Below are 55,040 nucleotides of genomic sequence, written 5' to 3'. Positions count from 1 at the left end.
CGCGCCACACTGCTCGAAGCGCGCGGCGTCTCCCGGCTCTACGGCCCCGGCAAGGGCTGCGAGGCCATCGATATACGCCTGCACCGTGGCGAGGTGCTGGGCATTGTCGGCGAGTCCGGCTCCGGCAAGTCGACGCTGTTGCGTCTGCTGGCCGGCATGGAGCGGCCGGATGCAGGCCAGGTGGTCTATCACAGCCACGAGGGCGAGCTCGATCTCTATGCCATCGGTGAGGCCCGCCGCCGGGCCCTGCTGCGCATGGAGTGGGGCCTGGTGCACCAGAACCCCCGCGACGGCCTGCGCCTGGGCGTCTCGGCCGGCGCCAACATCGGCGAGCGCCTGATGGCCCTGGGCGAGCGCCACTACGGTCAACTGCGTGCCGCCGGCCAGGATTGGATGGGGCGCGTCGAGCTCGATCCACGGCGTATCGATGACGCCCCGAAGACCTTCTCGGGCGGCATGCAGCAGCGCCTGCAGATCGCCCGCACTCTGGTCACCCGTCCCAACCTGGTGTTCATGGACGAGCCCACCGGGGGCCTGGATGTCTCCGTGCAGGCCCGGCTGCTCGACATGTTGCGCACCCTGGTCCGCGAGCTTGGCCTCTCGGTGATTCTGGTTACCCATGACCTGGCGGTGGCCCGCCTGCTGGCCCATCGCCTGATGGTGATGCGCCGTGGCCAGGTAGTGGAGACCGGCCTGACCGACCAAATCCTCGACGATCCCCAGCACGCCTACACGCAGCTGCTGGTGTCGTCGGTCCTGACCCCGTGAGGAGGCCCGCCATGACATCCCTGACGCAACCCTTTCTCAGCGTCGACGCCCTGCACAAGGCCTTCGTGCTTCACGGCCAGGGCGGTATGACCCTTGAGGTGATGCGCGACCTGTCGCTGACTCTCTCCCCCGGCGAGTGCCTGGTACTCGCCGGGCCCAGCGGCATCGGCAAGAGCACGCTGCTCAAGATGCTCCACGGCAGCTACCGCGTCACCGGCGGCACGCTGCGCCTGCACTTCGAGGACGGTGACCTGTCGCTGGACACGCTGCCCGCCCACGCCTGGCACACCCTACGCCGCGACGTGATCGGCTATGTCAGCCAGTTCCTGCGCGTGGTGCCGCGGGTGCCGGCGGTGGAGGTGGTGATGGAGCCGCTGCTGGCGCGTGGCGTGGACGAGGCCGAGGCGCGAGTGCGTGCCGAGGCGATGCTGGCCCGCCTCAACCTGCCCGAGCGACTGTGGAGCCTGCCCCCGGGGACCTTCTCCGGCGGCGAGCAGCAGCGGGTCAATATTGCTCGCGGTTTCATCGCCGAGCACCCGCTGCTGCTGCTGGATGAGCCCACCGCCTCGTTGGATGCCGCCAACCGTGAGGTGGTGGTGCAACTGATCCAGGAAGCCAAGGCGCGTGGCGCGGCCCTGCTGGGCATCTTCCACGATGAGGACGTGCGCGATCGCGTGGCCGACCGCCTGCTGTCCCTGACGCCACACATGGGGGCGGCCCTTGCCTCCACGCCAGCCAATGCCGAGGAGATTCGCTCATGAGTGCTTCCGAACAGGTGCTGACCAACGCCCGGCTGATCCTCGATGACGAGGTGTGTCAGGGCTCCCTGGTGATTCGTGATGGACGCATTGCAGCCGTGGATACCGGCCTGAGTGCCATACCCTCTGCGGTGGACTGCGACGGCGACTACCTGATGCCGGGCATGGTCGAGCTGCACACCGACAACATGGAGAAGTACTTCCAGCCCCGCCCCAAGGTGGCCTGGCCGGGACGGCCCGCGGCACTGGCCCATGACGCCCAGATGGCCGCCAGCGGCATCACCACGGTGTTCGATGCACTCTCGATCGGTGACATCGACGAACAGAGCATGCGCGAGGGCGCGCTCAAGCAGATGGTCGGTTCGCTGCAGGCGATCATGGATGACGGAATGGCCCGCATCGACCATCGCCTCCACCTGCGCTGTGAGGTCTGTCAGCCAGCCACCCTGGAGCGCTTCGAGTCCCTGGCCGATTCGCCGCTTCTCGGCCTGGTGTCGCTCATGGATCATGCCCCGGGGCAGCGTCAGTTCGTGAGCCTCGATGCCTACCGCACCTACTATCAGGGCAAGCACCGGATGAGCGATGAGGTGCTCGAGGCCTTTATCGAGAAGCAGCTGGCCAACAGCGCCCGCTACAGCAGTACCAACCGTCAGGCCATCGCCGCGGCCTGCCATCGGCGTGGCCTGGCCCTGGCCAGCCATGATGATGCCACCATCGAGCACGTCGCCGAGAGCGTCGAGTACGGCACCCGGGTGGCGGAGTTCCCCACCACGCGCGAGGCGGCCGAGGCCTCCCACCGTCACGGGCTGGCGGTGATGATGGGCGCGCCCAACGTGGTCCGCGGCGGCTCCCACTCCGGCAATATCGCCGCGGCGGAGTTGGTATCCCTGGGCGTGCTCGATGTGCTGTCATCGGACTACTACCCGGCGGCGCTGCTGGATGCCGTATTCCGCATTGCCGCCACGGAAGGCGGCTACTCGCTGCCCCGGGCCGTGGCCACGGCCACCCGTACTCCGGCGCAGGCGGTGGGTCTGGAGGACCGCGGACGCCTGGCCACAGGCCTTCGGGCCGACCTGCTGCGTGTGCGGGTGGTGGACGATCATCCGCTGGTCCAGCGGGTGTGGTGCGCCGGACGGCAGGTGCACTGATGGGCCGGCTGATCTATCTGGTCGGGGCTAGTGGTGTGGGCAAGGACACGTTGCTGGCCGCCGCGCGTCAGCGCTATCCCGAGTGGCTTGTCGCCCACCGCTACGTGACACGGGAGAGTGGGGCGTCGGAGAACAGTGTCGCCCTGACACCCGAGGAGTTCATGGCCAGACAGCGCGCGGGCCTGTTCGCCCTGAGCTGGGAGGCCCATGGCCTCCACTATGGCCTGGGCATCGAACTCGACGCCTGGCTGGCACGCGATCGTGTGGTGCTGGTCAACGGCAGTCGGCGTGCGTTGCCATCGGCCAGGGCGCGTTTCGGTGCGGCGCTGACGCCGGTGGTGATGATTGCCTCGGACGAGGTCCTGCGCGGGCGGCTAAGACGCCGCGGGCGCGAGGACGAGGCCGAGATCGAATCCCGACTGGCCCGCCATCGCGAGCTGCGTGATGCGTTGCCGGAGGTGTCGCGCCTGGATAATGGGGGGCCACTGGATGGCACCCTGGCGGCCCTGGAGCGGCTGGTGGACGGGGAGGTCATGGCGTGAAGTTTCGCTTCTCCGGCACCGGCGACAGCGCCCAGGTGCCTTGCTTCGGCTGTGACTGTACCGCATGTGCAAGGGCGCGGGTGATCACCAGCGCCCGACGCGGGCCCTGCAGCGCCGAGGTCGAGGTCGACGGACATCGCTACCTGCTGGATGCCGGAGAGATGGACCTGGCCGAGCGCTGCCAGCGACATCGCCCCGACGCCATCCTGCTCACCCACTACCACCCCGACCACGTGCAGGGGCTTCTACATCTGCGCTGGGGGTGTGGCGAGTCGATCCCGGTTTATGGCCCCAAGGACTCACAGGGATGTGCCGACCTCTATCGTCATCCCGGTGTGCTCGACTTCCAGGTGCCTCTCAAGCCCTTCAAGCCCTTGTCGCTCCCGTCGCTGACGGTAACGCCGGTCCCGCTCAACCACAGTAAGCCGACGCTGGGCTACTGCCTGGAGGATGGGGGAGGGCGGCTGGCCTACCTGACCGACACCTGTGGCCTGCCTGGGGCGACCGAGCGCTTCCTGCGTGAATGGCAGCCGGACGTGGTGGTGCTGGACTGTGGATACCCAAGTCGCGTGAATGAACCCCGCAACCACAATACCCCGGCGCTTGCCGTGCAGATCATGGATCGGCTGGCGGTGCCGATGGCCTATCTGACCCACATCAGCCACGAGCTAGACCGGGAGTTGATCGAGGGGGTTTGCGCTTTTCCGGCCAATGTGCGCGTGGCACACGACGGTGAGGAGGTGAATCTGTTCTGTGCGTCGATCCCCACGGGGTAATATCGGGAGTGGACGCTATGGGTATGGGGCCGAAGTCTTTGGCCACCTCGCTGTTGGCAATCTCGGGGGCAGACGGTATCGCCGCCGTCTTGCCGCTGTCCGGGGATGTCATGGTAGGGTGCGGGCTTTCCATCTGTTCACGGGCTCTGGTCGGCACCAGTCTGAGCAGAACCAGAGCTTGGGAGAGGAGAGAACGTCACTGAGTGAAGCAAGATGCACAGCATAGGGTCAGGTGATGAGAGTTGCGATGGAAAGTTGGGCGTGCATTGTCGCCTTTTATCGCAAGCCCCATCACGTTACCACCGCAGCGCTCATTTTACCTGGTTAGCGCCGGGCACCCACAACACATCGCTTTCGCCGTTGTCGTTGGCCGCACGCGCGATGACAAACAGCAGGTCGGACAGGCGGTTCATGTAGCGAAGCGCCTCTAGGTGCTCGGGGGCACTCTCTACGACCTCGCTGATCAGCCGTTCGGCACGCCGCGTGATCGTGCGTGCCAGGTGCAGGTGGGCGGCTAGCGGCGTGCCGCCCGGCAGCACGAAGGAGCGCAGCGCTGCCATGTGGGCGTTGAGCCGATCGACCTCGCTTTCCAGGAAGGTCACCTGGGCGGGAGAGACGCGCAGCGGCGGATAGGGTGGGTCGGCCTGTTCCGGGGTGCACAGGTCGGCCCCCACGTCGAACAGGTCGTTCTGGAGCCGGCCGAGCAAGGCCTGCCACTCGTCGTCGGCGTGAAAGCGAGCAACGCCCAGGGCGGCATTGGCCTCATCCACGGTGCCATAGGCGGCGACGCGGAGGTCGTGCTTGGGCACCCGTGCACCATTGCCGAGTCCGGTCTGTCCCTTGTCGCCGGTGCGCGTGTAGATCTTGTTGAGCTTGACCATCGATGACTCCTCGCCAACCTGTTCTGCGATAGCGCCCGCGCCCTTACTCGGCGTCCTCGCCGAGCGCCTTGACCAGCCGGGTGTAGCGCTGTTTCGGGGTCTTGGCATCGAGCAGCTCGGGCCGCTGGTCGAGCAGCTCGGCCACGCGGCGCACGATGAGCGACTGCAGATGGTAGTGGCGGCGCTGTCGCTGCACCTCCTGCGCCTCCCGGTGTTGCGCCTGCCAGGCAAGGTGTTCGCTGATGGCGGCATCCAGCGTCTCGAGCCCCTTGTCGGCGGCCTGGCTCACGCTGATGACCGGTGGCATCCACGCCGACTCAGAATGGCGGCGCTGCACGATGCCGCGAATCTCCGAGGCGCTCTTGGCTGCACCGGTGAGGTCGGCCTTGTTGATCACATAGATATCGGCAAGCTCAAGGATCCCGGACTTCATCGCCTGAATGGCATCCCCCGCGTTGGGCTGCATCACCATGACCAGGGTATCTACCGAGTGGCGGATGGCATGCTCGGCTTGGCCTACGCCCACGGTCTCCAGCAGCACCTCATGGAATCCGTAGCGTTCCACCGCCTCGATCAGGTCGAGCACGTTGTCGGCGAGCCCATCGTTGGAGCTGCGGCTGGCCAGTGAACGGATATAGAGGTCGGGTTCACCGGCGATGGCGTCCATGCGGATGCGATCGCCGAGGATGGAACCGCCGGAGAGAGGGCTCGTCGGGTCGATGCCGAGGATGGCCACGCCGCCGTCGTCTCGGCAGCCTGCCAGGCGCCGCTTGGCCAGCCGGCTGATCAGGGTGCTCTTGCCGGCACCCGGCGCCCCAGTGAAACCGATGCGCGCCGCGCCGACCGCGGTGGCGTGTATGCTCTCGTCGGCCAGGTTTTGTGCAGCCAGGCTTTCGGCCACCGAGGCATCGGCGAGGCGGCTGAGTTCGCGCCCGAGAGCGCGACGCTGAGGAGGAGCAAGACGCGACATGGTTCAACCTCCGCGGGCGTTGGGGTGCACCTGAAGTTTCCAGTCGAGCTCGTCCAGCGACTGGGCATCCTCATCCAGCAGTGGTGGTGGGGCGTAGTGGGTCGGCTGGCCTTGCAGCTTGATGGGGTTGCCCACCAGGCGGAGTTCACCGTGTGCCGTGGGCACCGAGACGACCATCTGGCGCGAGCGAGTCAGCTCGGACTCCAGAGCGTCTTCCAGACTCTGCACCCCGGCGACCACCACCCCCAGTGGCGAGAGGCGGGAGACCCACTCATCGGTGTTGCGCTCGGCAAGCACCGCCTGGACGTCGGCGATCACCGCCTCACGGTTGGCGGTTCGCGCCGTCATGGTGGCATAGCGCGGATCGGTCACCCATTCGCTGCGCTCAACCTCATGGCAGAAGTCGGCCCAGAAGCCGTCGTGGGTGATGAAGAGTGCCAGGTGCCCATCGCGGGTGGCGAAGATCTGTGCCGGCACGATATAGGGATGGCCGCCTCCCGGGTAGCGCCGGGCCTTTTGCCCGGCGTTGAGATAGGCGCTGGCCAGATAGTTGAGCTGCGAGATCATGGTGTCGTAGAGCGACACATCGACCTGGCCCCCCTTGCCCTCCACCAGCTTTGCGGTCAGCCCCAGCGCCCCCATGATGCCGGCTGAGTTGTCGACCACCGAGTAGCCGGTCTTGACCGGCGGACCAGCGGGGTCCCCGGTCATTGCCATCACCCCGGCGAGCGCCTGGATGACGTAGTCGTAGGCGGGTTTGTCGGCGAATGGCCCCTCGAGCCCGAAGCCAGTCAGCGCCAGGCAGACCAGGCGTTCGTTGTGATGGCGCAGGGCCTCGTAGCTGAGGCCGAGCTTGCGAATCGCCGCCGGGCGCACGTTGGTGATCAGCGCATGGGAGGTCGCCGCCAATTCGCCCAGCTGCCGCTGCCCCTCATCGCTAGTGAGATCGAGGCTGACACTGCGCTTGTTGCGGTTGAGGCTGGCGAAGTAGGTGTTGTGCGGCCCGATGTAGTTCGGCCCGATCTGGCGGCCGATATCGCCCTTGCCGGGGGCCTCGATCTTGATCACCTCAGCGCCGAGGTCGGCCAGCAGCATCCCGCAGTAGGGTCCGGCCAGCATGTGAGTAACCTCGAGGATGCGAATCCCGGCGAGGGGGCCTCGGGAAGCGTCTGGGGCGGTCATGCGACCTCCTGCTCGATGGCGCGGATGACATCGTCGAGGGGCATCTCCGAGGTGAAGACGCCGCTGACGCCCGCCTGTAGCAGGGCGTCGCGGTCCTTCTCCGGAATGGTGCCGCCGACGAAGATCTTGATGTCCTGGGCTTCGTACTCGGCCAGACAACGCATGGTCTCGCTGACCAGCTCCATATGGCTGCCGGAGAGCATGCTGAGGCCGACCATGTCGACGTCCTCGTCGACGGCGACCTTGGCGATGTACTCCGCACTCTTGCGCAGGCCTGTGTAGATGACGTCGGCACCGGCATCGCGCAGCGCCAGGGCGATCACCTTGGCGCCCACATCGTGACCGTCCAGGCCAGGCTTGGCGATGAGGATTCTCTTGCCTTTCAAGCTCATGGGGTATCTCCCGGTTAGTGGGCGAAAAGGGTCAGAGCCGGATAGGCTCCTGGAATTCGCCCCACTGCGACTTGAGCGTGGCAACCATCTCGCCCACCGTGGCATAGGCGTGGCAGCAGTCGATGAGGTAGGGCATGATATTTTCGTCGTCCTTGGCCGCCGCCTGACTGAGAGCCTTCAGGGTCCTGTCGACCTTCACCTGATCGCGCTCCGCCATCAGCCGCCGATACTTCTCCTGCACCCGCTCCGCCGCCTGCGGGTCCACCTTGAAGACCTCTCCGAAGTCATCGGTCTGGTCGTCGCGGCGGAAGTAGTTCTGGCCGACGATGACCGTCTCCCCCCTATCGACCTTCTGCTTGCGCTCGTGGGCACGCTCAGCGATACGCGCCTGCAGGTAGCCATCCTCGATCGCCTTCTCCACGCCGCCGTAGTCGTCGATCTCCTCGATGATTCGGCGTGTCTCCTCTTCCATGCGATCGGTCAGCCACTCGACGTAGTAGCTTCCCCCCAGCGGGTCCACGGACTTCGAAATGCCACTCTCGTAGGCCAGGATCTGCTGGGTACGCAGGGCAATCTCGGCGCTGAACTCGGTGGGAATCTGGAACGCCTCATCGTAGGCACAGGTGAACACCGACTGGGCGCCACCCAGCGTGGCGGCAAGGGTTTCGATACCCACGCGCACGATGTTGTTGTACGGCTGAGCGGCGGTCAGTGACGATCCGCCGCACACCACGCCAAAGCGGAAACGCTGCGCCTTGGGGTCGGTGATGCCGAAGCGCTCCTCAAGCAGCTTGGCCCACAGCCGGCGGGCTGCGCGGAACTTGCAGATCTCCTCGAAGAAGTCCATGTGGACGTAGAAGAAGAAGCTCAAGCGGTTGGCGAACTTGGTGGCATCGCCGCCGCGACGTATGAGTTCATCGACGTAGGCCAGGCCGTTGGCCAGGGTATAGCCCAGCTCCTCCACCGCGGTGGCGCCGGCATCACGGACGTGGGCGCCGGCGATGCTGATGGGGTTGAAACGCGGGGTCTCGCGATTGGAGAACAGGATGGTGTCAGAGATCAGCCGCATGGAGGGACGCACCGGGAAGATCCAGGTCCCGCGGGCCACATACTCCTTGAGGATGTCGTTCTGAATGGTCCCGGTGAGTTTCTCGCGGGGCACGCCCTTCTTGTCGGCCACCGCACAGTACATGGCGTAGATGATCGCCGCGGTGCCATTGATGGTGAAGGAGGTCGAGATACCGCTCAGGTCGATCCCATCGAACAGGATCTCGGCCTCGGCCAGGTTGGAGAGCGAGACCCCGACCTTGCCGACTTCCGAGCGTGCCATCGGATCGTTGGGGTCGAAGCCGCATTGGGTGGGCAAGTCCAGCGCCACCGACAGGCCGGTCTGGCCGCTTTCCAGCAGGAAGCGGTAGCGCGCATTGGTGTCCTCGGCGGTACCGAAGCCCGAGTACTGGCGGAAGGTCCACAGCCGTCCCCGGTAGCCATTGGCGAAGATGCCGCGGGTGTAGGGCGGCTCGCCGGGCGCGCCAGGATCAGGATGGCGAAGCATGTCCGGGGTGATGCGTTCCGGGATCTCGATGCCCGAGGCGGTGTGCGGCTCGGGCATCGGTGGTGTGCGCTGGCTGTCTGCGCTCATGATGAGCTCCTCGCGTTCAGGATCTTGTCGGCGGCCGCCCAGTGGTCGGGGTGGGTCCAGGTGGTCACCAGATGGTGGGTCTCGAGTTCGCGCATCTCGTTCGCCGTCAGTCCCTGGTGCTGGCCCAATGCCAGGGCCTTGAAGGCGCGAAGCACCTGAGGCGCCTGACCGAGCATGGGGCGGGTGAAAGTATCCAGACATGCCTCCAGGGACTCGCCCGGCTCGGCGACAGCGTCGATCAGCCCCAGCTGATGGGCTGCGTCGGCCTGAAGCAGTTCTGAGCGCGCCAGCAGGCGCAGTGCCGCGGTGGCACCCACGCGTTGCATCAGACGGCTTCCACCACCCCAGGCGGTGGCGATATTCAGCTTGCCCTGGATGAAGCCGATGCGGCTGGTGGAAGGCGCCACGATGAAGTCACAGGCGACGGCCAATTCAGCACCCCCGCCCAGGGCGTCACCGTTGAGGGCGGCGATAACCGGGACGGGAAAACGGCTGATGGCATCCAGGGTCCGGCGTGCCTGATGGCTCATGTCGGCGGCCTGCTGTTCGCTGCGTACTTGGGAGAGGTCGCGGAGGTCGCCGCCCGCTGCGAAGTTCTTGTCGCCGGCACCACTGAGGATGACCAGCTTCCATTCACGATTGCCGGCTTGCTGGGTAAAGGCCTCGGCCAGCTCCTGGAGAACGGCGCGGGAGAGAGCGTTGCGTTTTTCGGGGCGATTGATTGTGATCCTCAGCAGAGGACCCTGCGCATCGAAGAGCAGGTGATTGGCCATGTAGGGCTCCACGGAAGTCTGTTTGGTGTTGTTTATTTCCGCATTATGAACAAACATACTCGTATGTGAATTTTTCTGTCAAGGAATGGCGCGGCGGGGAGGCTGGAATGAGGCAGGAGGAAAGTACGCAGGAAGCAAGGACACGGGATGAGACGTCACAGGAGGCCCAGTCGTTAACGACGCCACAAGGTGTCCCATGGCGAGAGACACTGCTGGTGGTGGGCGCCACCACCTGGGTGCAGGCCCTGACTAGCGCCGCCATGTTGATGGTGCCGGTGCTGGCACCGCGTATCGCCGCCGACTTCGGTCTGCCCACGGGCCTTGTGGGCATGCAAGTGAGCCTGCTGTACGGGGTGGCGATGGTGACGTCGCTGCAGGCCGGCTCCCTGGCCAAGAGGCTGGGCGCCTGTCGCACCAGCCAGCTGGCCATGCTGCTCGTGATGCTGGGGTGTGCGTTGGCCATGGGCGGTTCGCCGGCGACCCTCTTGGTGACCACGCTGCTGCTTGGCGTCGCGTACGGCATGACCAATCCGGCGGCTGCCCAGCTGCTGGCACGCTATACCCCGGCGCATCAGCGTAATCTGCTCTACTCCATCAAACAGTCCGGGGTGCCTCTGGGTGGGGTGCTGGCGGGCTCCCTGGGACCCTCTGTGGCGCAGCTGTGGAGCTGGCAAGCCGCATTCGGGGCGCTTGCCGTTGCCGCGTTGGTGAGTGGCGGCCTGCTGCAGTGGCGGCGGCGCCAGTGGGATAGCGACCGTGCACCCTCGGCGCCGCTGCAGGGCCTGGGCAGCCTCAATGTGCTCTATCGGCGTCCGCCGATTCTGTGGTTGGGGATGACGGGGTTTTGCCTTGCCGCGGCGCAGCTGTCGCTGTTGAGCTTTACGGTGGCCTTCATGGTCGAGGAGCTCTTGATCACACTGGTGACCGCCGGGGTGATCATGTCGGTGGTGCACGCCTCCGGCGTGTTCGGGCGAGTGGGCTGGGGCATACTGGCTGACCGGATAGGCCGGAGTATTCCGGTGCTGTGCGGCCTGGCGGTGGTGATGCTGCTGCTGTTCCTCCTGGTATCGACGCTTGGCACCACGACGCCGGTATGGTTGGTGGTGCTTGTGTTGAGTGCCGCGGGCGCCACGGCCATCGGCTGGAACGGGGTGTATCTCTCCGAAGTGGCACGTCGCAGCCCCCACGCTGAGGTTGGCGAGGCGACAGCCGCGGTGCTCGTGTTGACCTACATGGGCGTGCTGACCGGGCCGGCACTCTTCAGCCTGATAGTGGGCTTCGGAGGCAGCTATTCTATGGGTTTCCTGCTGCCGGCGGTGGCCTCAGTACTGGCGCTTGGCTGTCTGCGTCAGGCCACTAGAAGTCCCTCTGAACGTCAGGCTCAAAGCGCCGATAGCCGGTCGCAGTGACGCATCAAGACGTCGCAGTAGCGCTCGTAGTGACGCGTCATCCGATCCATGGGACCGGCGATGGCCACCCCAAGGGTTTCTCCAAACACATGGCGGGCGACCGCGATCGCCATCACGTCCTCGACGTTTTCTCCTCGCGTGACGAAGTAGCCGCGCCGCTGGCCATTGCAGATGTCGTCGAGGAGCTGCTCGCGACTGGTGATGGTGCTCGAGGTGACGGCGTCCAGCGTGATGTGGTCCAGCAGCTCCGGCAGCGAGGCAGAGGAGTTTTCGCCGAGCATGGCCTTACCGATGGCACTTGAGTGCAGTGGCTTGGCGTCACCGGGCCGTGCGGCGTAGCGCACGGTGTGGGTGCCTTCCACGATCTCCAGGTAGACGACGCTGTCGCCCTGGCGCTTGCCTAGGATAACGGTCTCGCCAAGCGTATCGCGCAGCTCCTCAAGGATCGGGGCGGCGTTCTCCAGAAGCGGATCATGGGAGGCAATGGCGTCGGCGATCTGCAGCAGCCGCTTGGTGGGGTAGACCCGCTTGCGCTGTTCGAGCACGTAGAGATAGCCCATGTTCTGCAGTGTCTTGACCAGGGCATGGCAGCTGCTGATGGGGGCATTGAGGCGCTTGGCCAAGTCGGTCAGCGGTAATGGGGTCTGGTCCTCGGCGAAGGCCTCGAACAGCTGCAGGGTACGTACCGCCGTCTTGACGCTTTCCGGCCTGCGTCGAGTGGGTAGGTCGCCGTCGCTGCCCAGGGGCGTTGTCTTCATGGAAGTGTCCTTTTCAGCTTGGTGCGATCGTGTCGCTCGAACGTATCCGCTTCGTTGATTCACACTCATGAATAGTATTACACAGGGGAGAAAACCTGCTAGGTTTGTATTGCAAGGATTAGGGCCTGAAGGAGAAAGGCCACCAGCTCAAGGCTCGGAACCTGATGGCTCGAGATCAGTAACCGCATCACGCCAGAGAAGAGGACAATAACAATGCCTTCCAACCGTAATGATCGTTTCCCCCCAGGGCGTAGCGCCCTGGCCCTTGGTGTCGCCGGCCTGGTCGCGCTCGGCCTGGGGCCTGCCGACGCCGAGGCCCAAGCGCGATTGGCCATGGGGGGCACCCATAGCGGCTCGGCCTTCTACTCCTATCAGGTCGCTGTGGTATCCGACTGGAACGAGAACGTCGAGGGCGTCAACATGAGCGTCCAGGAGCTAGGTGGTGCTTCGGCTTCGACCCAGGCTCTGTTGCGCGGCGAGGTCGATATGGGCATCGCGGTGACTTCGTCGGATCACCAGGCTAGCCAAGGTGCCGAGCCCTATGGCTCGCCAGCCGAGAATCTTCGCACCCTCTACTTCTTCGCCCCGCTGCCGCTGAACTGGGTCGTGGCAGCCGAATCCGAGGTCCAGTCACTGGAGGATCTCAACGGGCTGGACTTTAACTCTGGCGGCCGTGGCACCGCCACCGAAGGTCAGACCGAAACGGCACTCGAGATCCTCGGTATCGAGCCCAATTTCTATCGTGCCGGTGCCAGCGATGCTCTTGATGCCTATCAGAACCGGCGCCTGGATGCCTTCGTCAAGGCCGGTCTGCATCCCGATGGCTACATCCAGCAGGCGCACTCATCGCGTCCGGTTCGGCTGCTCTCCATGACCGAGGCGCAGGCGCAGCAAGTGGCCGACGCGCGTCCCTACTTCAGTGTGGGGGAGATCGATGCCAAGGACTACTACGGGGACCAGCAGAACCCCTTGATTACCATCCAGACCGGTATCGGCATCAATACCACCAGTGCGCTGGATGAAGAAACCGCATACGGCATCGTGGCCAGGGCCTTCTCCGAGGCCGGTATCGAGGCCGCCGCCGATGGGTATGCACCTGCCGCCGCGGTCGATCCGATGCAGCTGACTCTCAATGCCAGCGTGGCACCGCTGCATGCCGGGGTGGTGCGCTACCTCGAAGAGCAGGGGCATGAGGTTCCCGAGCATCTCATTCCGCCGGAATACGCCGAGTGACCACCAGGGCGTGATCGAATGGGCGGGGCATGCGAATGCTCCGCCCATGCTTCGTGAGATCGAGACATCGGGAGTCTCTGCATGAGCTCAGACGAGCGCGTGACCCATCTGCGCCGATTCACAGGTGCTGCCGGTTGGCTGGTGAGTGGCCTTGCCCTTGCCTGGATCCTGTTTCATGTCGTTACCGCCGGGGTGGGGACGCTACCCAATTATCAGCAGCGCGCTATCCATCTGGGAGGTGCGCTGTTTTTCGTGTTTCTCCTCTATCAGGGGCACAGCCGTTTCCCACGATTGCAATTGTGGCTGATCGACCTTCCCTGTGCGCTGGCCTGTGTGGTGCTGTTGGCGTACATCTTCGTCAACTACGACGCCATCGTGATGAGCAATTGGTTCGTCAACGAGGGAATCGAGAAGGTCTTCGGGGTCACTCTGTTCCTGCTGTTGCTGGAGGCCGTGCGTCGCACGCTGGGCTGGATGTTTGTGGGGTTGATCCTGTTCTTCTGTGCCTATGCCTACTACGGCCCCTTCCTGCCGGATCCCTTTGGCCATCGCGGGCTGTCACTGGATCGCATGATCTATGTGTTCTACATCGGCAACAACGGTCTGCTGGGGACCCTGATGGGCATTTCGGCCACGGTGGTGGCGTTGTTCCTGATCCTGGGCGCGTTGCTCAACGTCAGCGGTGCCGGTGATACCTTCATCCGAATCGCCATGCGCCTGGGCGGACGTTTGCGTGGTGGTGCCGGCATGGTGGCGGTGATCGGCAGCGCCTTCATGGGCATGATCAACGGCAGCACCGTGGCCAACGTCACCAGTACTGGGGTGTTGACGATCCCACTGATGAAGCGGCTGGGGTTCAATCGCAACTTGGCGGGTGCCATCGAAGCGGTGGCGTCCACAGGCGGGCAGATCATGCCGCCTATCATGGGCCCTGGCGCCTTCCTGATGGCCGAGCTGCTGGGGATTCCCTACCTCGATGTAGTCAAGGCCGCCCTGGTGCCCTCGGTGCTGTTCTTTGTGGCCTTGCTGCTGGGGGTGTACCTGATGGCACGCCGCTATGGCCTCGAGGCGCTGCCCCCTGCGCTGATTCCGAGTCGTCGCGAGGCCTTCGAACCGCTCGCCATGCTCAACCTGCTGCTGCCCATCGGGGTGCTACTGTTCTTTATCCTGCAGCACTACACCATCCAGACCGCAGTCTTCTGGTCGCTGGTGTCGATCATCGTGATGATGGCGCTCGGTGCCTTGTTGCCCAATCGCCAGCTCGAGAGCCAGGCCAGCGACTGTTCGCGGGAGTTGGCGGGGCTGGAGGTGGTAGCGCCACCCCCGAGGGAGGCGACAGTTGGCGGGCGTGTCGCCAGCCTGGCCAAGGCCACCCACGAGGGGCTCTTCGGCGCCGCTATCAGCGTGGTGTATATCGCCATGATCATCGCCGCCGCCCAGGTCATGGTGTCGGTCATCAACCTGACAGGCCTTGGGGTGACGCTGTCTCAGGTGATCCTCTCTATCGGTGGTGACTACTTGTTCGTGTCGCTGCTGCTGACCATGGCGCTGGCGATCATCCTAGGCATGGGCATGCCGACCCCGGCCGCCTATGCCGTCGGTGCTGCCGTGCTGGCACCGCCGCTGCTGGATCTGGGCTTCGATCGCCTACCTTCGCACCTCTTTCTCTACTTCTTTGCCAGCGTGTCGGCGATCACCCCACCGGTCGCCGCCGGGATATTCGCCGCCATTGCCATCAGTGGCGGTACCTTCCTCGGCACCGCGCGCTTCGCCCTGACGCTGGCGTGTAGTCTCTTCCTGCTGCCATTCCTGTTCATCCTCAACCCCGAGCTGACTCTGGCCGGGGATCCCATGACCATCGCGCTTGCCGTGGTCAGTGCCTTGGTCGGGATCGGTTTCGTGTCGGTGGCGGCGATCGGCCAGCTGGGGCAGCGTCTTGGCGTTGGCCCGCGCCTGCTGATCGGTGTCGGCGCTATCGTCATGGTGACGCCGGGGCTTTGGATCGATGCCGTCGGTTTGGCGGCCGTGGTGGCGGGTGTGGCATGGCACCGTGTCAAATGCGCACCAGCGAGACAAGGTAAACCAAATGACTGCAATACCTTGTGAGTGCAAGGATCCAGACAGCCTTGATATTGGCGATGGGTGTATCGTTGCGAGCGATGCTATGGGGCTGTTCTTTTAATAAATGCGGTAACTCCCTGCGAATGCCGGGGGGTTGCCGTTTTTCGATCAAGAGGGAGCTTCTTTCTAGGGCACTACCTTAACCTTCGGAGTTTTTCATCATGCTGGCCTCGCCTGATAGCAGCAAATGATCGGCTAGGTGACGGGAGACGATCGGCAAGGTGTCGTAGTGGCGCATGCCGATGACCAGTTCGCGACGTGCCCAGCTGTCCGATAGGGGAATCAGGCGCAGATGCAGATCGCGCAGGTCTTGGTAGAGGCTGCGCTGTGGTAGCACGCCGATTCCCATGCCGTGGTGGATCATGCGACAGATGCCATCGAAGCTGCGCACCTGAATGCGCATGCGCAAGGTGCGTCCAGCGCGACTGGCTTGATCGTGCAGCAGCGAGTGCAGGGAGGTGTCCTGTTGTAGGCCGACGAAGTCGTGCTCGGCGGCTTCGTGGAGATAGAGGCTCTGCCGCGAGGAGAGGGGGTGATCCTCGGGGGTGACCAGTACCAGCTGATCGCTGCGATAGGGAAACACCTCCAACCCTTGTGGGTCGACGTGGCCGGCGAAGATGCCGATGTCGGCAAGTCCCTCCTTGACGGCGGCGATGGCCTCGGTGCTGGTTCGTTCCTGCAGGTCAAGCTTGATCTGCGGGTATTCTCGCGCGAAGGCGCTGAGGTCCTCAGGAAGGAAGGCGATGATGGCGGACGTGTTGGAGTGGATGCGCACATGGCCGCGGACGCCTTCGCCATATTCGCTGAGATCGGCCTCCAGACGGTCGAGGTTGTCGAGAATCATCCGGGCGTGATGCAGGAAGACCTGGCCTGCTGGGGTGAGCTCTACGCCCCTGGAGCGACGGTAGAGAAGCTTGGTCTCGATCAGCGACTCCAGATCGCTGATGCGTTTGCTTACCGCGGCCAGAGCCAGATGTTCTCGTTCGGCAGCGGCAGAGAGTCGCCCCTCCTCGGCGATGGCAACGAACAGTTTCAGGGTCACGAAATCGAAACGTCGCATGGCGGCCTCTTGCAGCGGGGGCAGGGGTGTCTGGTTGATGCTACGCCAAGACTTCGTGAAGCGCGAAACCACAGTTCCCCATTGACTAATTGCGGAGTGGTATGGCCCGACACATGCTCAAGTAATACAACAACAATACGCAGAGAGGTTGCTTTGCATGTCGAATGCCTCAGAACGCCAGTTACCGCTGGCTGGCTTCAAGGTGTTGGAGCTGGGTCAACTGATCGCGGGTCCCTTCGCGAGCAAGCTGTTGGGTGAATTCGGGGCCGATGTGATCAAGGTTGAGCCCCCTGGCACCGGAGACCCCCTTCGCAAGTGGCGAATCATCGACGGTGATACCTCGCTCTGGTGGCATGTGCAAAGCCGTACCAAACGCTCTATCACCCTGAATCTGCGGAGTACCGAGGGACAGGAGTTGGTGCGCCAGCTGGTGGCTGAGGCTGACGTGCTGATCGAAAACTTCCGTCCCGGGACCATGGAGTCATGGGGCCTTGGCTACGAGACGCTGGCGGCACTCAACCCGGGGCTGATCATGGTGCGTGTCTCTGGGTACGGCCAGACCGGTCCCTACCGTGACAAGCCGGGTTTCGGCGTCATCGGCGAGGCCATGGGCGGATTACGTTATCTGTCTGGCCAGCCCGGCGAGCCATCCGTGCGCGTTGGTGTGAGCCTGGGTGATTCACTGTCGGCCCTCTACGCAGTGATCGGCACGTTGCTTGCCCTTCAGGAGCGCGGTCGCAGTGGCCTGGGGCAGGAGATCGATGTGGCTCTCTATGAGTCGGTCTTCGCCATGATGGAAAGTCTGCTTCCGGAATATGATGCGGCGGGTGAAATCCGTCAGCCCAGCGGCAGTGCTCTGCCGGGTATCACGCCTTCCAATGCCTACCGAACCCGCAGCGGCGACTATGTTCTGATCGCCGGCAATGGCGACAGTATCTTCAAGCGACTGATGGGCGTGATTGGCCGCCATGATCTGGCCGAGGACCCCGCTCTGGCTCATAACGACGGGCGTACCCAGCGTGCCACAGAGGTCGATGCGGCGATCGAAGACTGGACACTCGAACGAGACCGCGATGCGATCCTCGAGGCCCTTGAAGAGGCGCGCGTACCTTGTGGTTTTCCCTATACCGCAGCGGATATTGCCGCTGACCCGCATTACCAGGCTCGGGAGATGATCCAGACGATCCAGCGTCCCGGCGGCAAGCCCCTCAAGGTGCCTGGCGTATTGCCGAGGTTGAGCGCGACTCCCGGCAGACTGGGCGGCGGTGGTCCGGCGCTCGGCGAGCACACCGATCAGGTGCTCGACGAACTCGGTATCGATCATGAGACCCGTGCCAAGCTCCGCCAGGGCGGCATCATCTGACCCATGAGGCAAGATATGGCAGCTATCGAGATCAATGAGGTGGCACCCCGGGATGGGCTTCAGATTGAAGGCGAGTTCGTGGCGACCGCGGACAAGATTGCCCTGATCAATGCCTTGAGTGCCACAGGTCTTGCCCGCATCGAAGCCACTTCCTTCGTATCCCCCAAGGCGATCCCACAACTTCGCGATGCCGCTGACGTCATGCAGGGCATCAGCAGGCGGCCAGGAGTGGCGATGACAGCGCTGGTACCCAATGTGAAGGGTGTCGAGCGGGCGCTGCGGTGTGAGGTGGACGAGATCAACCTGGTGATGTCGGCGAGCCACTCCCACGGGCTGGCCAACCTTCGCATGTCGCCCGAGCAATCCCTTGAACAGTTTGCCGAGATTGTGCAAACGGTGCGCGACCACCCCAAGGGGCAGGGCGTCTTTATCAACGCGTCGTTGTCCACCAGCTTCGGCTGCCCCTTCGAAGGGCGTGTGGACCAGCAATATGTCCTGATGCTGATGGAGCGGTTGCTGGACCTTGGCGTGCAGGGCATCTCGCTGTGTGACACCACCGGCATGGCCAATCCAGACCAGGTGAGCCGCTTGTGTGAGGCGGCGCGCGAGCGACTGGCCGAGACGCCATTGACGCTGCACTTCCACAACACCCGCGGCATGGGGCTTGCCAATGTGCTGTCGGCCTGGCTGGCGGGCATTGTGCGTTTCGATGCCTCGCTGGGAGGCCTTGGGGGGTGCCCGTATGCTCCCGGCGCGACGGGCAATGTGTGCACTGAAGATCTGGTGCACATGTTCGAGGAGATGGGTGTCTCGACGGGTGTCGATCTCGATGCACTGTTGAAGGTATCCGAACGACTGCCGGCGCTGGTGGGGCACGACACCCCGGGCCAGGTGGTCAAGGCCGGCAAGGCGAGCCGCCGCTATGCCATGCCTGGCCACTGATCGATAGCCACAACTGGCGCTTACCCCGGCGCGTTGATGAGAAGAATCATGACAATGACAACGAACACGACCCCTCTCAATCTGGCACAGCAGCTCATCCAGGCGCACCTGGTGGAAGGTGACATGGTGCCAGGGAAAGAAATTGCCCTGAGGATCGATCAGGCCCTGCTGCAGGATGTGCTGGGCACCCTGGTGATGCTGGAACTCGAAGCCATGGGTATCGAGCGCGTGAAGACCTCGCCCAGTGTGCAGTATATCGACCACGGCTTGGTGCAGGCCGATAACCTCAATGCCGAGACCTACCTGTTTCTGAAGAGTGCCTGTGAGCGATTCGGTGTGTGGTACTCCGGTCCTGGCAACGGCATCAGTCATCCCGTGCATATGGAGTCTTTTGGGGTCCCGGGGCAGTCGATCGTAGGCTGCGACAGTCACACCACCGCCGCCGGGGCGCTGGGGATGCTGGCGATCGGTGCCGGAGGAATCGAGGTGGCCATGGCGATGGCGGGTGAGCCTCTGTACGTGACCATGCCGCACATCTGGGGCATTCGCCTTGAGGGAGATTTGCCCGACTGGGTATCGGCCAAGGATGCCATTCTTGAATTGCTGCGACGCCATGGGGTGTCAGGAGCCAAGAATACTATCATCGAGTACTACGGCCCTGGGCTGAAGTCCCTGTCCGCCATGGATCGCCACGTGCTGGCGAACATGGGAACCGAGATGGGGGCCACCGCCACGGTGTTTCCAAGCGATGATGAGACTCGCCGATTCCTGGCCGCACGCGGCCGAGAAGAGGTCTGGCAGCCACTTTGTGCCGATCCGGGGTGCCGGTATGACCGTGAGGAGGTTCTGGACCTGTCTGCTCTGGTACCTCTTATCGCTCTGCCCTCGAGCCCTGACAAGGTTGTGCCCGTAAGCGACGTGGCAGGTGAGCCGTTGCATCAGGCGTATATCGGTTCGTCAGGAAACCCGGGCTATCGTGATTTCGCCGTGGTGGCAGACATGGTTCGGGGGCACGTCGTGGCTGAGGGAGTGTCGCTGGATATCAACCCGAGTTCACGTCAGGTGCTGGCCACGCTGATTCAGGAAGGGTATCTGGCGGATCTGGTCACATCTGGCGCCCGTCTGCATCAGACAGGCTGCAACGGCTGCATCGGTATGGGGCAGGCGCCAGCGGTGGGTCTCAACAGTCTACGCACCGTGCCACGCAACTTCCCCGGTCGCTCCGGAACACGTGAGGACAGCGTTTTCCTGTGTAGCCCGGAAACTGCCGCAGCGTCGGCGCTGAAAGGGGTGATCACGGATCCCCGTGAGCTTGGCCAGGAATACCCGCGGATTCATGAACCGGATCAGGTGGTGGTGAATCCGGAGGTGTTTACCCCGCCATTACCACAGGAGGAAGCCCTCCTGAAGCCCCTTCAGAAGACGGATAACACGCCGGCTCTCCCCCGATTGACGCCGCTACCCGATACCTTGGAAGTGCCGGTATTGCTGGTCACCGGAGATAACATCTCTACCGACGACATTATGCCGGCGGGGCAGCGGGTGATGCCCTTCTGGAGCAGCGTGTATGCCTCAGCCCCGTTTACCTTCGAGGCTGTGGACCCTGGCTATGCTAAGCGAGCCGATGCATCGCGTGAAAATGGCGGTCATGCCATCGTCGGGGGGCATAATTACGGTCAGGGTTCCAGCCGAGAGAATGCCGCTCTGGTGCCACGCTACCTCGGGTTACAGATGGTAGTGGCGCGTAGCTTCGCACGAATCCACTGGCAGAATCTTGTGTGCTTCGGAGCGCTCCCTTTGACTTTTATTAATGACAGTGATGCCGATCGGCTTGTGGAGGGCGATACTCTAATAGTGCGTCACGTCTTTGATCAGCTTGCTGACGGTGACACAGTGCAGGCCGAAGTGGCTGGGAAGGGAACCATCCAACTCCATCATGGATTGAGCGAACGTCAACAGACACTACTCAAGAAGGGAGGGGTTATTAACTACATTCGAGATGGAAAATAATCAACATAATTCCAATATATAAGGAAAGGCATGATGAAAACCAATAAGATTATGACTGCAGTTACGGTGGCGCCTATGGCGCTTGCCTTCTCATCTGCAAGTATCCAGGCGAGCGATGAGGTTCATAACCTGGTCTTCTCGACATACCTGCCACCATCTTATGAATATATTCATAACCCCGTCGAGAATTTTGTCAACAAGATAGAGGAGCGCAGCGAGGGAAGGCTCGATGTCGATTTCTTCCACTCTGCGCAGCTTTTCGAAGGCCACGATGAGCTCTCGGCACTATCACGAGGCGATATTGATATCACGAACATGACTGGCACCTATCCCAGTGCCAGCGTTCCCTCGATTGGAGTGTTCTCGCTTCCGTTCATGTTCGATGATATCGAGCACCTTGCGCGTGCGCTGGATGCCGGCCTGATGGAGGCAGGGCTGCTTACTGAAATGGAAGAGGATCATGACACCGTGGTTCTGGGTGTGGCCCCTCTGGATCCATATGAGTTTTATAGCCGAGATAACCCGATACTCGAAAGTGACGACTTCTCCGGTAAAGTCTGGGCGACAACCGGTGCCACTGATGCCCAGGCGATACAGCTTCTGGGTGGCTCCCCCACCGGGATGTCATCTTCCGAGCTCTATCTTGCCTTCGACAGAGGTGTCGTGGATGCCACACCGCGTCCACTGATTACCGGACTGGGAAGGAGTCTCGATGAGGTGATTTCGCATATCAGCCTCGCGACCTTCCTGGTGGATACCTCGATACTGGCGATCAACCGCGATAGCTGGGAAAGCCTGCCCAGTGACCTCCAGGACATTATCACTCAGGCCGCCAAGGAGCGAGATGCAGAGCAGTTTGAACTGGTCGAAGGATTTATCACCGAGGCACTTGAATACTATGAGAGCCATGGCGTATCCATTCATCAGTTGAGCCCCGAAGTGGTGGCTGAGCTACGCGAAGTTACGGCACCCGTCATCGATGAATGGGCCGCGAACGTGCCGAACGGCGAGCGGTATCTCGAGATTATCGAGTCGACGCGCTGAGGAGCTAAAATCCCAATGACGGATATCGCAAATCTCAAGAGTGGCTTTGGAGGTGCGCTGGCCGTTGGTCAGCGTCCCGCTCTGCTGGTTGTCGACTTCCAAAGAGGTTTCACCGACCCCTCCCTGAGCCCGTTGGCATCCTCCTGTGAGGCGGCTATAGAAGCAACGAATCGACTGATAGCCGCTATCAGGCCGCATGGGCCGGTGATCTTTACGGTGTGTAGTTACTCGGCAAGCCTCCAGGATGCGGGGCTGTGGCATCAGAAGTGCTCTTCGCTCGCGACCCTTATGCGAGGCACTGCGGCATGTGACCTTGATCCGGGTCTTGAGGCCGAGGCACATGACTTGATCATCGAAAAGACTCAGGCCTCCGCATTCTTTGGTACTCCCGTAGCGGGAATTCTGACTTCTATGGGTATCGATACCCTCTATGTCGCCGGTTGCACGACCAGTGGATGTATACGCGCTTCCGTTGTGGATGCGCTGCAACATGGGTTTGCTCCTTTCGTCGTCAAGGAGAGTTGTACTGATCGATCGCAGCAACAGCATGACAGTAATATGATCGATATGCAGGATAAATACGCAGAAGTTATTGATATTGAGACTGCTATCAACTTCCTGACCACCAAGAAATAATGAAAAATGGAGTATAGAGAAATGAAAAATAAGCAACGCGTGTCATCTATTATAGCATCGTCGTTTGGGATGTTGGCTGTCTTTACAGCCTCACAGGTACAAGCACAGGATACCTACGAACTGACCTTCTCTACCTACCTTCCTCCAGCATATGAGTATGTGTGGGAGCCTATAGAAGCGTTTATTAAACATGTCGAGTCAGCTTCTGATGGTGCTGTGAAGATTAATGTTTTTCACTCCGGACAGCTATTCGGAGCCTATGATGAGTTGCCTGCCCTTTCTAGGGGTGACATCGATATTACGAATATGACGGGTACGTATCCCAGCGGTACTGTAGAGGCACTCACGCTATTCACGATGCCGTTCATCTTTGATGACGTCAATCATATGCAGCGTGCGCTTCAGCAAGGCCTCCTTGATCTGGGTATGCGGCAGGAGTTGGAAGAAAGTCATTCGACGCATGTTCTAGGCGTTGCCCCATGGGATCCCTATGAGTTCTACACTAAGGGTTTCGCCATTGACTCGGTGGAGGACTTTGTAGGCAAGACTTGGGCTACCACTGGAGCAACTGATGCACGTGCACTGCAATTACTTGGTGGATCGCCTACATCAATGTCTTCATCCGATCTGTATCTTTCCTTTGAACGCGGCGTGATTGATGGGACACCTAGGCCGCTGTTGACAGGAATGGGGCGAAGTCTCTATGAAGTGGCTGACTATATCACATTAACAAATTTTGCTATCGATACTTCCATCCTCGCTATTAATTCGGAGACGTGGTCTTCGTTGCCTGCCGATATTCAAGACGTGTTTGAAGAGGCGGCCAGGATTCGTGATGAGCGCCAGTTCGAGATGGTTAACAGTTTCATTGAAAATTCTGTGGCCGAGTATGAGGAACTGGGTATGACTGTCAACCGGCTGGATGATGTCACTATTGAGCAGTTGAAAGCGGAGACTAAGGTAGCCATTGACGAATGGGTTGAAGCTGTCCCTGACGGCGAGCGTTATATTCAGCTGATTGAAGAAACGCGTTAACATCTGAAGGGGGAAAGGAACTCCCCCCAAGTATTGGCGAGGTTGATATGAAGTCTGCGAAAGCAATGTTATCTACGTTCAGCTATAGAGCGGGAAAAGCTGGGGTCGTGATCGCTGAGGTGGCACTCGTTGGGCTCATGTTGCTGACCGTCTATGCAGTACTAGCCCGCTATGTGTTCAGAAGTCCCAGCGTGCACGCGCTTGAAGTTAGCCAGTATCTTCTGTTGGTGATTTCCTGGATGTCGGTTGGTTGGGTACTGGTGGTTGGGCGTCATGTACGAATGGAAGCGGTTTACAACATACTCCCTCATGCCATGAAGGTCATCGCTGATGTGGTCAGTAGGTTAGCCGTGCTGACGTTTTGCGTGGTTATCATCTGGGCAGGGAGTGTCAATGCTATCACTGCTTTCGAGAAAGGATATCGTTCTTCATCCCTTCTCAGCTTTCCGATGTGGATGCCGTATACCCTGATACCTTTAGGTGCAGCCCTTCTTCTGCTAGCGATCCTACAGACCTCTGTTAAAAATAAATAATAGGCGAACCATATGGACTCTACTGCTATCTTTATCTGGCTGCTTGGTACCTTTGCCGTATTGCTGGCAGTTGGTGCGCCGGTATTTGCCTCCCTAGGTGTTGCCAGTATCGTAGGGATGTATTTTATCAATGGTGCTTCTTCATTGATGACGATTCCCTCGATCCTCTATCGAGGAATGTCCAGCTACTCGCTAATTGCGATACCTCTGTTTATTCTAATGGGAGAGGTGATCGCCAGAACGAACTTGGGTGGACGTCTTTTTACGCTGTTCTATCTTTGGCTCAATCGCTTGCCTGGTAGTTTGGCCATGGCAAGCGTAGGAAGTTCTGCGGTCTTTGGTGCAATGAGCGGGGTGAGTGTCGCTGGTGCTGCCACGATCGGCAGGTTTGCGATCCCTGAAATGATAAAGCGAGAATATTCTCCTAGCCTTGCAGGTGGATCCGTTGCCGCAGCGGGAGCTTTGGCGCTTCTTATTCCGCCTAGTATCGGGTTTATTCTCTATGGGGAGATTGCCAATCAATCAATTGGCCAGTTGTTCATTGCTGCCATTATCCCTGGCATCATGGTGGCATTCTTGATGGTGGTATATATAGGCTTGCTTGCTATCTTGAAGCCTGAGGTAGCTCCACGTGTTCGTGTCACAGTCAGCTGGAGTCAGAGAATCAAGGCGCTTCGCGATGTTTGGGCTGCGATTGCGCTGGTGATTGTGGTGCTTGGGAGTATTTATTTTGGTGTTGCTACACCTACTGAAGCCGCTGGTCTGGGGGCTATCGGGGCATTTGTTGTGGCATTGCTTTATCGTCAGCTTGATCGTGAGACTTTGTTCGATATCATCCGCTCTACCGTTGTCACGAGCGGCATGATCCTGCTTATCTTGGCTGCCGCACTGCTCTTTGGGTGGGTGATTACTCGCCTCATGATTCCGCAGGACCTAGTCGCCTGGCTGAGCGGCATGGACTTGCCTGCATGGACCATCTTCCTGATGATCCTTATTTTTCTTGTCGTCATAGGTATGTTTCTCGACATCGTCTCGATCATCCTTATTGCAACTCCTATCGTTCTGCCTGTTATTGAGGTGCTTGGCTTTAGCCCTATCTGGTTCGGTGTGGTCATGATCATTGCCTGCGAGATGGCAGTGATTACACCACCCATTGGTCTTAATCTTTATGTCATCAAGGGGGTGGCGCCGGATATTTCTTTGTCTGACATCATCAAGGGAGCTTTACCTTTTGTCTTTGTTGAAGCTTTTGCTATTTTCCTTCTCATCTTGTTCCCATCCATCGCTCTGTGGTTACCGGGCGTCAAGTGGTGAGCGTTCGAGACATCGGCCTAGGTGGGCTCTTTGATGTTGGGTGTGAGATTTCCCCCTTGTCGGCTTGGCCATCCCTCCCATCCACGGGGCTTTCACCTCAACGGCCCGGGAGCCGCGCTGCATTGTAGAATCAACACGGTATGGCAGAGAGGGTCTCTGGTTAAAACGCCGTCTATTCCCAACATGATGTGGAATAGATCACGTTGGAACCATACTGCGTTTTAGATTCAGCACGGTGTGGCAGAGAGGGTATGTGGATCAAACGTGGTCTGTTTCCAGCGTGATGCGGATTAGATCACGTTGGAGCCATACTGCGTTGTAGAATCAACACGGTATGGCAGAGAGGGTCTCTGGTTAAAACGTCGTCTATTCCCAACGTGATGTGGATTAGATCATGTTAGAGATACTGATGGCCCAGGAGCCTGTGATGTCTTGTGGTAAGGATCACTGAAACAATTCCAGGGTGTAAAGCTTGTCATGGCGGTGTGGCTGGCTGTGGATACCAATTCTTTTGGCACAATTCGAGTAATGGGCACCATTGCCCGAACAGCTACTGGTGAGTCATGGCTTTTTATCCCTTTTTACGCAAAATTTGATAACTCCATAAGTTATAATCTTTTTAAGATTCATGAGGTATAGTTTTTGTGAGCTGAAGTAGGGGAGTATCCCTGAATACCTTAGCACGCTAATTGAAATGTTCAGATTGTAGTTGCTTCCGACGTATTGGTGTTGATGGCAGCAGGTGGAAGGGAAGGCAACATCAGTAAAGTCCGGTGCCTTCCCCGGACGGGTTAGCTACTTATGAAGCTGCTTTCCTGTCGCGCTCTTTGATTTTTTCATTGATCCAGTCCTCGATCTCCTCCTCTATCCAGGCTACCGAACGCGGACCGATCTGAACCGGCTGGGGAAAATGGCCGTCGGTGATAAGGCGGTGCAGGGTGGTGTTGCTGATTGCGCAACGCTCCAGAACCTCATGGCGACGCAGGAAAATCCAATGACTCATTTTCAACCTCCTTGGAATGCGTTTTCGATGCTGCATCCCTAATACAGGGGTCAATTTGCTTGGATTTGCGATGGCAGCGGCAATTTTTTCATTCGCCTTCCGTTATCCGCCGAGGCCTTCATCGAGAGGGTGCTGATCGACGGCCTGGACAGGCACCGCAGGACACTACCGACGCGTCGCATCGGTCTGCAAAAGGGCTACATTAAGCCTATCCCCCATTGGCTGAGCTGCCTGCAGCTCGACCGGGTGACCGGACCGGGCAGGGCTATCGCAGATGGAAGCATCGCTTACGGCTTTCTCGGCACCAAGGCTCAGAGCGCCGGCACGCGAGGACCGGCAGAGACAGCAGCTCAAATAACCAAAGGCTATTGTAAAAACGCCTTCTTATTCTTTAATGTGTATCCAGCAGCGACACAGACGTCGCGATCCCTTCCATGACTTCAGCAGATATACAGGAGCTACCCATGCTCAAGCGCTTAGCCCTTACCGCCATGGCCGCAGGCCTGATGACCACTGGTGGCCTGACCCAGGCCGATGAGCACACCATCAAGGTCGGCATGTCTGGCGGCTACTTCCCCTTCACCTTCGTTGAGCAGGACAAGCTTCAGGGCTTCGAGGTCGACGTGATGGAGGCAGTGGCCGAGGAGATGGATAGCGAGGTCGAGTTCGTCACGGCAAACTTCTCGGGGCTATTTGGCATGCTCGAGTCCGGCCGGATCGATACCATCGCCAACCAGATCACCATCACCGAAGAACGCACCGCGAAGTACGTCTTTACCGAGCCCTACGTCTACGACGGCGCCCAGGTTGTGGTCCGGGAAGGCAACGAGGAGATCCAGAGCGTCGCGGACCTGAAAGGCAAGACAGTCGCCGTCAACCTCGGCTCCAACTATGAGGAGCTGCTGCGCGAACTGCCCTACGCCGACGAGATAGACATCCGCACCTACGAGAGCAACATCGAACAGGATACCGCCCTGGGACGTGTCGACGCTTTCGTCATGGACCGGGTGAGTGCCAGCCAGGTCATCAAGGAGAAACCGCTGCCCCTGGCACTGGCCGGCCAGCCCTTCTCCGAGATCCGCAACGCCCTGCCTTTCCGTGACACCGAAGAGGACCGAGCCTTGCGTGACCGGGTGAACGCCGCCCTGACCAGCCTGCGTGAATCGGGTGAGCTCGCGGCCATCTCGGAAGAGTGGTTCGGCACCGACATCACTCGCCGCTGAGGCACTGAGCCGCTTCCATGCAAGTACTCGACGTCGACTACATGCTGGGGCTGGTGCCCATCCTGCTGCGCTACCTGCCGCTGACCCTGCAGATGGCTGCCGTGGGGATGGCGCTGGCGCTGGTGCTGGCCTGCGGCCTGGCAGTGATCCGCGTGCTGCGCATCCCGGGCCTCAACGCCGCCACCCTGCTGTTCATCTCCTTCTTCCGCGGCACACCACTGCTGGTGCAGCTGTTCCTGTTCTACTACGGCTTGCCCCAGTTGCTGGCCTTCCTGACCCAGATCAACGGCATTACCGCCACCATCATGGGCTTGACCCTGCACTTCTCGGCCTACATGGCGGAATCGATCCGCGCCGCCATCGTGGGGGTCGACCGCAGCCAGACGGAGGCGGCCCTCTCCATCGGCATGACCAATGGCCAGCTGATGCGTCGCATTGTGCTGCCCCAGGCCACGCGCGTGGCGGTGCCCACGCTGATGAACTACTTCATCGACATGATCAAGGCGACCTCCCTGGCCTTCACCCTGGGGGTCACCGAGCTGATGGGCGCCACCCAGAAGGAGGCCGCCGGTAGCTTCCTCTACTTTGAGGCCTTCATCACGGTGGCGATTTTCTACTGGGTCATCGTCGAGCTGCTGGCCTGGTTCCAGCGGCGCCTGGAAATCCGACTCAACGAGGCGTATCGCCGATGATCAAGGTAACGGGACTCGTCAAGCGCTTCGGAGGAACCGCCGTGCTCGACGGCATCGATCTGGCCATCGAGCAGGGCGAGATCATCGTTGTCATTGGCCCCTCGGGGACCGGCAAGTCCACACTGCTGCGCTGCTTGAACTTCCTCGAGCGCCCGGATGCCGGACGGCTGACCATCGGCGATCTGGACGTGGACGTCACCCGGGCCAGCCGTGCTGACATCCTGACCGCCCGGCGGCGCACGGCCTTCGTTTTCCAGAACTACGCGCTGTTCGCCAACAAGACGGCGCTGGAGAACATCGCCGAGGGACTGATCGTGGTCAATCGCTGGCCGAAGGAGAAGGCGCACGCGCGGGCCAGGGAGATCCTGGAGCGCATCGGCCTGGCCGACAAGGCCGATGCTTACCCCGCCTCCCTGTCAGGTGGACAGCAGCAGCGAGTCGGCATCGGCCGTGCCATGGCGGCCCAGGCCGAGGTGATCCTGTTCGACGAACCGACCTCCTCGCTGGATCCGGAATGGGTCGAGGAGGTTCTGAACCTGATGAAGCAGCTGGCGCGCGAACGCCAGACCATGCTGGTCGTTACTCACGAGATGAGCTTCGCTCGGGATGTCGCGGACCGGGTAATCTTCATGGAGGGGGGGCGCATCGTCGAACAGGGGCCACCCGACCAGCTCTTCAGCTCACCACAGGATCCCCGTACACGAGATTTCCTGCACAAGGTTCTGGCAACCCAGGTAACAATCGACACCCCGACCTGAGCCGAATGCCTGCCAGGGCTTTCGCAGTTGAGCGAACTGGCGATTGAGGTTCAGCAAGTAGTCGTCATTCCAGCCTGTCTGCTTTCGCTTACCCCTTCATGGCCCCTTTGGAAGGCTCTAACTTGGCCACGCTGAACGCCAGTCGGCGCAGCGTGGCTAGGTTTTCAGGACCATGATCTCGGCGGTGGCGACTCGGGTCTTCCTGCATGGTGACGTCAAACGCCCAATGGAGGTGATTCTCTACTGCGATAGCTCTGGACTGGACCGGGTTTACAGAATCGCATCCGCGAGGTACTTTGAAACTGCTGGGGCTATATCCCTAGTCGACCTTGGCCGGTCGAAATACCAAAGGCGCACCAGCGCCCATGTTGACGGCGCTTTTTTGTGCTCGTCAGTTATGGCGGCTGTGCGTGGGAACCCTTCGGGGTTGCCGGTTTCCTTTGGTGCCGGTCGGCCAACCTGCGTGCAGTCGCCTCCATTCGTTGTTTGGCCGCAACCGGGGGTGACTCTGAACCAAAGGAGTCATGCCAATGACAACTCGTCTTTCCCGTCTGAGGTCGCTCAGTTCTGCCTCACGCGCGGCGGCCCATCGCGCCATGGCGCGCGCCGCCCTCTTCTCCGACAGCAGCCTGCGTGTGCGCTATCAGCGCTATGAACACCATATGCACAAGGCCCGCCAGTTTGAGTCCATTGTCGCGTCCGCGGCGCAGGACCAAGAGGTGGTGTCATGAGCCGTCGATCGATTAATCCCCTGGCCGCTGCGCCGCTACGTGCCTTGCTGCAGCAGAAGGCCGTTGGTGGTGAAACCTTCACGCAGTGTGGGCTTCGCGATGAGTTGTGTGCCCACCCCGAGCTGTCCGACTTCGGCCTGCAAACGTTGCGCTATTACGTGCGCGGGCAGGTGGCACGCTATGAACAGCTCGGCTGGGTGGAGCGAGTAGGAAAGGTTGGTGCGCGTCGTGTTTTGTACCAGGCGACGCCGGCATTTCCCGCTGATACCGACCAGGGTGACTCTGACACGACTGGAGGGGGCGATGGACATGCCCATGGCGAGTTGGATCTCAGGCTAGAGCAGGACTGTGAAGCGCTGCGTGAGCAGATGGAAGCCAGTGACCACCGCCTGCAGGCGTTCCAGGAGATCGCTGCGAAGTACCCAAACACACGAAGTGACATCGCCCCGCTCTTTGATCAGGAGAAAGCTCAGGCGAGGGCTCTTAGCGAAAAGCTGAGGGCCTATGCCGAGGTGCGACAGCGGCTGGCTCAGGCAGGAGGTGAGAAATGAAGCTCCCTGATACTTCGCCATCTACTCCCTCTCTACACTACCCTCCGCTGCGTGAGTGGCAGCAGCGCTGTGTGGACAAGGCCATGCAGCAGCTGTCGCCGACGCGGCCGCATTTCCTGTGCCAGGCGACACCAGGGGCTGGCAAGATGCTGATGGCCGCGGTGCTAGCCGGCCTGCTGCTGGAACGGGGAGATGTCGACTTCGTTCTCTACCTGGGGCCGAGCCGGGACGTAGTGAGCCGTGCCGAGCAGACACTGTCCGAGGTGACGGGACTGGCCATGGACGGTCAGTTGGGCGCGCGGGGTGGTTGCTACACCTATCAGTCACTGCGTTCACGCCTGCAGTCGCTGCAGCAGTTGGGTAGACAGTTCCGGGTGCTGCTGATCTGGGATGAGAGCCATCATGCCGGGCGATTGCCCGGAACCCAGAAGGGGGCGAATGAATGGGGCCAGGCGCTGTTGCTCCTGGAGCGCAACATGGCCCTGACTCTGGCCCTGTCGGGGACACCTTGGCGTACCGATGGCAGCTGCCTGCCGCTATTGCGGTACCTGGACTTGCCGCAGGGTACCCAGGAGAGTGAGAGCGGTGAGGCGGCGCTACAGCAGCGTCTGGTGCCGGATTTCGTATACACCCTGCAACAAGCAGTACGCGATGGAGTGTGTCGCCTGCCGCTGATCCAGCTGGTGGACAATCGGCGCATCTCGCTCACCGTGACCGATCCACGGAGCAAAAAGCCGGCGAAGCAGAAACAGTTCACCAGCATTCCGCGCCTGCTTCGGGGCGCGCGGGTAGGCTATGGGGACTTGCTACGCCATGAGGCTCCCATGGCGCACGTACTCGAGCGGGGTATCGCCAGACTGTCGGAGTTGCGTCGCATACAGCCGGCAGCGGGAGGGCTGGTGGTGGCGTCAGACATCGAGCATGCCGAGGACATTGCCGAGTGGTTGGCCGACCGAGGCGAGGATGTGCGTCTGGTGACCAGCCAGACTCCCCATGCTCATAGCAGACTGCAGGCATTTCGCGAGTCCGCTCAGGCTTGGGTCGTGTCGGTGGGGATGATCAGTGAGGGCGTCGACATTCCGCGACTGCGTGTGTGCTGCTACCTGAGCCATGTGCGTACCGAGCAGCACTTTCGTCAGGTGCTCGGGCGCATCATCCGCCGCATGGGGGAGCAGGATCCAGATTGCCACCTGGTGGTGATCAATGAACCACTTCTGCGGCGCTATGCACACCGGATCGAGGATGACCTGCCGGAGGAAAAAGCCGTGGTGTCGGTCGTCCGAGCTGAAGCGGACGGACGAGAACCAGGTCGCAGCAGCTCGACGGGGGAGCAGGAGGCGGCAGAAGAGCCCGGGGAAGCCCGCCATTCTGTACCCGATACTGCCGGTGTTGCCTTCGGTAGCGCAGCTTCGGCATCGACAGCAGCAGCGCGCTGGGAGCAGGACATGGCCTTCTCCCGGCGTTTCATCGCACATATAGCGACGCTGAAGCTGTAATAAATCGACTTTCCACTTCACCGGAGTCAGCACTCTTCTCCCAGCTTGTGAAGGAGAAGGGTGCTGGCTATCAATGGCCATCAGAAGTGACCCTTCCATCGGTCATTAGCTTTGACCCGCCCAGTGATCGTCAGCTGAGCGTCTTCTGCTTCAGCCCGTAGTTGTTCGCCACAGACCTGTGGCCAACTGGCACACTTCGAGTCCCGGGCGGGACGATCCTGCCGCTGCTGCTAGAGCAAGCGTTGAGCGATGCGCCGGGTCTCGCCAAGCGGTTGGCCGGCCAGGTGGGAGCGATGCCCGGAGAGGGCCGTGATGTCGCCGTGGCGACCACACGTCATGAAAGGGGACTGGCCGCCGTTCTCTCCACCGATCATCTGGCGACGGCCGTGGGTGAGGTCCTCGCTGGCTTGCCCCATGCGTTGCGGGAGGCTGATGACTTTCAGCGGGTGGTCTTTGCTGGTGGCGATACTTCGAGCCATGCCATGCGTCAAGTTGGCGCCGAGGACCTGGAACTGGTCGCCTTCGACGAGGCCCCGGGCGGCCATATGTGTCGCTTGGTCGCTAGCGGTTCGCCGATCGACTGGCTGGAGGTGGTGCTCAAGAGCGGCCAGATCGGTGTCAAGGATCTGTTTTCACGGGTGAAGGGCGGCACAGCCGATATCACTGAATGAGCATTACGCACGCAGCTAGATAAACTGGCTTCACGTACTGTGGCCAACTATGAGTTCAAACCCGACGTCATGCTGACGACGGGTGATGCGCTTGCCTTCCAGACGCTTGAGGAGTTCCTGCGCCGCGAGTCGACCGATGGTCTCACGGGGTGACTGGATGGTGGTCAGGCGCGGGGTGATGAACTGGCCCAAGGGGAGGCCGTTGAAGCCGGCGATCGCCACGTCATCCGGCACCCTTATCCCGAGTCGAAGGGCGTGGAGGAGAGCACCACTGGCGAGGTCGTCGTTGGCGAAGTGGATCGCATCGACATCGGAGACCTCGCGCCTTGCTCGCTCTAGGCCAGCGGCTCCCGCTTCCAGGCTGCCCAGCTGATCGAGCTCCAGCATGGTTGGTGAAATGCCGGCTGCCGCCAGAATCTCGGCATGTCCGCTGTAGCGCATCTGCGCTCGATAGTCGTCCCCCAGCCTTGCCCCCACGAAGAGCGGGCGTCGATACCCCCTGTCGACAAGATGGCGTGCCATGGCACGTCCTGCCTCTACATGGTCGAGTCCCACGTTTAGGTCCAGGGCATCGCCCAGCTCCATCACCTCCATCACCGGGCGATCGCAGTCCCTGAGAAGCTTGCGACAGGCATCGGTGTGGTGAAGCCCGGCGGTGACCAGCGCAGAGCAGGACCAGCCCAGAAAGGTCCTGACCAGTCGGTGCTCGCGGTCGATATCGTAATCCGTATTGCCCAGCAGGATCTGATAGCCCGCTGCCTCGAAGGTGGACTGCAAGCCCTTGATCACCTCGATGAACACCGTGTTGGCCAGCGATGGCACGATGACGGCGATGAAGCGCGAACGCGATGAGGCGAGGCTGCCCGCCACGAGATTCGGCACATAGCCCAGGCGGTCCATGGCATCCAGCACGCGCTGACGGGTCGCATCGTTGACTCGCTCCGGGGCATTCAGTGCCCGGGATGCTGTGATGGAGGAGACGCCAGCCATTTCTGCGACCTGAGCCAGGGTGGGCTGGTCGGATCCCTTGCGGTGACGTGGTCGGGGGGGATGTGTAGACATTGGTCGCACTCACTGTCGTGACGCTTGCTGGAGGAAGGCTGGTCCTCTACAACGATGGTAGCGCTAACATGTTAGCGCTACCAGCCGAACCCGGAACCAGCGACAACACAATCGACAGGGGGAGTCCGGTGAGCCAACCAAACCAAAGCCTGAAAATCGGCGTGATCGGCCTGGGGGCCATGGGCCGAGGCACAGCACTGGCGCTTCACGAACGAGGCCTTGATGTCGTGGGTTGCGACATCATCGAACAGGCCCGCCAGGCCTTCGAGGCCGAAGGCGGGCGCAGCGTTGGGCTTCCCTCCGAGCTGGCCGACTGTCATGTCGTGGTAGTGCTGGTGGTCAATGCCCGCCAGGTCCAATCGGTGCTGTTAGGCGAGCAGGGGCTGGCCCAGCACCTGGCGCCGGGCAGCCTGGTGATCCAGTGCGCTACCGTTGCCCCCGCCTTTGCCCGTGAGCTTGGGGAGCGCCTGGGAAGCCTAGGGCTGTCGATGCTGGATGCCCCGGTCAGTGGCGGTGCCGCCAAGGCACGCAGCGGTGAGCTATCGGTGATGGTCTCCGGGGATGCTGGCGCCTTCGATAAGGCCGAACCCGTTCTGGATGCCATGGCCGCAACCGTATATCGACTGGGCGACAGCGCCGGTGTCGGCTCCAGCATGAAGTTGGTCAACCAGCTGCTTGCCGGGGTGCACATCGCGACTGCCGCGGAGGCGATGGCGCTGGGCATCCGCCTCGGACTCGATCCCGAGACGGTATATGAGGTCATTACCCACTCAGCGGGCAACTCCTGGATGTTCGAGAATCGGGTCCCCCACATCCTCAAGGGGGACTACACGCCGCTTTCGGCCGTTGACATCTTCGTCAAGGATCTCAACCTGGTGCATGAGACCGGGAGGGACCTGGCTTTGCCCACACCGGTGGCGTCCAGCGCGCTGCAGCAGTTCACGGCGGCTAAGGCCGCCGGTTTCGGGCGAGAGGACGATGTCGCAGTGATCAAGGTCTACCAGCGCCTCGCGGGTATCGACCTGCCCGCCGCTGCCAATGATCCGGAGGGGGGCTGACCATGTCACTGGTACTTGGCGCCATCGCCGACGACTTCACCGGCGCGACTGACCTGGCCAACAATCTGGTGAGGGCCGGCATGCGTTGCGTGCAGGTGCTTGGTGTTCCCGACGCCTCCATTGAGCCATCAGACGTCGATGCCGTGGTGGTCGCCCTGAAGTCACGCTCCACGCCGGCCAAGGAGGCGGTGGCGGAGTCTCTGGCCGCGCTGGAGTGGCTGCAGGCGCATGGCGCTCGCCAGATCTTCTTCAAGTATTGCTCGACGTTCGATTCCACGGAGGTCGGCAACATCGGTCCTGTCGCTGATGCTTTGCTGGAGCGACTGGCGAGCGACCAGACCGTCATGGTGCCCGCCTTTCCCGTCAACGGCCGCACTGTGTATCAGGGCCACCTCTTTGTCGGTGACCGGCTGCTCAACGAGAGCGGCATGGAGCACCACCCGCTTAATCCCATGACGGATGCGGACCTGGTGCGCTTCCTCGGCCATCAGACGCCCCATCCGGTCGGCCTCGCTTCACGCCATGTGCTGTCACAGGGGGCGCGTGTCACGCGCCGCCATCTCGATGCCCTGGTCGAGCGAGGAGTCCGTCACGTGATCTGCGACACCTTGGATGAGCAGGATCTCGATGTGCTGGCCGAAGCCGTGGTGGACATGCCGCTGGTGACCGGTGGCTCGGGACTCGGCCAGGAACTGCCCGAGCAGTATCGCCGGCGCGGCTGGCTGGAACCGGTAGCCGACCCGGGGCGTCTGGCCAGGGCATCGGGCAGTGCCCTGGTGCTGTCGGGCAGCTGTTCCCGGGCCACGCTGTCTCAGGTGAAGCACTTCCTGGAACACCATCCCGGCATCTCACTGGACCCGCTGGCCCTGGCGGAGGGAGACGAACACCTGGCCCAGGCGCAGGCCTTTGCACGAGAGCATCTGGCCTCGGGTGGCCCCGTGCTGGTGTATGCCTCTGCCGATCCCGAACGCGTCAAGGCGGCTCAGGCGGCGCTGGGCGTTGCGAGAGCGGGCGAGCTGGTCGAGCACGCCATGGGACAGCTCGCCAGTCGCCTGGTGGCGGAAGGCGTCGGTCGCCTAGTGATCGCCGGTGGCGAAACCTCCGGTGCGGTGGTGTCGGCGCTGGGGGTGCGCGAGCTCCGCATCGGCGGGCAGATCGACCCGGGGGTGCCCTGGACACAGTCGCCGATGATAGGCCGCGATGGGGTACTGTCACTGGCGTTGAAATCCGGAAACTTCGGGGCGGAGGATTTCTTCATTCGTGCCTTCGAGGTATTGGATGCGCTGAGCGCCGGGGAGAGCAGTGCATGAGTCTTCATCACGAGACACGTCTGCGGGAACAGATCGCGACGCTGGGCAGGTCGCTGTTCGACCGAGGGCTCACCATGGGCTCGAGTGGCAACATCAGCGTGCGCCTGGAGGATGGTGGCTGGCTGATGACGCCCACCAATGCCTGCCTGGGGCGCCTGGATCCGGCCGAGATCTCTCGCCTGGGGGGGCAGGGCGAATGGTTGGATGGCCACAAGCCCACCAAGGAACATTTCCTGCACATGGCCATGTATGCCGAGCGGCCCCAATCCCAGGCGATAGTCCATCTGCACTCGACACACTCGGTGGCGGTCTCATGTCTTCCCGATATCGATCCCTGCGACTGCATCCCCCCGCTGACGGCCTACTATGTGATGCGCGTGGGCAGGCTGCCGCTGGTGCCCTATCACGTGCCTGGCGATGCCACCCTGGGTGACGCGGTGCGCGGCCTGGCCGGCAAACACAGTGCCGTGCTGTTGGCGAACCACGGACCGGTCGTGGCGGGCAAGAGTCTCGAGGCAGCCGTCTATGCCACCGAGGAACTGGAGGAGACCGCCAAGCTCTTCCTGCTGCTGCATGGCCGCAACCCTCGTGCATTGACGCCCGAGCAGGTGGCTGAGCTGGAAGCCCGTTTTCCCCGCGACTGAGGATCCCGACATGATTCGCCTGGCGGCCAACCTGAGCATGCTGTTCACCGAACATGACTTCCTGGATCGCTTCACGGCGGCTTCCGAGGCGGGATTTCGTGGCGTGGAGTACCTCTTCCCCTATGACCACTCGCCGGACACCCTGCGGGATGCCCTACAGGCGAGCCATTTGCAGCAGGTGCTGTTCAACCTGCCGCCGGGTGATTGGGAGGCTGGCGAGCGTGGCCTGGCGAGCTTGCCCGGTCGTGAAGCCGAGTTTCGCGATTCAGTGGTGGAAGCACTGCTCTACGCCGAGGCCCTCGACTGTCCTCGCGTCCATGCGATGGCGGGCCTGCTCCCGGAGGGCGCGGACGAGCCGACCCGTCAGGCGCACCACGCGACCTATATCGAGAATCTCCGCTTTGCCGCCCGTGAGGCGGCCAGGGTCGGGCGCGAGGTGTTGATCGAGCCGATCAATACGCGCGACATGCCGGGGTTCTTCCTGTCGCGTCAGGCCCAGGCGATGGCGGTGCTGGAAGCGGTGGGTGAATCCAACCTGCGCCTGCAATTCGACCTCTATCATTGCCAGATCATGGACGGTGACCTGATACGCCACCTCGAGCACCAGTTCGGTGATATCGGCCATGTCCAGATTGCCGGTGTTCCAGAGCGCCATGAGCCGGACCGCGGGGAGGTGCACTATCCCGCTCTCTTCGAGCGCCTGGAGGCGCTGGGCTATACGGGGTGGATCGGCTGTGAGTATCGGCCTGCCGCCGATACCCGGTCGGGGCTGGCGTGGGGGGAGGCCTTCGGGCTGACGTCGCACTGAGTCCAACCGGACAGGGGCATGTGCCTGTCATAGGTTCTTTCAATCCTTACCACTTCCATCAGAGGACGAAACAGCCATGCATATCGCGGTTACCGGCGCCGCCGGCTTTCTCGGTCAACGCCTGATCCGGCAACTGCTCGATCGCGGAGAGCTGCGCGGGCAGGCCATTACCAGGCTCACGCTGCTTGATCAGGTGGAGGCCGAGGCGCCCGGTGGGTCGCGTGTCGAGGTGGTCAGCCAGGCACGCGACATCACCGCAGCCGGGGCTTTTGACGACATGCTCGATGCACGCCCGGATGTGATCTACCACCTGGCGGCCGTGGTTAGCTCGGCGGCGGAGGCCGATCTCGACCTGGGCCTTGCCGTCAATCTGGATGCCACCCGGGCTCTGCTCGAGGGATGCCGCCAGCGAGATCTGGGGAACACCCGGCTGATCATGGCGAGTTCGGTCGCGGCCTACGGCGGCGAGCTGCCGGAGACGCTCGATGACATGACGGCGCTCCACCCCCAGAACTCCTATGGCACCCAGAAAGCCATGTGCGAGCTGCTGATCAATGACTATAGCCGGCGTAGTCTAGTTGACGGCCTGGTGTTGCGGCTGCCGACCATCGTGATTCGTCCCGGTCGACCGAATGCCGCTGCTTCTAGTTTCGCATCCAGCATCATGCGCGAACCCTTGAACGGGGAAGAGGCCATCTGTCCGGTGCCCACCGACCTGGAGCTCTTCGTCATGTCACCGGGCAAGGTGGTTGAGGCCCTGGTCCACGGCGCCGAGGTCGATGGCGAGGCGGTCGGCCCGTTTCGCGCCTTCATGCTGCCGGGGATCACCGTCAGCGTCGCCGAGATGATCGATACCCTCCGAGAGGTGGCTGGCTCCCAGGCGGTCGAGCGGATTCGCTATGAGCCCGATGGCAAGATCCAGGCCATCGTGGGCAGCTGGCCCACCCGTTTTCATACCCAACGTGCCGAGGCCCTGGGGTTTCCGCGCGATTCGGATTTCCGCGAGATCGTCGATGCGTTCCAGAACGAATCGGTGAGCTAGCTACGGCGATGACAACCCTGTTCTCTGCCATTAATGATCCTTTGCGACCATAGTCGCATTTGACAGAGACAGGTGATTATCATGTCATTATACCAGTTTGCAGTACCCCCGACGGCTGCCGCCGTCGGTTTTCACCCAGCCGCAAACCCAAGGGGATACAACAATGACCAAGCGCTTTGCTCACAACGCCCTGCATGCCGCCATTACCGGCGTCTCGACCCTGGCCCTGGCCGCCACCAGCCTCGGAGCCCTGGCGGCTCAGTCGATTACCGTGGGACATACCACATCGGATAGTTCGCACTACTCGGAAGGCATCGATGCCTTCGCGGCCAAGCTCGACGAGCTCAGTGGCGGCGAATTCACCGTGGAAGAGCACCCCTCCGGCGCCCTGGGCGGTGAGCGCGCCATGATCGAGGGGCTGCAGATCGGCACCATCGACGTCGTCGTCACCTCGACCGGCCCGTTGGGCAACTTCGTCCCGGAAACCTATGTGCTTGATCTGCCGTTCCTGTTCGAAGACTACGACCAGGCTCGCTGCGTGCTGGATGGCGAGATCGGCCAGGAGCTGCTCGACCGGATGGGCAACCACGATCTGGTGGGGCTGGCCTGGACCGAGAATGGCTTTCGCCACCTGACCAACAGCCAGCGCGACGTGCAGACCCCGGAGGACGCCGAGGGGCTGAAGATCCGCACCATGGAAAACGAGATGCACATGGCGGCCTTCCGCGAGATGGACGTGCATCCCACGCCGATGGCCTTCCCCGAGCTCTTCACCGCCCTTCAGCAAGGCACCGTGGACGGCCAGGAGAACCCCATTTCGGTGATCCTCACCGGCAACCTGTGGGAGGTGCAGGACCGCCTCTCGCTGACCGGCCACGTCTACTCTCCGGCCATCATGCTGGCTTCTCCGATCATGTGGGATGGTCTGAGCGATGAGGAGAAGGGCTGGTTCACCGAGGCTGCCCGTGCCGGGGCCGAGGCGACTCGCTCAATGGTTTCGCGGCTCGAGACCGAGGGCGTCGAGGAGCTCAAGGAGAAGGGCATGACTGTAGTCGAGGACATCGACAAGTCCCAGTTCCAGAAGACCGTTGAGCCCTCCTACAAGGTCTTCACCGACGAGTACGGGAGCGAGATGCTGGATCGTATCCGCAACAGCAGCTGCTAATCAGCCCGTTCGCAGGCCCCGGTGCGTCTGCCGGGGCCGGCCCTGCTAGGTGAACACCATGGTTGAACTCCTCCTGCGTATCGAGCGCCAGCTGTCCCGAGTGGCCCTGGCTGGGGCCGTGCTGATGCTCGTCGTCTCAGTGACCACGGGCTTCTATCAGGTGCTGACGCGCTTCGTCTTCGATGCGCCTTCGACCTGGTCCGAGGTGGTGGCTCGCTCTTCGATGATCTGGTGCGTCTTTCTCGCCGCCGCAGCGTGTTTCCGGGGTGGCCACATGATGTCCGTTGAGGTCATCTACAAGCTGATTCCCGCCCGGCGATTGATCCTGCTCGAGGCGGCGATCGCTCTGGGCTGCCTCATTGTCCTGGCCGTTCTGGTCTACTTCGGCACTGCCATGACCTTCCGGGTGCGCAACCAGATGCTCTCGGGGCTGGGAATCTCGATCTCCTGGGTCTATGCGGCGATTCCCATCGGGGCCGGTTTTTCGCTGTTGTCCGTGGTGGCGCGATTGCTGGCACAGGCGACAGGGCGCGAAGCCGTCGGGCTGGCCGACGTCGAGGCCGAGGCCCCGCCTCGCGAGGCGATGCAACCGGTTACTGACGCCGCCACGCTACCGAATGGCGACGATTCAGCTCAATCGACTCGGAGGTCCGGCCAGTGAATCTCGCTATCGGTCTGTCGCTGATCATCTTCTTCGCTCTCGGCGTGCCCATCGCCGTTTCCATCCTGCTGGCCTCGATCATCGGCATCGAGTTCTTCTCGCGCTTTCCGCTGCTGATGGTGCCCCAGCAGATGTTCGTGGGGATCGACAACTTCCCGCTGATGGCGATCCCCTTTTTCATTCTGGCCGGCAACCTGATGGCTGCCGGCGGTATCTCGCAGCGCCTGGTGGACCTGGCCAAGTCGATCGTCGGCGGGTTGCAGGGGGGGCTGGCGATGACCTGCGTGCTGACCTGCATGCTGTTCGCCGCGGTGTCGGGGTCCAGCGTGGCGACTACCTTCGCCATCGGCTCGATCCTGATTCCAGCCATGGTCAAGCACGACTATCCCAAGCCGCTGGCGGCTTCCATTCAGGCGTCATCGTCCGAACTGGGCGTGCTGATTCCCCCCTCGATACCGCTGATCCTCTATGGGGTCAGCACCGATACCTCCATCGGCCGGCTGTTCATCGCCGGTATCGGCCCGGGGCTGCTGATCGGCAGCGCACTGCTGATCTTCCTCTACCTGTTCTGCAAGGTCCGCGGTTACGGCCTGCGCGACAGCGACGAGAGTGTCGCCTTTCCCACAGCCTTCCGACGGGCCTGGGCGGCGCTGTTGATGCCGGTGGTGGTCATCGGCGGCATCTATGGCGGTGTCTTCACGCCTACCGAGGCGTCGGCGGTGGCGGTGGTCTACGCGCTGATCGTCGGCGGCCTGGTGTATCGCGAGCTGTCCTGGTCCGAACTGTGGCCGATCCTGCGTCAGAGCGTCATGGCCACCGCCACGGTGATGCTGATCATCTCGGCGGCGGCGCTGTTCAGCTTCCTGATCAGCCGCTCCGGGCTGCCGTCCCAGGTGGCCGACTGGGTGAGCCTGGCGTTCGAGAGCCCGATCGCCTTCCTGCTGGCGGTCAACGTCATGCTGCTGATCATCGGCATGTTCGTCGAGACCTCGGCAGCGATCCTGGTGCTGGCACCGATCTTCACTCCGATCGCCGTGCAGTACGGCATCGACCCGGTGCATTTCGGGCTGATCGTCGTGGTCAACCTGGCGCTGGGCATGTTCACCCCGCCGCTCGGCGTCAATCTGTTCGCCGCTTGTGCGGTGGCCAAGCTTTCCATCGATCAACTGATCCCCTGGCTGCTGCGCTTCGTGCTGGTGGTGCTGGCCTGCCTGATGGCGATCACCTACATGCCGTGGATCTCGCTGGGGCTGGTCGACCTTCTCTACTGACAATGACGAGCATAGGAGTCCTACATAATGGCAGCACTCCCTAACCTGCCCCGCAGCCAGGCACTGATCGGCGGCGATTGGGTGACGACCCAGGCGGTGATCGATGTCGAAGCGCCAGCGCGCGGCGATGCGATCGCCCACATCGCACGCAGCCAGGCATCCGATGTCGATGAGGCGGTCACTGCGGCCAGTCGGGCCTTTGCCGGCGAGCTGGGGGGCTGGGCCGGCTGGAATGCGCGCCGGCGCAGCGAGTGGCTGCTGGCCTTCGCTGCCGCCATCGAGGCCGACCACGAGCGCCTCGCCGCCCTGGAGTGCGCGGATACCGGCAAGCCCATGACCCAGGCGCGCGGCGACATCACCGCCTGTGCCCGCTACTTCCGCTTCTACGGCGGGGCCGCCGACAAGCTGCATGGCGAGACGATCCCCTTCGAGAGCGATTTCGCGGTGCTGACTCTGCGCGAGCCCTATGGCGTCTGCGCCCAGATCATTCCCTGGAACTATCCCGCCCAGATCTTCGGGCGCTGCGTGGCGGCGGCGCTCGCGGCCGGCAATACCGTCGTGCTCAAGCCCGCCGAGGACGCCTGTCTGAGCGTGCTGCGTCTCGCCGAGCTGGCCTTGGAACAGGGGTTGCCGCCCGGTGTGCTCAACGTGGTGCCGGGCCTGGGTGGCGAAGCGGGTGCCGCGCTGGCGGCGCATCCTGCCATCGATCACCTCTCCTTCACCGGCTCGCCGGAGACCGGCACTCGAGTGGCCCAGGCCGCGGCGGAGCACCACGTGCCGGTGACCATGGAGCTGGGCGGCAAGTCGCCTCAGCTTCTCTTCGCCGATGCGGACCTGGAGGCGGCGCTGCCCTTCGTGGTGCGCGGCATCATCCAGAACGCCGGCCAGACTTGCTCCGCGGGGAGTCGCCTGTTGGTGCAGCGCGATATCGCCGATGAGGTGCTGGGACGATTGATCGAACGGTTCGAGACCCTGCGATGCGATGCCGGTGAGGCGGACCCCGATTGTGGCCCACTTATCAATGCCCGCCAGAAGGCCAAGCTGGAGGCCCGCCTGGAGGCGGCCCGTGCCGATGGCATTCGCACCCTGGCCCGCGGCCGGATGGCGGAGGGGGCGCCCGCGGGAGGACATTTCGTGGTACCGCAGGTCTTGAGTGACATTCCCGAGGGCCACGAGGTGCTGCGTGAAGAGCTGTTCGGTCCGGTGCTTGCCGTACAGATCTTCACGGACGAGGCTGAGGCCTTGGCCCAGGCCAACGGCACTGACTTCGGCCTGTGTGCAGGCATCTGGACCCGCGATGGCGGGCGCCAGCTGCGCCTGGCCAAGGGCGTGCGCAGCGGTCAGGTGTTCGTCAACAACTACGGCGCGGCGGGCGGCATCGAGCTACCGTTCGGTGGAGTCGGCCGCTCCGGTCATGGCCGAGAAAAGGGCTTCGAGGGACTGAAGAGCTACACACGGCTCAAGACAGTGGCGATCCGCCACGGCTGATCCATACCAACCGGGAGACATGAGATGACTCACAAGATCGCGGTACTGGCAGGGGATGGCATCGGCCTGGAGGTTGTCCCACAGGGTCTGAGGGTGCTAGAGATGGCGGCGCGCCGCTTCGACGTGCCGCTGGAGTTCGTTCACTTCGACTTCGCCAGCTGCGCCTACTACATGGAACACGGTGAGATGCTACCGGACGACTGGTACGCGACCCTGACGCGGTTCGACGCCATCTTCTTCGGTGCCGTGGGTTGGCCCGACAGCGTGCCGGACAACGTCTCGGCCTGGGGTTCGCTGCTCAAGTTCCGGCGGGCCTTCGACCAGTACGTCAACTTGCGGCCGTGCCGGCTGATGCCGGGCATCGAGAGCCCGCTGAAGGGTCGTGAGCCCGGCGACATCGACTTCCTGGTGGTGCGCGAGAACACTGAGGGCGAGTACTCCCAGCTCGGCGGCAGGGCCTTCGAAGGCACCGACCGCGAGGTAGTGCTGCAGGAGACGCTGATGACCCGCACCGGTGTCGACCGGGTTTTGGAATACGCCTTCGAGCTAGCCCGCTCGCGGCCTAGGAAAAAGCTCACCTCAGCGACCAAGTCTAACGGTCTGTTCATCTCGATGCCCTACTGGAACGAGCGGGTGGCAGCGATGCGGGAGAAGTACCCCGACGTCGAGGTTGACCAGTACCACATTGACATCCTCACCGCTCACTTCGTACTGCATCCCGACTGGTTCGACGTGGTGGTGGCCAGCAACCTGTTCGGTGACATTCTCTCCGACTTGGGGCCGGCCTGTACTGGCACCATCGGCATTGCCCCCTCGGGCAACATCAACCCGACTCGTGAGTATCCGAGCCTGTTTGAGCCGGTTCATGGCAGCGCTCCGGACATCGCCGGGCTGGGCATCGCCAACCCCATCGGCCAGATCTGGTGTGGTGCCATGATGCTCGAACACCTAGGCGAGGCCGAGGCCGGGGCGGCGATCGTGGCAGCCATTGAGACGGTGCTCGGGCAGGGCGATCCGGCGGTGCTGACCCCCGATCTCAAGGGCAGCGGCACCACCGAGACCCTGGGGCACGCCATCGCCGCGGCGCTGGACGACGCCTGAGTGAGGGTGGGCGATCTGATGCAGTAGTAGAGATGGGCTTGTCCAGCGCCCACACCGCTGAGTGTTTGGAAAGGAACACTTACCACTGGGAGGGATACGGAATGAGCAAGACCTATCGGGTCGGTATGGTCGGCGTTGGGCTGATGGGCCACGGCATCGCCGCTAGTCTGTTGCGCGCCGGTCACAGGCTGAGTTTTCTCGACCACCCCGGCAACCAACCGGTCGACGACCTGCTGGCAGCCGGCGCGGAGCGCCGCTCGAGTGGCAGGGAGGTCGCCAACGATGCCGAGGTGGTGATCCTCTGCGTCACCGGCACGCCCCAGGTGGAGAGCGTGCTGTTCGATGCCGGCGGCGTACTCGAGGGGCTGCAGACTGGTGCGGTGGTCGTCGACTGTTCGACGGCGATTCCGAGCTCCACCGAGGCGATTGCCGGTCGCATTGCCGAGACCGGCGGCCGGTTCATGGACGCCGCCATGACTCGGACCCCCAAGGAGGCCGCCGAAGGCCGCCTCAACCTGATCGTCGGTGCCTCCGAAGAACTGTTCCGCGAGCTGCGGCCGTTGCTCGAGAGCTTCTCCGAGCACATCACCCACGGTGGACCGGTGGGCTCGGGCCACAAGCTCAAGCTGCTGCACAACTATGTGTCGTTGGGCTTTACCGCGGTGCTCGCCGAGGCTGCCGCGGCGTCGCGGCGTGCGGGCATCGACGATGCCATATTCCTCGAGGTGCTGGGCAACGGAGGCGGCGGTGGTGTTGTGCTGGAACGCCTGCGCCCCTTCATCGCCGCCGAGGATCCCTCGGGCTTTCGCTTCAGCCTCGCCAACTCGCTCAAGGATGTCGGTTACTACCATGCCATGGCCGAGGATCTGGGTGCGTCGCGAGGCGTCGCCGAGGCCATCGATGCCCTGTATCGCGAGATCAACGCGCGCGGCCATGGCGAGCGCCTGACGCCCGAGTTGGTGACCCTGCTCGGCGAGACTTGAGCTACGGGCTTCGGGCTGCGGATGCCGGTGTGGCCGGCATTCGGCATGGTCAGTCGAGCTTGGCGTCGCGGATCCGCCCGAAGTAGGCGTCGTCGCCGACCTGCCCCCCCTTGAAGGCGATCTGCAGGCCGTCGAAGGCGGGGTCGTTGCTGTGCGCGGTGCACAGCGGCGAACCCGGCGTCTGCGGCAGTGGCAGGCAGGTGGTCAGTGCCTGGATGCCGAGTTCCTGGATGGCGTGGCTCGAGGTGTCGCCACCGGCGACCACCACCCGGGACAGGCGCTCGGCGCTGACCAGGTCGCGCAGCAGGCTGCCCAGACGGCGGCCGATGGCATGCGCGCCATCGCCGTCGGGCAGGGTCGCCAGTCCGGCGTCGGGGCCCAGTGCGGTGTAGAGCACCACGCTGCGCCCCGTCGCGAGCGCCGCCAGGGCCTGTTCGCGGGCTGCGGCGAGTTCGGCGTCGGCCTGGGGATCGTCTGCCAGTCGCGCCGCATTCACTCGGATGCCATGAAAGCCGTTGTCCTGTGCCCAGCGTATCTGGCGGGCGGTGGTGTCGGAGCAGCTTCCCGAGACTACGGCGATGCGCTCCACCGGGCCGGGGTTGGCGAACGTGGCGCTGGGTGACGTGTCGACCAGCCCCTGGCGGCGCCACTCGGCGAGCAAGGCATATTCGACCCCCGATGAGCCGACCACGAAGCCGCCGTTCGGCGGTCGGGTGCGCCACAGCTGGCGCCCCACTGCTGCCTGGCTGGCGGGGTCCAGCACGTCGTAGAGCAGCGCGGCGTGGGCGCGCGCGGCATCGACCCGGGCATCGACGTCGCCGCCGGCCAGGGTCGCCAGGTCGATCAGGCCGATATCGAGTTCGGTCTGCTCGCTCAGGTGGCGGCGCAGGTCCGCCTCGAGCATCGGCGTGACAGGGTGGCGCGACATGATTGGGTGGCGGTCGATGCGGTACACCTCGCCTTGGGCGGCAGCGAAGAGGTGGCCGAAGGCTGTGTAGCGGCGCAGCTGGGGCGCGCCGACCACGATCGGCACGCTGTCTTGGCCATGCAGGCGACGGCCGATCTCCAAGGCGCGGCCGATGCTGCCGATCTCGGGGGCGCTGTCGAAGGTCGAGCAGGTCTTGTAGTGGCACAGCGCTGCGCCGCGCTCGCGTAGCCAGGCCAGCGCCGGGGCCAGGTGGCGCTCCATCCAGGCCGGCGTCTCGCTGCGGCTGGTACCGGCCAGCCCGATGGCCCGGCAGCGGCGAAAGCGCGCCAACTGGTCGTCATCGGGAATGGCGGTGAACAGCACGGTGTCGACGCCCTGACCGGCAAGGGCTTCCATGACGTCGGTGGAGCCGGTCAGGTCGTCGCCGTAGTAGGCGATCAGCGGGGCGGTGTCGATCGGTGTCATCGGCGGAAGGTCTCCAGGGCGCGAGCGAGCTCGCGGTGCTCGCGGGCGTAGGCGTCGACATCGATGCCCGCCACGGCGGCCTCCCAGGCCTGGCGGAGGCTCTTCACCCCAGCACCGATGCCGTCAGGATGGGCCATGATGCCGCCCCCGGCGCAGAAGATCAGATCGGTGCTGGCGATGGCAGCATAGGTGTCTACGGCCTGCTCGGCAGTCTGGCCGGAGGAGAACACCGGCATCACCTCGCAGCCCGGGGTGGGTGGATCAAACATTGGCGTCAAGCAGGCACGGGCGCTGGCGATCACGCTGGCGTCCTCCTCGCTGAACTTGTTGCGCAGGCCGTTGACGTGAATGTGGTCGACCCCGGCCAGGCGCCACAGCTTCTGGTAGGCCACGAAGCTCATGCCGAGGTGCGGCGAGCGGCTGAACAGCCCCCAGCCGGCGCGGTGGCCGTGCAGTGCCACCCGGCAGTGTCGGCGTAGCTGGGTCACCCCGGCGAGACCGACGGCATTCAGGGTGACCATCACGCAGCTGCCGCCGGCGGCGGCTACGTAGTCGTGGTGCTCGCGCATCTCGTCGGCCTCGCCGGTGATGTTGAAGGCGTACATCACCTGGCGTCCGGTGCGCTCGGCATGCTCGCGGATCACCGGCATCACCGCGTCGACCCGTGCCTCGAGCGGATTGTGCGGGCTGTTGGCCTGCAGCTCGTCGTCCTTGATGAAGTCGATGCCGCCTGACACCAGCTCGCGGACCACCCCGGCGGTCGCTTCAGGCGACAACCCCACGCTGGGTTTGATGATGGTACCGATCAGCGGCCGCTCGGGGATGCCGGTCAGCTCGCGGGTACCGGCCACGCCGAACTGCGGGCCGGGGTAGGCCGCGGCGAAGGGCGGCGGCAGCGTCAGGTCGAGCAGCTTCAGTGCCGAGAACTCCTTGAGCTCGAAGAGATTGCCGGCCACGGTGGCGACGAGCGTGGGCAGCGACGGCCCCAGGTTGGCGAGCGGCCAGGAAAGCGTGACCCGGGCCCGCCGGTAGACCGGCGGGCCGACCCCGGTCGGTGGCGCCGGAATCGGTAGCGACGGAGAGTCGAGGCTTTCCAGCGGTTCGATGCGCTCGACTCGTGCGCCGTGCGCCTCACGCAGCTCGTCGGTCTCGTTGGCCAGGCGGGTGAAGGTGCCGCAGGACTGCTCCCCGGCCATCACCTCGACGGCGCGCTCCAGCGGGTAGGGGGTCTCGATCAGGTAGCTGGCGAGGATGCGATCACTCATGAGCCGACCTCGTTCAGGTGATGCGACGGATGCTGTCGGCAATCTCGTCGGGCTCGAACACGCGCTTCCAGTCGTCGCGCATCAACATTGGCTTGCCGTTCTCGATGGCCTTGTTGCAGGCATCGGAGAAGGCGCCGGGCTGCACGTCGAAGGTCACTGCGCCGAGGATGTTCATGTGGCCGAGCAGGAAATCGCGGGCACACTCCTCGGGAACGCCGCGATTCACCACCTCGTCCATGGCTTCGCGCATCACGGCCAGTAAAGTGGCGCAAACCGTCTCGGAGAGACCCGGTTCGAGCAGCGCCATCTGCTCGACGCTGACCCGATGGGAGCGGCCCACTGGGGCATAGATGGTCCGCGCGACAGCCTCGCCCAGGGCGTAGCTCTCCTCGGGACCCTGCATCAGTGCGCTGACGATGTGCTGGGTGGCCTTGTAGCCGCCGAAGTAGTCGCGCTTGGCCTCGAGCTCGGTCTCATCATTGAAGATCGACGGGTGGCAGGGGTGGCTGACGAAGTACACCAGGTCCTCGCGCTCGGGCAGGTGTCCGGCGAATGGGGCGGCGGCGTCCAGGGTGACCAGCATGGTACCGCTCTCCATCAGCGGCGAGAGCTGGTGGGAGATCTTGCCGATCAGGGTGTCGGGAACGGCGAGGATGACCACCTCGGCCCCGGGAACCGCGTGCTCGACATCGACGCAGTCGATGCCCAGTTCTTCCGCGAGGCGGCTGCGGCCGGCCTCGCTGACTTCGACGTGGCGGACCTCGAAGTCCGAGGCTTTGAGATTGCGGGACAGGCGGAAGCCCATCTTGCCGCCGGCGCCGATCAGCGCGATGGTGGTCATGTCGTTTCCTCTCTATCGTCGGGCGGTGTGCGTTGTGGTGATTCTGCGAAAGCACATCGTCGCTTCTGAAAGCAGCATAATGGCCAGTCAACTGGTATAATGACATGATAATCACCTGACTCTGTCAAATACGACCATGGTCGCAACAGCGCTACCTGGCGGCGTCCTCTACGCGTAAGCTGCGCTCCTGCTGCCACTGACGAAGGCCAACGAACGATGAGTGACCCCCTGAAGATCAGCCGTCGCAAACTGTCCGATGAAGTGTTCGACCGGCTCTATGCCATGCTCCTCAATGGCGACTTCATGCCCGGTGACCACCTGCCCTCGGAGAGAGCGCTCATGGAGATGTTCGGTGTGGGCCGCCCGGCCATTCGCGAGGCGATGCAGTCGCTGGAGCGTCTGAGCCTGGTGACCATCCAGCATGGCCAGAGACCGCGGGTGACGGCACCGACTGCCGAAGGGCTGATATCGCAGATCGAGCTGACGGCGATGCACATGCTGTCGAGCTCTCCGCAGTCGCTGGAGCATCTCAAGGAAGCGCGTGCCTTCTTCGAATTGGGGATGGTGGCGCGAGCGGCGCGGTCGGCCGTCGAGACGGACGTTGCCCGCTTGGAGGAACTCGTGGAGTGTCAGCGCAGCGAGCTGAATCGCGATGCCGGAGCTTTCATCAAGGCCGACATGGACTTCCATCGGACCATTGCCCGGATCACCGGCAACCCCATTTTCATCGCGGTTAGCGATGCCATGCTCGACTGGCTGGCCCATTTCCACTCACCGATGCTTCACTGGAAAGGCAATGAACACATCACCATCGAGGAACACGAGCGCATCCTCGACGCGATACGCCGCCACGACGAAGCGGCGGCAGTGTGCGAGATGAGTTCCCACCTCCACCGGGCGCGAGCACTCTACATAACGGGGCAGCGTGCCTGAAAGAGCCCATTCGGCTGGCGGATGTGACCGATCGTCCAGGATCCGCCGGTGATTGAACCAGTCGATCCACTCATAGAGTAGCGAACTCAACACTTCCAGAATATGCGCTTGGCATCCCGCTGATCGCCGCACGGTCAGCCACACCAACGCATCGGTGCTCGCCCCGCCCGTTCAGCACCTTATCCACATGATCGTCCCATGCAACACCCACTTCCATATCGGGGTGTTGCGACGACCAATTGAATCTGTCGCCCTGGCCATATGAAGCCCGTACTTTTTCGGTGCGCGCCACCATACTAATTGGTGGATAAACGCCGACGATTTCGTCGGTACCGCCGTCGCGAACGCGAGTCCAAGATTCCTTGGTTGGGGCGCCGTTCCGGATTAGGTCACCCGTTTCGATAGGCAGCACCATGTCATCGGTGATATGAGGCATGATCCCAGAGCTATCGCAGTTAGCCATGCGGCGATAGCGAAAGGCGCCGGGGACAGGTCGATGAGGGGGCCTATGCCAGGGATGGCATCGGTAGCGCCCAGGGAGGGGTTCACAGCGCCCCCTCGAAGGCCTGTCGCCGGGAAAGCCTTGAGCGGTGTTTCTATCTGCGATAGCCCTGGGCATGATCCGCCGGCTTTGGACTATGCGAGGCAATATCCCCATAGTACCTTGGTTCTGACCCTGAATGGATGGAGGCAGGGGTTATCGGTTGCGCCGCTTTGCCTCCATCCACGCATCCACCTCGTGCTCTACCCAAGCCACACAACGTTCTGAAATCAGGATGGGACGTGGGAATGTCCCTTCCTTGATTTGCCGGTACAGCGAGCTTTGGCTGATGCCGCAACGTTGGAGAACGGCGGGTTTACGAATGAGCTGGGTCACGTGACCTCCTGATATTGATGAGTTTTGGTCTCACCTCTAATACAGGGGTCAAATTCGGGAATTTGCGGCGACAGCACCAAAAAATACGCGCACCGCCTGGTGGGGCGATGCGCTCTGGTGGACGCCTTGCTGCCTGCCTGATGGGCGGGCCGTAGGGCCAGCCCCAGGCCATAGGTCTATCTCTCAGGCGGGTTGTGCCTCTTGAGGCGCCTGCCCGCCTTGAGCCGGTCGAGTGTCGGTGTGCCCTTGCCTCCCTCAGGGGAGCTCCCGGATTTACCAGGGGTGGTCTCGGTATGGCGAGTATCGCTGGCGCCAGCGGCAGGGGGGGGACTACCTGATGAACTTTCATGAAACTTCCTGAGATCTTCCAAGACAGATCTCGTCGGCCGATGAGTTGTGTTGTCGGTATCTTTACTTCGCTCGGCAAGCATGTTGTCGATAATACCTCCGCAGCACTCCTCTGATGCGCCAGAGCGCTCCGCAAATAAGCGAATGATTTGCTCTTCTGTGAGATCCCCAATCCGCTGGCGCTGCTGGAGTACCGCTTCAATCATGCGGCGGACTGTCCCGATGTAGAAAGGGGACCTCTCAATCATGCCGGGGGTGATCGATGAATGGTGATCGGCGCCTGATGAGTTACTCTCTTTGGCAACGGGCAACCCCATAATAGAGCCATCACTATTTGGCTCTCCGGGAGGTAAGCGATTAGCCGCGGCGACTGCGCGACTTGGAATGCGACGGCGGCGCTCTTCCTTTGGCTTCTCAAGTTCATCGCAGTATCGATTACCGATCTCGCGAAAGAACGAGCGACGCATGTTTTCCTTCTCGGGAAGCGATGGGTTGGTAACCTTGCCCATCTTCCACTCCCTACGAGAGAGCATTTCACGCCCCGGGGTAAACCACAGGTGCAAGTGGGGGTACTTCTCGTCCAGGTGGAGGACACAGTAGTTGAGGCGCATCCCCACTTTCTCGAGATAGTCCTTAAACCAGTCGATGCACTCTTGGCGGAAGCGGCTGATTGTCTCCCTGGGCGTGTCTTTCGTTTCACTGGGGAGACTCGCAATAACAGTGCCTAGCGCTGGCGCATCAGAGCGAATCTTTCGCTCAACGATCTTCCCTCCTCGGGTATTCAGGAGATCCACGGAGCCTGCCATGGTCGTTTCAATCCACGCCTGGTACTCCCTGATCGAGTTCCACTCGGCATCGACGGGGGTGACCTCGATCGAGGGGGCGTCCACGTGCCGGGAGTGACTCGGCTCACGCCTTCCCTCGGCGAGTACCGAGGGCAGGGTGTCCTTCTTGCTGGCTGCACCCCGGGGGTATCCCTTGATGCGGACGAACTGGTAGGTGGGCATAGCCCCTCCTGTGACTGTCGTGATGGGTACCATCCTACCACCCCGGGAGGGCCTTTTTGGGAGGTAACCCCTCACGCACGAGGTAAACCCGCATGTGAGGTAAACTCTTTACAGAATGGAAGTACCTACATAAACCCGCGAAAAGTACCTCTAGCTAGGTGGGGGGTTACACCCTCGGCAGGGCTGTAGCCTAGGGGCTGGCTCTGAGCACCTGACGGAGATGCAGAAGGCTGCAGGGGTGATACGGAGCTTCAAGGTAGGCAAGCCCGATGTTTGATGATCTTGTGTGGCTGAGCGGTAACCAGGGGAGGGGGTGGCTCGGGTTTCCGTGGCCGCTGGTGCGCGCGACTCTCCAGGCTGCCTGGCCCGTCATTTGGCCCCGCCAGATCGCACAGTTGCGGCCACATCACTGTGATGCGGATTTCCCCGAAGGGGGCAAGCAACTGCTTGCATGCACCACGGGCTCGGGCGCCAGGCGGAACATGCGCAATGAGCCACCTCAATGTCTGGAGATTCTCGATCGCCACATTCGGTCGAAGCACTCACTACCAAGCCCTTGGGGTGGCTAGAGCGTGGCTGGATCGTGGCTGGATCGTGGCTAGAGTGTGGCTAGAGCGTGGCTAGAGCGTGGCTAGAGCGTGGCTAGAGCATGGATAGAGCGTGACTGGAGCGTGACTGGAGCGTGGCTAGAGCCTGACCCCATCGAGATTTCCACTGTACTATCACCCTAGAGGGGTAGGCGTGCCCAGATGGGTTTCCCAATGCGCTGCATATCTCGTGGTATGGTATGTATATGCGAAGAAAGGGGCGAGCCAATGAGTGGTACAGACCTTGAGGAAGTCCTGTGGGGCTTGGTTCATGCAGGGGGCACGGTCACTCCCCCGGAGCATCTGGGATTCTCGAGAGTAAGGTTGGCCTTGCATGGCTATGAGAAGGAGTTAATGGAATCGGTGAGGGTGAATGGCGCCAGAAGAACAGCGCTTGAGCTGACCAAGGCTGGCTTAAAAATTTCTAAGGACACAATTAGGAAGCTCTGCAAAGAGATTGAAGAAGAGGGGCGCATATATCTTCCTCCTCACTTGTCCAGGGAACTGGATGCCCCGCAGGGTGACAATCCGGACTTTTTTGGTGGTGTTAGTTATGATGGCCATAATGAAGAGGGAGTAGGCAGGGGTTCCATAAATAACGCCCCTGTAAAGAAGCAGGATGGAGGTTCGATTTCAGGAAGTGGTGAAAAAAATGCTGGTGGTAGTTTTGGCTGCGAGTTAGATAGCCATAAGCGACTTTCTGATGTCGGTAGCGAGAAAATGACCCCAGAGCGACAGCGTGAAATTATTGCCAGAAAGCTGAAAGAGCAGAGAGATGAATTGTAATGAATGTTATTCTGAGAAGCCCCTGTCCGCATAGGTGAGTGCAAGCAGGGACTTTTCTGGTTTATCTTGCTATACAGACTATCGCGCCACATTTTTCCTCGCAAACGTAAGTGACGCTTTTGGGGGTGTGGTGAATGATTTTTAATAAATGGAAATCAAGGTTCTTTGCGTAGTCCGTCTAGGTAGTTAGCCCATGATTGAAGCATTTCGCGGCGCTGCTCCAAATACTGTGTCCGATTATAGGCTCGACCATTTGTGTCTCTCACTGTGTGTGCAAGCTGTTGTTCAATGTAATTCTCTGGGTAGCCGAGTCTCTCCGCAAGGATGGTTCTAGCCATTGCGCGAAAGCCATGAACTGTCATTTTATTCTTGAAACCCATTCGGTCAAGAGCGGCTTTCAATGCCACATTACTCATTGGCCTCTTGTTGCTGCGTACACCGGGGAAGACGAACTCTGACCTGCCTGTAAGACCATAGAGATCGCTCAGGATTTCCACGGCCTGCGTGGGTAGAGGCACGATCAGTGGTTCATCAGTTTTGCTGGCTACGAAGGACCATGTCGCATCCTCAAGGTCAATATCAGCCCACCTCGCATGGCGGAGCTCGCCGGGGCGCGTGAAAACGAGCGGGGCAAGTTTCAAGGCGGCAATGGTGACGGGCAGGCCGCCATAGCCATCAATAGCACGGAGCAGCTCGGCCACCTCTTTGGGATCGGTCAGGGCAGGGTGGTTCTTGGTCTTGCTGGGCCGCAGGGCGCCGCGCAGATCCGGGGTCGGATCACGTTCGGCGCGCCCGGTCGATATCCCGTAGCGGAAGACCTGGCCGCAAAGCGTCTTGACTCGGTGGGCGGTCTCAACATGGCCGCGTTCCTCGATGCGGCGCAGGCAGGTCAGCAGTTCAGCAGCGGTGATCTCGGAAAGCGGTCTTTTGCCGAGGACTGGAAAGGCGTCGCGCTCGAGTCGTCGGCGGTTACGCTGGTAGTGATCCGGTACGACGTCATGCTGGTGGACCCGCTCCAGCCATTCCTGTGCCACCAGCTGGAAAGTGTTGGCTGCTACTTGTTGTCCTAGCTGGCGCTCGAGGCGCTTGGCCATGCTGGGGTCTACGCCCTCGGCTAGCTGTTCCTTGGCCTTGTCACGCGCTTTTCGCGCGTCTGCCAGCGTTACGTCCGGGTAGGTGCCGATCGCGAGTAGCTTTTCCTTGCCAGCGTGGCGGTACTTCAATCGCCAGTACCTGCTGCCCGTCGGTCGGATCTCAAGATAGAGCCCTCCGCCATCGGCCATCCTGATGGTCTTGTCCTTGGGCTTCGCCGTCTTCACGGCAGTGGCTGAGAGCTTGTTGATCTGACGGCTCATGGGGGTACCTCGCAGCGAGCTTGGCAGGTACCCCCACCTCGGGCCGCATTGCGACGGCTGGGTGGGTCAGAAGCCCCGGCTGATGCGGTCTGCGGGGAGTTGGGGGTACCAGATTCTGGTTTCGACGATGTACCCCCAGATGTACCCCCATCGTTGGGGGTATGTCAAAGGATGACCTGGGAACTCCTGAAACAAGAAAGGGGCCCGGAGGCCCCTGTTCATGCGGTTTCTGGCGTTTCTTGGTAACTCCTGAAACCTGTGGTTGGTGGAGGCGGCGGGAATTGAACCCGCGTCCGCCAGCACGCGCCCATTGGCTCTACATGCTTAGATTCCGTTTTTTGATTTAACGTCTCTGACTCCAACGGTCAGGATCCAGCGACGCGATTCCTCTTAAGTTTAACGACCGGCATGAGGACGCTACCGATCGCGATCCCATCATTCTTGGCTCGTATCCCCTCCGTGATGAATGGGCACATCACTTCGGGGCCGGGCTAGAAGCTAGCGGCTATTAAGCTGCCAGCGCGCCCTGAGCGTAGTTGTCGTCGTTTGCGACTATTTAGTCGTGATGTTGGATTTACGAGATACATCACGCTCTCGGCATGCACCGCAGGGGTTGTCACCGGCGTCGAAACCATGTCGC

Annotated in this window: 53 protein-coding genes and 1 other RNA gene (2 of these 54 cut by a window edge); 36 read left to right on the top strand and 18 right to left on the bottom strand. The window is 62.0% G+C overall.

Annotated features, from left to right (window positions below; all coding sequences use genetic code 11):
* The 5 genes in view from phnK to phnP are tightly spaced (at most 11 nt apart) and all read left to right on the top strand, a layout consistent with a single transcriptional unit that may run on beyond the window.
* Positions 1-768, top strand: the 3' portion of a protein-coding gene (gene phnK / locus ACJ7IV_RS15240; protein ID WP_161431778.1) for a phosphonate C-P lyase system protein PhnK. Its footprint begins 21 nt before the window's first position; only the last 768 of its 789 coding nucleotides appear in the window; its start codon lies beyond the left edge, outside the window; its stop codon occupies positions 766-768.
* 11 nt (positions 769-779) lie between these two features.
* A complete protein-coding gene (phnL, locus tag ACJ7IV_RS15235) occupies positions 780-1,529 on the top strand; it encodes a phosphonate C-P lyase system protein PhnL (RefSeq protein ID WP_483865089.1) in 750 nt (249 codons plus the stop codon).
* On the top strand, positions 1,526-2,674 hold the full coding sequence (locus ACJ7IV_RS15230; protein ID WP_483865088.1) for an alpha-D-ribose 1-methylphosphonate 5-triphosphate diphosphatase: 1,149 nt from the start codon (positions 1,526-1,528) through the stop codon (positions 2,672-2,674). Before phnL ends, ACJ7IV_RS15230 begins: the two co-directional genes overlap by 4 nt.
* A complete protein-coding gene (phnN, locus tag ACJ7IV_RS15225; RefSeq protein WP_483865087.1) occupies positions 2,674-3,216 on the top strand; it encodes a ribose 1,5-bisphosphokinase in 543 nt (180 codons plus the stop codon). Before ACJ7IV_RS15230 ends, phnN begins: the two co-directional genes overlap by 1 nt.
* On the top strand, positions 3,213-3,992 hold the full coding sequence (gene phnP / locus ACJ7IV_RS15220; RefSeq protein ID WP_483865086.1) for a phosphonate metabolism protein PhnP: 780 nt from the start codon (positions 3,213-3,215) through the stop codon (positions 3,990-3,992). Before phnN ends, phnP begins: the two co-directional genes overlap by 4 nt.
* 311 nt (positions 3,993-4,303) lie before the next feature.
* Here phnP and ACJ7IV_RS15215 read toward each other — a convergent pair whose 3' ends face one another.
* The 6 genes from ACJ7IV_RS15215 to ACJ7IV_RS15190 are packed head-to-tail and all read right to left on the bottom strand — an operon-like array spanning position 4,304 to position 9,832.
* Complete coding sequence (locus ACJ7IV_RS15215) at positions 4,304-4,873, bottom strand: cob(I)yrinic acid a,c-diamide adenosyltransferase (RefSeq protein WP_483865085.1); 570 nt, start codon at positions 4,871-4,873, stop codon at positions 4,304-4,306.
* A 43-nt stretch (positions 4,874-4,916) separates the two neighbouring features.
* Positions 4,917-5,843 (bottom strand): ArgK/MeaB family GTPase, encoded by a 927-nt coding sequence (locus ACJ7IV_RS15210; RefSeq protein WP_483865084.1) that lies wholly within the window; start codon positions 5,841-5,843, stop codon positions 4,917-4,919.
* Between the two features lie 3 nt (positions 5,844-5,846).
* Positions 5,847-7,025, bottom strand: a complete 1,179-nt coding sequence (locus ACJ7IV_RS15205) for a CaiB/BaiF CoA transferase family protein (RefSeq protein ID WP_483865083.1) — start codon at positions 7,023-7,025, stop codon at positions 5,847-5,849.
* Positions 7,022-7,417 (bottom strand): cobalamin B12-binding domain-containing protein, encoded by a 396-nt coding sequence (locus tag ACJ7IV_RS15200; RefSeq protein ID WP_483865082.1) that lies wholly within the window; start codon positions 7,415-7,417, stop codon positions 7,022-7,024. The genes ACJ7IV_RS15205 and ACJ7IV_RS15200 overlap by 4 nt, the downstream gene beginning before the upstream one ends.
* A gap of 31 nt (positions 7,418-7,448) precedes the next feature.
* Entirely contained in the window at positions 7,449-9,059 is a 1,611-nt protein-coding gene (locus ACJ7IV_RS15195; protein ID WP_483865081.1) for an acyl-CoA mutase large subunit family protein, read from the bottom strand.
* Positions 9,056-9,832 carry an enoyl-CoA hydratase/isomerase family protein gene (locus ACJ7IV_RS15190; protein WP_483865080.1) on the bottom strand — a complete coding sequence of 259 codons (777 nt, stop codon included), beginning with the start codon at positions 9,830-9,832 and terminating at the stop codon, positions 9,056-9,058. The genes ACJ7IV_RS15195 and ACJ7IV_RS15190 overlap by 4 nt, the downstream gene beginning before the upstream one ends.
* A 107-nt stretch (positions 9,833-9,939) precedes the next feature.
* Between ACJ7IV_RS15190 and ACJ7IV_RS15185 the strand changes: the two genes are divergently transcribed.
* Positions 9,940-11,241, top strand: coding sequence for an MFS transporter (locus tag ACJ7IV_RS15185; RefSeq protein WP_483865079.1), 1,302 nt, complete (start codon positions 9,940-9,942; stop codon positions 11,239-11,241).
* On the opposite strand, the gene ACJ7IV_RS15180 is transcribed toward ACJ7IV_RS15185, so the two are convergent.
* Positions 11,214-11,999 carry an IclR family transcriptional regulator gene (locus ACJ7IV_RS15180; RefSeq protein WP_483865078.1) on the bottom strand — a complete coding sequence of 262 codons (786 nt, stop codon included), beginning with the start codon at positions 11,997-11,999 and terminating at the stop codon, positions 11,214-11,216. The genes ACJ7IV_RS15185 and ACJ7IV_RS15180 overlap by 28 nt on opposite strands.
* A gap of 213 nt (positions 12,000-12,212) precedes the next feature.
* Between ACJ7IV_RS15180 and ACJ7IV_RS15175 the strand changes: the two genes are divergently transcribed.
* Both ACJ7IV_RS15175 and ACJ7IV_RS15170 read left to right on the top strand, forming a co-directional pair.
* On the top strand, positions 12,213-13,232 hold the full coding sequence (locus ACJ7IV_RS15175; protein ID WP_483865077.1) for a TAXI family TRAP transporter solute-binding subunit: 1,020 nt from the start codon (positions 12,213-12,215) through the stop codon (positions 13,230-13,232).
* A gap of 81 nt (positions 13,233-13,313) precedes the next feature.
* Positions 13,314-15,338: a TRAP transporter permease gene (locus ACJ7IV_RS15170; protein WP_483865076.1), complete on the top strand. Its 2,025-nt coding sequence runs from the start codon at positions 13,314-13,316 to the stop codon at positions 15,336-15,338.
* 154 nt (positions 15,339-15,492) lie between these two features.
* Here the strand turns inward: ACJ7IV_RS15170 and ACJ7IV_RS15165 are convergent, their stop codons facing one another.
* Positions 15,493-16,413: a LysR family transcriptional regulator gene (locus tag ACJ7IV_RS15165; protein ID WP_483865075.1), complete on the bottom strand. Its 921-nt coding sequence runs from the start codon at positions 16,411-16,413 to the stop codon at positions 15,493-15,495.
* A 157-nt stretch (positions 16,414-16,570) separates the two neighbouring features.
* Between ACJ7IV_RS15165 and ACJ7IV_RS15160 the strand changes: the two genes are divergently transcribed.
* Genes ACJ7IV_RS15160 through ACJ7IV_RS15125 form a run of 8 tightly spaced genes read left to right on the top strand, consistent with a single transcriptional unit; the run spans position 16,571 to position 25,290 of the window.
* The gene (locus ACJ7IV_RS15160; RefSeq protein ID WP_483865074.1) at positions 16,571-17,776 is read left to right on the top strand and encodes a CaiB/BaiF CoA transferase family protein; all 1,206 of its coding nucleotides are present in this window, start codon (positions 16,571-16,573) and stop codon (positions 17,774-17,776) included.
* A 15-nt stretch (positions 17,777-17,791) separates the two neighbouring features.
* Entirely contained in the window at positions 17,792-18,718 is a 927-nt protein-coding gene (locus tag ACJ7IV_RS15155) for a hydroxymethylglutaryl-CoA lyase (protein ID WP_483865073.1), read from the top strand.
* A 48-nt stretch (positions 18,719-18,766) separates the two neighbouring features.
* A complete protein-coding gene (locus tag ACJ7IV_RS15150) occupies positions 18,767-20,728 on the top strand; it encodes an aconitate hydratase (protein ID WP_483865072.1) in 1,962 nt (653 codons plus the stop codon).
* Between the two features lie 33 nt (positions 20,729-20,761).
* Complete coding sequence (locus tag ACJ7IV_RS15145) at positions 20,762-21,772, top strand: TRAP transporter substrate-binding protein (protein WP_483865071.1); 1,011 nt, start codon at positions 20,762-20,764, stop codon at positions 21,770-21,772.
* Positions 21,773-21,787: 15 nt separating this feature from the next.
* Complete coding sequence (locus tag ACJ7IV_RS15140; protein ID WP_483865070.1) at positions 21,788-22,408, top strand: isochorismatase family protein; 621 nt, start codon at positions 21,788-21,790, stop codon at positions 22,406-22,408.
* Between the two features lie 21 nt (positions 22,409-22,429).
* Positions 22,430-23,443, top strand: coding sequence for a TRAP transporter substrate-binding protein (locus ACJ7IV_RS15135; protein WP_483865069.1), 1,014 nt, complete (start codon positions 22,430-22,432; stop codon positions 23,441-23,443).
* 47 nt (positions 23,444-23,490) lie between these two features.
* Positions 23,491-23,976 carry a TRAP transporter small permease gene (locus ACJ7IV_RS15130; RefSeq protein WP_483865068.1) on the top strand — a complete coding sequence of 162 codons (486 nt, stop codon included), beginning with the start codon at positions 23,491-23,493 and terminating at the stop codon, positions 23,974-23,976.
* A gap of 12 nt (positions 23,977-23,988) precedes the next feature.
* Positions 23,989-25,290 carry a TRAP transporter large permease gene (locus ACJ7IV_RS15125; protein WP_483865067.1) on the top strand — a complete coding sequence of 434 codons (1,302 nt, stop codon included), beginning with the start codon at positions 23,989-23,991 and terminating at the stop codon, positions 25,288-25,290.
* 799 nt (positions 25,291-26,089) lie between these two features.
* On the opposite strand, the gene ACJ7IV_RS15120 is transcribed toward ACJ7IV_RS15125, so the two are convergent.
* Positions 26,090-26,293 carry a helix-turn-helix transcriptional regulator gene (locus tag ACJ7IV_RS15120; protein WP_023005340.1) on the bottom strand — a complete coding sequence of 68 codons (204 nt, stop codon included), beginning with the start codon at positions 26,291-26,293 and terminating at the stop codon, positions 26,090-26,092.
* Between the two features lie 464 nt (positions 26,294-26,757).
* On the opposite strand from ACJ7IV_RS15120, the gene ACJ7IV_RS15115 reads away from it, so the two are divergent.
* The 7 genes from ACJ7IV_RS15115 to ACJ7IV_RS15085 all read left to right on the top strand — a co-directional run bounded on the left by ACJ7IV_RS15115 (position 26,758) and on the right by ACJ7IV_RS15085 (position 32,415).
* The gene (locus tag ACJ7IV_RS15115; RefSeq protein ID WP_483865066.1) at positions 26,758-27,516 is read left to right on the top strand and encodes an amino acid ABC transporter substrate-binding protein; all 759 of its coding nucleotides are present in this window, start codon (positions 26,758-26,760) and stop codon (positions 27,514-27,516) included.
* 17 nt (positions 27,517-27,533) lie between these two features.
* Positions 27,534-28,208 (top strand): amino acid ABC transporter permease, encoded by a 675-nt coding sequence (locus ACJ7IV_RS15110; RefSeq protein ID WP_023005338.1) that lies wholly within the window; start codon positions 27,534-27,536, stop codon positions 28,206-28,208.
* Positions 28,205-28,966 carry an amino acid ABC transporter ATP-binding protein gene (locus ACJ7IV_RS15105; RefSeq protein ID WP_023005337.1) on the top strand — a complete coding sequence of 254 codons (762 nt, stop codon included), beginning with the start codon at positions 28,205-28,207 and terminating at the stop codon, positions 28,964-28,966. Before ACJ7IV_RS15110 ends, ACJ7IV_RS15105 begins: the two co-directional genes overlap by 4 nt.
* 530 nt (positions 28,967-29,496) lie before the next feature.
* The gene (locus ACJ7IV_RS15100; protein WP_483865065.1) at positions 29,497-29,697 is read left to right on the top strand and encodes a hypothetical protein; all 201 of its coding nucleotides are present in this window, start codon (positions 29,497-29,499) and stop codon (positions 29,695-29,697) included.
* Complete coding sequence (locus tag ACJ7IV_RS15095; protein WP_483865064.1) at positions 29,694-30,248, top strand: hypothetical protein; 555 nt, start codon at positions 29,694-29,696, stop codon at positions 30,246-30,248. The genes ACJ7IV_RS15100 and ACJ7IV_RS15095 overlap by 4 nt, the downstream gene beginning before the upstream one ends.
* Positions 30,245-31,744 (top strand): DEAD/DEAH box helicase, encoded by a 1,500-nt coding sequence (locus tag ACJ7IV_RS15090; protein WP_483865063.1) that lies wholly within the window; start codon positions 30,245-30,247, stop codon positions 31,742-31,744. Before ACJ7IV_RS15095 ends, ACJ7IV_RS15090 begins: the two co-directional genes overlap by 4 nt.
* A 242-nt stretch (positions 31,745-31,986) precedes the next feature.
* Entirely contained in the window at positions 31,987-32,415 is a 429-nt protein-coding gene (locus tag ACJ7IV_RS15085) for a nucleotide-binding domain containing protein (RefSeq protein WP_483865062.1), read from the top strand.
* Positions 32,416-32,445: 30 nt separating this feature from the next.
* Here ACJ7IV_RS15085 and ACJ7IV_RS15080 read toward each other — a convergent pair whose 3' ends face one another.
* Positions 32,446-33,477 carry a LacI family DNA-binding transcriptional regulator gene (locus ACJ7IV_RS15080; protein WP_483865061.1) on the bottom strand — a complete coding sequence of 344 codons (1,032 nt, stop codon included), beginning with the start codon at positions 33,475-33,477 and terminating at the stop codon, positions 32,446-32,448.
* Positions 33,478-33,605: 128 nt separating this feature from the next.
* Between ACJ7IV_RS15080 and ltnD the strand changes: the two genes are divergently transcribed.
* The 11 genes from ltnD to ACJ7IV_RS15025 all read left to right on the top strand — a co-directional run bounded on the left by ltnD (position 33,606) and on the right by ACJ7IV_RS15025 (position 45,008).
* On the top strand, positions 33,606-34,535 hold the full coding sequence (ltnD, locus tag ACJ7IV_RS15075; protein ID WP_483865060.1) for an L-threonate dehydrogenase: 930 nt from the start codon (positions 33,606-33,608) through the stop codon (positions 34,533-34,535).
* A 2-nt stretch (positions 34,536-34,537) separates the two neighbouring features.
* Complete coding sequence (gene otnK / locus ACJ7IV_RS15070; protein ID WP_483865059.1) at positions 34,538-35,845, top strand: 3-oxo-tetronate kinase; 1,308 nt, start codon at positions 34,538-34,540, stop codon at positions 35,843-35,845.
* Positions 35,842-36,489, top strand: coding sequence for a 3-oxo-tetronate 4-phosphate decarboxylase (gene otnC, locus ACJ7IV_RS15065; protein ID WP_483865058.1), 648 nt, complete (start codon positions 35,842-35,844; stop codon positions 36,487-36,489). Before otnK ends, otnC begins: the two co-directional genes overlap by 4 nt.
* A 10-nt stretch (positions 36,490-36,499) precedes the next feature.
* Complete coding sequence (otnI, locus tag ACJ7IV_RS15060) at positions 36,500-37,297, top strand: 2-oxo-tetronate isomerase (protein ID WP_483865057.1); 798 nt, start codon at positions 36,500-36,502, stop codon at positions 37,295-37,297.
* Between the two features lie 76 nt (positions 37,298-37,373).
* Entirely contained in the window at positions 37,374-38,339 is a 966-nt protein-coding gene (gene denD, locus ACJ7IV_RS15055) for a D-erythronate dehydrogenase (RefSeq protein WP_483865056.1), read from the top strand.
* Between the two features lie 163 nt (positions 38,340-38,502).
* Positions 38,503-39,504, top strand: coding sequence for a TRAP transporter substrate-binding protein (locus ACJ7IV_RS15050; RefSeq protein ID WP_483865055.1), 1,002 nt, complete (start codon positions 38,503-38,505; stop codon positions 39,502-39,504).
* 58 nt (positions 39,505-39,562) lie between these two features.
* Positions 39,563-40,165 (top strand): TRAP transporter small permease, encoded by a 603-nt coding sequence (locus tag ACJ7IV_RS15045; protein ID WP_483865054.1) that lies wholly within the window; start codon positions 39,563-39,565, stop codon positions 40,163-40,165.
* On the top strand, positions 40,162-41,436 hold the full coding sequence (locus ACJ7IV_RS15040; RefSeq protein WP_089686831.1) for a TRAP transporter large permease: 1,275 nt from the start codon (positions 40,162-40,164) through the stop codon (positions 41,434-41,436). Before ACJ7IV_RS15045 ends, ACJ7IV_RS15040 begins: the two co-directional genes overlap by 4 nt.
* 27 nt (positions 41,437-41,463) lie before the next feature.
* A complete protein-coding gene (locus ACJ7IV_RS15035) occupies positions 41,464-42,924 on the top strand; it encodes an aldehyde dehydrogenase family protein (protein ID WP_483865053.1) in 1,461 nt (486 codons plus the stop codon).
* Between the two features lie 24 nt (positions 42,925-42,948).
* Positions 42,949-44,025, top strand: a complete 1,077-nt coding sequence (locus tag ACJ7IV_RS15030; protein WP_483865052.1) for a tartrate dehydrogenase — start codon at positions 42,949-42,951, stop codon at positions 44,023-44,025.
* A 101-nt stretch (positions 44,026-44,126) separates the two neighbouring features.
* Positions 44,127-45,008 (top strand): NAD(P)-dependent oxidoreductase, encoded by an 882-nt coding sequence (locus tag ACJ7IV_RS15025; RefSeq protein WP_483865051.1) that lies wholly within the window; start codon positions 44,127-44,129, stop codon positions 45,006-45,008.
* 49 nt (positions 45,009-45,057) lie between these two features.
* On the opposite strand, the gene ACJ7IV_RS15020 is transcribed toward ACJ7IV_RS15025, so the two are convergent.
* Genes ACJ7IV_RS15020 through ACJ7IV_RS15010 form a run of 3 tightly spaced genes read right to left on the bottom strand, consistent with a single transcriptional unit; the run spans position 45,058 to position 48,507 of the window.
* Positions 45,058-46,401: a four-carbon acid sugar kinase family protein gene (locus ACJ7IV_RS15020; protein ID WP_483865050.1), complete on the bottom strand. Its 1,344-nt coding sequence runs from the start codon at positions 46,399-46,401 to the stop codon at positions 45,058-45,060.
* Positions 46,398-47,666, bottom strand: coding sequence for a ribulose-bisphosphate carboxylase large subunit family protein (locus ACJ7IV_RS15015; RefSeq protein WP_483865049.1), 1,269 nt, complete (start codon positions 47,664-47,666; stop codon positions 46,398-46,400). Before ACJ7IV_RS15015 ends, ACJ7IV_RS15020 begins: the two co-directional genes overlap by 4 nt.
* Before the next feature lie 13 nt (positions 47,667-47,679).
* Positions 47,680-48,507, bottom strand: coding sequence for a phosphogluconate dehydrogenase C-terminal domain-containing protein (locus ACJ7IV_RS15010; RefSeq protein ID WP_483865048.1), 828 nt, complete (start codon positions 48,505-48,507; stop codon positions 47,680-47,682).
* Positions 48,508-48,723: 216 nt separating this feature from the next.
* On the opposite strand from ACJ7IV_RS15010, the gene ACJ7IV_RS15005 reads away from it, so the two are divergent.
* Complete coding sequence (locus ACJ7IV_RS15005; RefSeq protein WP_483865047.1) at positions 48,724-49,440, top strand: transcriptional regulator NanR; 717 nt, start codon at positions 48,724-48,726, stop codon at positions 49,438-49,440.
* Positions 49,441-49,510: 70 nt separating this feature from the next.
* Here ACJ7IV_RS15005 and ACJ7IV_RS15000 read toward each other — a convergent pair whose 3' ends face one another.
* The 3 genes from ACJ7IV_RS15000 to ACJ7IV_RS14990 form a co-directional block, all read right to left on the bottom strand.
* Positions 49,511-49,876 carry a hypothetical protein gene (locus tag ACJ7IV_RS15000; RefSeq protein WP_483866611.1) on the bottom strand — a complete coding sequence of 122 codons (366 nt, stop codon included), beginning with the start codon at positions 49,874-49,876 and terminating at the stop codon, positions 49,511-49,513.
* Between the two features lie 261 nt (positions 49,877-50,137).
* Positions 50,138-50,317, bottom strand: coding sequence for a helix-turn-helix transcriptional regulator (locus ACJ7IV_RS14995; protein WP_483865046.1), 180 nt, complete (start codon positions 50,315-50,317; stop codon positions 50,138-50,140).
* Positions 50,318-50,493: 176 nt separating this feature from the next.
* Positions 50,494-51,672 (bottom strand): plasmid recombination protein, encoded by a 1,179-nt coding sequence (locus ACJ7IV_RS14990; protein WP_483865045.1) that lies wholly within the window; start codon positions 51,670-51,672, stop codon positions 50,494-50,496.
* A gap of 815 nt (positions 51,673-52,487) precedes the next feature.
* Here ACJ7IV_RS14990 and ACJ7IV_RS14985 point away from each other — a divergent pair.
* Entirely contained in the window at positions 52,488-53,045 is a 558-nt protein-coding gene (locus ACJ7IV_RS14985; protein ID WP_483865044.1) for a hypothetical protein, read from the top strand.
* A gap of 155 nt (positions 53,046-53,200) precedes the next feature.
* Here ACJ7IV_RS14985 and ACJ7IV_RS14980 read toward each other — a convergent pair whose 3' ends face one another.
* Entirely contained in the window at positions 53,201-54,400 is a 1,200-nt protein-coding gene (locus tag ACJ7IV_RS14980) for a tyrosine-type recombinase/integrase (RefSeq protein ID WP_483865043.1), read from the bottom strand.
* Positions 54,401-54,663: 263 nt separating this feature from the next.
* Positions 54,664-55,040: a transfer-messenger RNA gene (gene ssrA, locus ACJ7IV_RS14975) on the bottom strand; it runs 4 nt beyond the window's last position.

Source organism: Halomonas sp. C10-5, assembly GCF_057169305.1.
Note: the sequence above shows the minus strand (reverse complement) of the source record. Positions and strands in the feature narration are given on the sequence as shown.

What these genes read in the sequence shown, in the direction of transcription:
- phnL (WP_483865089.1), top strand. Translation starts at nt 780, where the DNA reads ATGACATCCCTGACGCAACCCTTTCTCAGCGTCGACGCCCTGCACAAG.
- ACJ7IV_RS15230 (WP_483865088.1), top strand. Translation starts at nt 1,526, where the DNA reads ATGAGTGCTTCCGAACAGGTGCTGACCAACGCCCGGCTGATCCTCGAT.
- phnN (WP_483865087.1), top strand. Translation starts at nt 2,674, where the DNA reads ATGGGCCGGCTGATCTATCTGGTCGGGGCTAGTGGTGTGGGCAAGGAC.
- ACJ7IV_RS15215 (WP_483865085.1), bottom strand. Translation starts at nt 4,873, where the DNA reads ATGGTCAAGCTCAACAAGATCTACACGCGCACCGGCGACAAGGGACAG.
- ACJ7IV_RS15210 (WP_483865084.1), bottom strand. Translation starts at nt 5,843, where the DNA reads ATGTCGCGTCTTGCTCCTCCTCAGCGTCGCGCTCTCGGGCGCGAACTC.
- ACJ7IV_RS15205 (WP_483865083.1), bottom strand. Translation starts at nt 7,025, where the DNA reads ATGACCGCCCCAGACGCTTCCCGAGGCCCCCTCGCCGGGATTCGCATC.
- ACJ7IV_RS15200 (WP_483865082.1), bottom strand. Translation starts at nt 7,417, where the DNA reads ATGAGCTTGAAAGGCAAGAGAATCCTCATCGCCAAGCCTGGCCTGGAC.
- ACJ7IV_RS15195 (WP_483865081.1), bottom strand. Translation starts at nt 9,059, where the DNA reads ATGAGCGCAGACAGCCAGCGCACACCACCGATGCCCGAGCCGCACACC.
- ACJ7IV_RS15190 (WP_483865080.1), bottom strand. Translation starts at nt 9,832, where the DNA reads ATGGCCAATCACCTGCTCTTCGATGCGCAGGGTCCTCTGCTGAGGATC.
- ACJ7IV_RS15185 (WP_483865079.1), top strand. Translation starts at nt 9,940, where the DNA reads ATGAGGCAGGAGGAAAGTACGCAGGAAGCAAGGACACGGGATGAGACG.
- ACJ7IV_RS15180 (WP_483865078.1), bottom strand. Translation starts at nt 11,999, where the DNA reads ATGAAGACAACGCCCCTGGGCAGCGACGGCGACCTACCCACTCGACGC.
- ACJ7IV_RS15175 (WP_483865077.1), top strand. Translation starts at nt 12,213, where the DNA reads ATGCCTTCCAACCGTAATGATCGTTTCCCCCCAGGGCGTAGCGCCCTG.
- ACJ7IV_RS15170 (WP_483865076.1), top strand. Translation starts at nt 13,314, where the DNA reads ATGAGCTCAGACGAGCGCGTGACCCATCTGCGCCGATTCACAGGTGCT.
- ACJ7IV_RS15165 (WP_483865075.1), bottom strand. Translation starts at nt 16,413, where the DNA reads ATGCGACGTTTCGATTTCGTGACCCTGAAACTGTTCGTTGCCATCGCC.
- ACJ7IV_RS15160 (WP_483865074.1), top strand. Translation starts at nt 16,571, where the DNA reads ATGTCGAATGCCTCAGAACGCCAGTTACCGCTGGCTGGCTTCAAGGTG.
- ACJ7IV_RS15155 (WP_483865073.1), top strand. Translation starts at nt 17,792, where the DNA reads ATGGCAGCTATCGAGATCAATGAGGTGGCACCCCGGGATGGGCTTCAG.
- ACJ7IV_RS15150 (WP_483865072.1), top strand. Translation starts at nt 18,767, where the DNA reads ATGACAATGACAACGAACACGACCCCTCTCAATCTGGCACAGCAGCTC.
- ACJ7IV_RS15145 (WP_483865071.1), top strand. Translation starts at nt 20,762, where the DNA reads ATGAAAACCAATAAGATTATGACTGCAGTTACGGTGGCGCCTATGGCG.
- ACJ7IV_RS15140 (WP_483865070.1), top strand. Translation starts at nt 21,788, where the DNA reads ATGACGGATATCGCAAATCTCAAGAGTGGCTTTGGAGGTGCGCTGGCC.
- ACJ7IV_RS15135 (WP_483865069.1), top strand. Translation starts at nt 22,430, where the DNA reads ATGAAAAATAAGCAACGCGTGTCATCTATTATAGCATCGTCGTTTGGG.
- ACJ7IV_RS15130 (WP_483865068.1), top strand. Translation starts at nt 23,491, where the DNA reads ATGAAGTCTGCGAAAGCAATGTTATCTACGTTCAGCTATAGAGCGGGA.
- ACJ7IV_RS15125 (WP_483865067.1), top strand. Translation starts at nt 23,989, where the DNA reads ATGGACTCTACTGCTATCTTTATCTGGCTGCTTGGTACCTTTGCCGTA.
- ACJ7IV_RS15120 (WP_023005340.1), bottom strand. Translation starts at nt 26,293, where the DNA reads ATGAGTCATTGGATTTTCCTGCGTCGCCATGAGGTTCTGGAGCGTTGC.
- ACJ7IV_RS15115 (WP_483865066.1), top strand. Translation starts at nt 26,758, where the DNA reads ATGCTCAAGCGCTTAGCCCTTACCGCCATGGCCGCAGGCCTGATGACC.
- ACJ7IV_RS15110 (WP_023005338.1), top strand. Translation starts at nt 27,534, where the DNA reads ATGCAAGTACTCGACGTCGACTACATGCTGGGGCTGGTGCCCATCCTG.
- ACJ7IV_RS15105 (WP_023005337.1), top strand. Translation starts at nt 28,205, where the DNA reads ATGATCAAGGTAACGGGACTCGTCAAGCGCTTCGGAGGAACCGCCGTG.
- ACJ7IV_RS15100 (WP_483865065.1), top strand. Translation starts at nt 29,497, where the DNA reads ATGACAACTCGTCTTTCCCGTCTGAGGTCGCTCAGTTCTGCCTCACGC.
- ACJ7IV_RS15095 (WP_483865064.1), top strand. Translation starts at nt 29,694, where the DNA reads ATGAGCCGTCGATCGATTAATCCCCTGGCCGCTGCGCCGCTACGTGCC.
- ACJ7IV_RS15090 (WP_483865063.1), top strand. Translation starts at nt 30,245, where the DNA reads ATGAAGCTCCCTGATACTTCGCCATCTACTCCCTCTCTACACTACCCT.
- ACJ7IV_RS15080 (WP_483865061.1), bottom strand. Translation starts at nt 33,477, where the DNA reads ATGTCTACACATCCCCCCCGACCACGTCACCGCAAGGGATCCGACCAG.
- otnK (WP_483865059.1), top strand. Translation starts at nt 34,538, where the DNA reads ATGTCACTGGTACTTGGCGCCATCGCCGACGACTTCACCGGCGCGACT.
- otnC (WP_483865058.1), top strand. Translation starts at nt 35,842, where the DNA reads ATGAGTCTTCATCACGAGACACGTCTGCGGGAACAGATCGCGACGCTG.
- otnI (WP_483865057.1), top strand. Translation starts at nt 36,500, where the DNA reads ATGATTCGCCTGGCGGCCAACCTGAGCATGCTGTTCACCGAACATGAC.
- denD (WP_483865056.1), top strand. Translation starts at nt 37,374, where the DNA reads ATGCATATCGCGGTTACCGGCGCCGCCGGCTTTCTCGGTCAACGCCTG.
- ACJ7IV_RS15050 (WP_483865055.1), top strand. Translation starts at nt 38,503, where the DNA reads ATGACCAAGCGCTTTGCTCACAACGCCCTGCATGCCGCCATTACCGGC.
- ACJ7IV_RS15045 (WP_483865054.1), top strand. Translation starts at nt 39,563, where the DNA reads ATGGTTGAACTCCTCCTGCGTATCGAGCGCCAGCTGTCCCGAGTGGCC.
- ACJ7IV_RS15035 (WP_483865053.1), top strand. Translation starts at nt 41,464, where the DNA reads ATGGCAGCACTCCCTAACCTGCCCCGCAGCCAGGCACTGATCGGCGGC.
- ACJ7IV_RS15030 (WP_483865052.1), top strand. Translation starts at nt 42,949, where the DNA reads ATGACTCACAAGATCGCGGTACTGGCAGGGGATGGCATCGGCCTGGAG.
- ACJ7IV_RS15025 (WP_483865051.1), top strand. Translation starts at nt 44,127, where the DNA reads ATGAGCAAGACCTATCGGGTCGGTATGGTCGGCGTTGGGCTGATGGGC.
- ACJ7IV_RS15020 (WP_483865050.1), bottom strand. Translation starts at nt 46,401, where the DNA reads ATGACACCGATCGACACCGCCCCGCTGATCGCCTACTACGGCGACGAC.
- ACJ7IV_RS15015 (WP_483865049.1), bottom strand. Translation starts at nt 47,666, where the DNA reads ATGAGTGATCGCATCCTCGCCAGCTACCTGATCGAGACCCCCTACCCG.
- ACJ7IV_RS15010 (WP_483865048.1), bottom strand. Translation starts at nt 48,507, where the DNA reads ATGACCACCATCGCGCTGATCGGCGCCGGCGGCAAGATGGGCTTCCGC.
- ACJ7IV_RS15005 (WP_483865047.1), top strand. Translation starts at nt 48,724, where the DNA reads ATGAGTGACCCCCTGAAGATCAGCCGTCGCAAACTGTCCGATGAAGTG.
- ACJ7IV_RS15000 (WP_483866611.1), bottom strand. Translation starts at nt 49,876, where the DNA reads ATGCCTCATATCACCGATGACATGGTGCTGCCTATCGAAACGGGTGAC.
- ACJ7IV_RS14990 (WP_483865045.1), bottom strand. Translation starts at nt 51,672, where the DNA reads ATGCCCACCTACCAGTTCGTCCGCATCAAGGGATACCCCCGGGGTGCA.
- ACJ7IV_RS14985 (WP_483865044.1), top strand. Translation starts at nt 52,488, where the DNA reads ATGAGTGGTACAGACCTTGAGGAAGTCCTGTGGGGCTTGGTTCATGCA.
- ACJ7IV_RS14980 (WP_483865043.1), bottom strand. Translation starts at nt 54,400, where the DNA reads ATGAGCCGTCAGATCAACAAGCTCTCAGCCACTGCCGTGAAGACGGCG.